The sequence below is a fragment of the Chromobacterium sp. Ag138 genome (assembly GCF_055181315.1).
The window spans coordinates 1,566,373-1,620,513 of sequence record NZ_JBUPWA010000001.1 but is presented as its reverse complement, the minus strand read 5'-3'; the positions used below and the strand labels follow the sequence as shown (position 1 = coordinate 1,620,513).

At 65.1% G+C, this 54,141-nt stretch carries 48 protein-coding genes and 1 tRNA gene; 21 read left to right on the top strand and 28 right to left on the bottom strand.

Going from position 1 to position 54,141, the window contains the following annotated elements; genetic code table 11:
• Window positions 1-937 (bottom strand): KpsF/GutQ family sugar-phosphate isomerase (locus ACY3GB_RS07190; protein ID WP_463088156.1); only part of this gene is annotated, 937 nt, incomplete at its 3' end.
• Window positions 938-1,047: 110 nt separating this feature from the next.
• On the opposite strand from ACY3GB_RS07190, the gene ACY3GB_RS07185 reads away from it, so the two are divergent.
• Window positions 1,048-3,018, top strand: coding sequence for a cation:proton antiporter (locus ACY3GB_RS07185; protein ID WP_463088155.1), 1,971 nt, complete (start codon window positions 1,048-1,050; stop codon window positions 3,016-3,018).
• A gap of 84 nt (window positions 3,019-3,102) precedes the next feature.
• On the opposite strand, the gene ACY3GB_RS07180 is transcribed toward ACY3GB_RS07185, so the two are convergent.
• From ACY3GB_RS07180 to ACY3GB_RS07160, 5 genes are all read right to left on the bottom strand, one after another.
• Entirely contained in the window at window positions 3,103-5,253 is a 2,151-nt protein-coding gene (locus tag ACY3GB_RS07180; RefSeq protein WP_463088154.1) for an AsmA family protein, read from the bottom strand.
• 55 nt (window positions 5,254-5,308) lie between these two features.
• Window positions 5,309-5,382 (bottom strand) — tRNA-Gly (locus ACY3GB_RS07175).
• Between the two features lie 199 nt (window positions 5,383-5,581).
• Window positions 5,582-6,427: a substrate-binding periplasmic protein gene (locus ACY3GB_RS07170; protein WP_463088153.1), complete on the bottom strand. Its 846-nt coding sequence runs from the start codon at window positions 6,425-6,427 to the stop codon at window positions 5,582-5,584.
• Between the two features lie 126 nt (window positions 6,428-6,553).
• Complete coding sequence (locus ACY3GB_RS07165; RefSeq protein WP_463088152.1) at window positions 6,554-8,401, bottom strand: methyl-accepting chemotaxis protein; 1,848 nt, start codon at window positions 8,399-8,401, stop codon at window positions 6,554-6,556.
• Window positions 8,402-8,408: 7 nt separating this feature from the next.
• Window positions 8,409-10,394 carry a methyl-accepting chemotaxis protein gene (locus ACY3GB_RS07160; protein WP_463088151.1) on the bottom strand — a complete coding sequence of 662 codons (1,986 nt, stop codon included), beginning with the start codon at window positions 10,392-10,394 and terminating at the stop codon, window positions 8,409-8,411.
• Between the two features lie 428 nt (window positions 10,395-10,822).
• Between ACY3GB_RS07160 and ACY3GB_RS07155 the strand changes: the two genes are divergently transcribed.
• Window positions 10,823-11,395 (top strand): hypothetical protein, encoded by a 573-nt coding sequence (locus ACY3GB_RS07155; protein WP_463088150.1) that lies wholly within the window; start codon window positions 10,823-10,825, stop codon window positions 11,393-11,395.
• A gap of 21 nt (window positions 11,396-11,416) precedes the next feature.
• Here ACY3GB_RS07155 and sgrR read toward each other — a convergent pair whose 3' ends face one another.
• Window positions 11,417-13,102 carry an HTH-type transcriptional regulator SgrR gene (gene sgrR / locus ACY3GB_RS07150; protein ID WP_463088149.1) on the bottom strand — a complete coding sequence of 562 codons (1,686 nt, stop codon included), beginning with the start codon at window positions 13,100-13,102 and terminating at the stop codon, window positions 11,417-11,419.
• 86 nt (window positions 13,103-13,188) lie between these two features.
• Between sgrR and ACY3GB_RS07145 the strand changes: the two genes are divergently transcribed.
• A complete protein-coding gene (locus ACY3GB_RS07145) occupies window positions 13,189-13,362 on the top strand; it encodes a hypothetical protein (protein WP_463088148.1) in 174 nt (57 codons plus the stop codon).
• Window positions 13,363-13,395: 33 nt separating this feature from the next.
• Here ACY3GB_RS07145 and ACY3GB_RS07140 read toward each other — a convergent pair whose 3' ends face one another.
• The 5 genes from ACY3GB_RS07140 to hflK form a co-directional block, all read right to left on the bottom strand.
• Window positions 13,396-15,777 carry a glycosyl hydrolase family 18 protein gene (locus tag ACY3GB_RS07140; RefSeq protein WP_463088147.1) on the bottom strand — a complete coding sequence of 794 codons (2,382 nt, stop codon included), beginning with the start codon at window positions 15,775-15,777 and terminating at the stop codon, window positions 13,396-13,398.
• A gap of 382 nt (window positions 15,778-16,159) precedes the next feature.
• Window positions 16,160-17,233 (bottom strand): TerC family protein, encoded by a 1,074-nt coding sequence (locus tag ACY3GB_RS07135; RefSeq protein WP_463088146.1) that lies wholly within the window; start codon window positions 17,231-17,233, stop codon window positions 16,160-16,162.
• 24 nt (window positions 17,234-17,257) lie between these two features.
• Window positions 17,258-18,496, bottom strand: coding sequence for an NRAMP family divalent metal transporter (locus ACY3GB_RS07130; RefSeq protein WP_463088145.1), 1,239 nt, complete (start codon window positions 18,494-18,496; stop codon window positions 17,258-17,260).
• 11 nt (window positions 18,497-18,507) lie between these two features.
• The gene (gene hflC / locus ACY3GB_RS07125; RefSeq protein WP_463088144.1) at window positions 18,508-19,386 is read right to left on the bottom strand and encodes a protease modulator HflC; all 879 of its coding nucleotides are present in this window, start codon (window positions 19,384-19,386) and stop codon (window positions 18,508-18,510) included.
• Complete coding sequence (gene hflK, locus ACY3GB_RS07120; protein WP_463088143.1) at window positions 19,386-20,411, bottom strand: FtsH protease activity modulator HflK; 1,026 nt, start codon at window positions 20,409-20,411, stop codon at window positions 19,386-19,388. Before hflK ends, hflC begins: the two co-directional genes overlap by 1 nt.
• Before the next feature lie 191 nt (window positions 20,412-20,602).
• Between hflK and ACY3GB_RS07115 the strand changes: the two genes are divergently transcribed.
• Together ACY3GB_RS07115 and ACY3GB_RS07110 are read left to right on the top strand one after the other, a co-directional pair.
• Window positions 20,603-20,818 (top strand): YdcH family protein, encoded by a 216-nt coding sequence (locus ACY3GB_RS07115; protein WP_021476553.1) that lies wholly within the window; start codon window positions 20,603-20,605, stop codon window positions 20,816-20,818.
• A gap of 124 nt (window positions 20,819-20,942) precedes the next feature.
• The gene (locus ACY3GB_RS07110; RefSeq protein WP_463088142.1) at window positions 20,943-21,224 is read left to right on the top strand and encodes a hypothetical protein; all 282 of its coding nucleotides are present in this window, start codon (window positions 20,943-20,945) and stop codon (window positions 21,222-21,224) included.
• 62 nt (window positions 21,225-21,286) lie between these two features.
• Here ACY3GB_RS07110 and ACY3GB_RS07105 read toward each other — a convergent pair whose 3' ends face one another.
• Window positions 21,287-22,021 (bottom strand): substrate-binding periplasmic protein, encoded by a 735-nt coding sequence (locus ACY3GB_RS07105; RefSeq protein WP_463088141.1) that lies wholly within the window; start codon window positions 22,019-22,021, stop codon window positions 21,287-21,289.
• Window positions 22,022-22,164: 143 nt separating this feature from the next.
• Entirely contained in the window at window positions 22,165-22,932 is a 768-nt protein-coding gene (locus tag ACY3GB_RS07100) for a 2OG-Fe dioxygenase family protein (RefSeq protein ID WP_463088140.1), read from the bottom strand.
• A gap of 159 nt (window positions 22,933-23,091) precedes the next feature.
• Here ACY3GB_RS07100 and ACY3GB_RS07095 point away from each other — a divergent pair, with 159 nt between their 5' ends.
• Entirely contained in the window at window positions 23,092-23,769 is a 678-nt protein-coding gene (locus ACY3GB_RS07095) for a DUF1345 domain-containing protein (protein ID WP_463088139.1), read from the top strand.
• A gap of 61 nt (window positions 23,770-23,830) precedes the next feature.
• Here the strand turns inward: ACY3GB_RS07095 and ACY3GB_RS07090 are convergent, their stop codons facing one another.
• The 3 genes from ACY3GB_RS07090 to aceB all read right to left on the bottom strand — a co-directional run bounded on the left by ACY3GB_RS07090 (window position 23,831) and on the right by aceB (window position 26,980).
• Window positions 23,831-24,442, bottom strand: coding sequence for a glutathione S-transferase (locus ACY3GB_RS07090; protein WP_463088138.1), 612 nt, complete (start codon window positions 24,440-24,442; stop codon window positions 23,831-23,833).
• Window positions 24,443-24,543: 101 nt separating this feature from the next.
• Window positions 24,544-25,239, bottom strand: a complete 696-nt coding sequence (locus ACY3GB_RS07085) for an SIMPL domain-containing protein (protein ID WP_463088137.1) — start codon at window positions 25,237-25,239, stop codon at window positions 24,544-24,546.
• 145 nt (window positions 25,240-25,384) lie between these two features.
• Complete coding sequence (gene aceB, locus ACY3GB_RS07080; protein WP_463088136.1) at window positions 25,385-26,980, bottom strand: malate synthase A; 1,596 nt, start codon at window positions 26,978-26,980, stop codon at window positions 25,385-25,387.
• 125 nt (window positions 26,981-27,105) lie between these two features.
• Here aceB and ACY3GB_RS07075 point away from each other — a divergent pair, with 125 nt between their 5' ends.
• Both ACY3GB_RS07075 and treR read left to right on the top strand, forming a co-directional pair.
• Window positions 27,106-28,002, top strand: a complete 897-nt coding sequence (locus ACY3GB_RS07075; RefSeq protein WP_463088135.1) for a LysR family transcriptional regulator — start codon at window positions 27,106-27,108, stop codon at window positions 28,000-28,002.
• Between the two features lie 81 nt (window positions 28,003-28,083).
• Window positions 28,084-28,788: a trehalose operon repressor gene (gene treR / locus ACY3GB_RS07070; protein WP_463088134.1), complete on the top strand. Its 705-nt coding sequence runs from the start codon at window positions 28,084-28,086 to the stop codon at window positions 28,786-28,788.
• A 513-nt stretch (window positions 28,789-29,301) separates the two neighbouring features.
• Here treR and ACY3GB_RS07065 read toward each other — a convergent pair.
• On the bottom strand, window positions 29,302-30,129 hold the full coding sequence (locus tag ACY3GB_RS07065) for a DUF5677 domain-containing protein (RefSeq protein ID WP_463088133.1): 828 nt from the start codon (window positions 30,127-30,129) through the stop codon (window positions 29,302-29,304).
• A 505-nt stretch (window positions 30,130-30,634) separates the two neighbouring features.
• On the opposite strand from ACY3GB_RS07065, the gene treP reads away from it, so the two are divergent.
• The 5 genes from treP to ACY3GB_RS07040 all read left to right on the top strand — a co-directional run bounded on the left by treP (window position 30,635) and on the right by ACY3GB_RS07040 (window position 37,335).
• Complete coding sequence (gene treP, locus ACY3GB_RS07060) at window positions 30,635-32,089, top strand: PTS system trehalose-specific EIIBC component (protein ID WP_463088132.1); 1,455 nt, start codon at window positions 30,635-30,637, stop codon at window positions 32,087-32,089.
• Window positions 32,082-33,731: an alpha,alpha-phosphotrehalase gene (treC, locus tag ACY3GB_RS07055; protein WP_463088131.1), complete on the top strand. Its 1,650-nt coding sequence runs from the start codon at window positions 32,082-32,084 to the stop codon at window positions 33,729-33,731. Before treP ends, treC begins: the two co-directional genes overlap by 8 nt.
• Window positions 33,732-33,837: 106 nt before the next feature.
• Complete coding sequence (locus ACY3GB_RS07050; RefSeq protein ID WP_463088130.1) at window positions 33,838-35,103, top strand: carbohydrate porin; 1,266 nt, start codon at window positions 33,838-33,840, stop codon at window positions 35,101-35,103.
• 112 nt (window positions 35,104-35,215) lie between these two features.
• On the top strand, window positions 35,216-35,662 hold the full coding sequence (locus tag ACY3GB_RS07045) for a hypothetical protein (RefSeq protein WP_463088129.1): 447 nt from the start codon (window positions 35,216-35,218) through the stop codon (window positions 35,660-35,662).
• Between the two features lie 275 nt (window positions 35,663-35,937).
• Window positions 35,938-37,335, top strand: a complete 1,398-nt coding sequence (locus ACY3GB_RS07040; protein WP_463088128.1) for an amino acid permease — start codon at window positions 35,938-35,940, stop codon at window positions 37,333-37,335.
• A 57-nt stretch (window positions 37,336-37,392) separates the two neighbouring features.
• Here ACY3GB_RS07040 and ACY3GB_RS07035 read toward each other — a convergent pair whose 3' ends face one another.
• From ACY3GB_RS07035 to ACY3GB_RS07015, 5 genes are all read right to left on the bottom strand, one after another.
• On the bottom strand, window positions 37,393-38,052 hold the full coding sequence (locus ACY3GB_RS07035; protein WP_463088127.1) for a dihydrofolate reductase family protein: 660 nt from the start codon (window positions 38,050-38,052) through the stop codon (window positions 37,393-37,395).
• 101 nt (window positions 38,053-38,153) lie between these two features.
• A complete protein-coding gene (locus ACY3GB_RS07030) occupies window positions 38,154-39,617 on the bottom strand; it encodes a DegQ family serine endoprotease (protein ID WP_463090921.1) in 1,464 nt (487 codons plus the stop codon).
• A 128-nt stretch (window positions 39,618-39,745) separates the two neighbouring features.
• Window positions 39,746-40,378, bottom strand: coding sequence for an endonuclease III (nth, locus tag ACY3GB_RS07025; RefSeq protein WP_463088126.1), 633 nt, complete (start codon window positions 40,376-40,378; stop codon window positions 39,746-39,748).
• Complete coding sequence (gene rsxB, locus ACY3GB_RS07020) at window positions 40,375-41,148, bottom strand: electron transport complex subunit RsxB (RefSeq protein WP_463088125.1); 774 nt, start codon at window positions 41,146-41,148, stop codon at window positions 40,375-40,377. The genes nth and rsxB overlap by 4 nt, the downstream gene beginning before the upstream one ends.
• A 25-nt stretch (window positions 41,149-41,173) precedes the next feature.
• Window positions 41,174-42,070 carry a LysR substrate-binding domain-containing protein gene (locus tag ACY3GB_RS07015; RefSeq protein WP_463088124.1) on the bottom strand — a complete coding sequence of 299 codons (897 nt, stop codon included), beginning with the start codon at window positions 42,068-42,070 and terminating at the stop codon, window positions 41,174-41,176.
• A 105-nt stretch (window positions 42,071-42,175) separates the two neighbouring features.
• Here ACY3GB_RS07015 and ACY3GB_RS07010 point away from each other — a divergent pair, with 105 nt between their 5' ends.
• From ACY3GB_RS07010 to ACY3GB_RS06995, 4 genes are all read left to right on the top strand, one after another.
• Window positions 42,176-42,490 carry a carboxymuconolactone decarboxylase family protein gene (locus ACY3GB_RS07010; protein ID WP_463088123.1) on the top strand — a complete coding sequence of 105 codons (315 nt, stop codon included), beginning with the start codon at window positions 42,176-42,178 and terminating at the stop codon, window positions 42,488-42,490.
• A gap of 10 nt (window positions 42,491-42,500) precedes the next feature.
• The gene (locus ACY3GB_RS07005; RefSeq protein ID WP_463088122.1) at window positions 42,501-42,905 is read left to right on the top strand and encodes a tautomerase family protein; all 405 of its coding nucleotides are present in this window, start codon (window positions 42,501-42,503) and stop codon (window positions 42,903-42,905) included.
• Entirely contained in the window at window positions 42,902-43,459 is a 558-nt protein-coding gene (locus ACY3GB_RS07000; RefSeq protein ID WP_463088121.1) for a DUF4865 family protein, read from the top strand. The genes ACY3GB_RS07005 and ACY3GB_RS07000 overlap by 4 nt, the downstream gene beginning before the upstream one ends.
• A 102-nt stretch (window positions 43,460-43,561) precedes the next feature.
• The gene (locus ACY3GB_RS06995) at window positions 43,562-45,451 is read left to right on the top strand and encodes a methyl-accepting chemotaxis protein (protein WP_463088120.1); all 1,890 of its coding nucleotides are present in this window, start codon (window positions 43,562-43,564) and stop codon (window positions 45,449-45,451) included.
• 87 nt (window positions 45,452-45,538) lie between these two features.
• Here ACY3GB_RS06995 and ACY3GB_RS06990 read toward each other — a convergent pair whose 3' ends face one another.
• The 5 genes from ACY3GB_RS06990 to ACY3GB_RS06970 form a co-directional block, all read right to left on the bottom strand.
• The gene (locus tag ACY3GB_RS06990) at window positions 45,539-46,504 is read right to left on the bottom strand and encodes a SphA family protein (protein WP_463088119.1); all 966 of its coding nucleotides are present in this window, start codon (window positions 46,502-46,504) and stop codon (window positions 45,539-45,541) included.
• A gap of 28 nt (window positions 46,505-46,532) precedes the next feature.
• Window positions 46,533-46,694: a hypothetical protein gene (locus ACY3GB_RS06985; protein ID WP_463088118.1), complete on the bottom strand. Its 162-nt coding sequence runs from the start codon at window positions 46,692-46,694 to the stop codon at window positions 46,533-46,535.
• A gap of 67 nt (window positions 46,695-46,761) precedes the next feature.
• Complete coding sequence (acs, locus tag ACY3GB_RS06980) at window positions 46,762-48,726, bottom strand: acetate--CoA ligase (protein WP_463088117.1); 1,965 nt, start codon at window positions 48,724-48,726, stop codon at window positions 46,762-46,764.
• Window positions 48,727-48,800: 74 nt separating this feature from the next.
• Window positions 48,801-50,483, bottom strand: coding sequence for a cation acetate symporter (locus tag ACY3GB_RS06975; protein ID WP_463088116.1), 1,683 nt, complete (start codon window positions 50,481-50,483; stop codon window positions 48,801-48,803).
• A complete protein-coding gene (locus tag ACY3GB_RS06970) occupies window positions 50,480-50,788 on the bottom strand; it encodes a DUF485 domain-containing protein (protein WP_463088115.1) in 309 nt (102 codons plus the stop codon). Before ACY3GB_RS06970 ends, ACY3GB_RS06975 begins: the two co-directional genes overlap by 4 nt.
• Before the next feature lie 261 nt (window positions 50,789-51,049).
• On the opposite strand from ACY3GB_RS06970, the gene ACY3GB_RS06965 reads away from it, so the two are divergent.
• From ACY3GB_RS06965 to ACY3GB_RS06950, 4 genes are all read left to right on the top strand, one after another.
• Window positions 51,050-51,787 (top strand): class I SAM-dependent methyltransferase, encoded by a 738-nt coding sequence (locus tag ACY3GB_RS06965; protein ID WP_463088114.1) that lies wholly within the window; start codon window positions 51,050-51,052, stop codon window positions 51,785-51,787.
• Between the two features lie 498 nt (window positions 51,788-52,285).
• Window positions 52,286-52,828 (top strand): cytochrome b, encoded by a 543-nt coding sequence (locus ACY3GB_RS06960; protein ID WP_463088113.1) that lies wholly within the window; start codon window positions 52,286-52,288, stop codon window positions 52,826-52,828.
• A gap of 19 nt (window positions 52,829-52,847) precedes the next feature.
• The gene (locus tag ACY3GB_RS06955; RefSeq protein ID WP_463088112.1) at window positions 52,848-53,417 is read left to right on the top strand and encodes a YceI family protein; all 570 of its coding nucleotides are present in this window, start codon (window positions 52,848-52,850) and stop codon (window positions 53,415-53,417) included.
• Between the two features lie 31 nt (window positions 53,418-53,448).
• Window positions 53,449-54,027 carry a YceI family protein gene (locus tag ACY3GB_RS06950; RefSeq protein ID WP_463088111.1) on the top strand — a complete coding sequence of 193 codons (579 nt, stop codon included), beginning with the start codon at window positions 53,449-53,451 and terminating at the stop codon, window positions 54,025-54,027.
• Window positions 54,028-54,141 lie beyond the last annotated feature (114 nt).

Here is a 54,141-nt window from a genome sequence, read left to right as displayed (position 1 = left end):
CGCCGGCCAGCTTGCCCTGGGCGTCGACGACCACCAGGCTGGTGATCTGATGTTGTTTCATCAGGAAGCCGGCTTCGGCCGCCAGCTTGTCCGGCTGGATGGACCGCGGCTTGCGGCCCATCACCTCGTCTATCTTCAGGCGGTAGACGTCCACGCCCTTTTCCAGCGTGCGGCGCAGGTCGCCGTCGGTGTAGATGCCGTGGAGCGTGCCGTCGGCTTCGCTGACCGTGACCATGCCCAGCCGCTTCTGCGACATTTCCAGCAGCGCGTCCTTCAGCAGCGTGCCCGGCGCCACCCGCGGCAGATCTTCGCCGGCGTGCATCAGGTCCTTCACGTGCACCAGCAGGCGCCGGCCCAGGCTGCCGCCCGGGTGGGACAGCGCGAAATCGCTCTGGCCGAAGCCGCGCGCCTCCATCAGCGTGACGGCCAGCGCGTCGCCCAGCGCCATCTGCGCGGTGGTGCTGGTGGTGGGGGCCAGGTTCAGCGGACAGGCTTCGCGCTCGACATGCGTGTGCAGCAGGATGTCAGCGGCCTGGGACAGCGTGGATTCGGACCGACCGGTCACCGCGATCAGCTTGCCGCCCTTCAGCTTCAGCGCCGGCAGCAGCGACACCACTTCGGCCGACTCGCCGGAGTTGGACAGCGCGATCACCACGTCGTCGCCGGTGATCATGCCCAGGTCGCCGTGGGCGGCTTCGGCCGGATGCACGAAGAAGGCCGGCGTGCCGGTGCTGGCCAGCGTGGCGGCGATCTTGCGCCCCACGTGGCCCGACTTGCCCATGCCGGTGACGATCACGCGGCCCTCGCAGGACAGGATGGCCTCCACAGCGTCCAGGAAGTCGCCGTTCAGGCGTTCGGCCAGCGTGTTCAGCGCGGCCGCTTCTTCATGCAGCACTTCGCGCGCCGTTTCCAGCCGGCTGGTGTGATTTTTTTCCATAAGGCAAAAGTATATCAAAGGTTATAATCGATTGACGCGGGTGCTGGTGCAAGTTTTGCTTGGCGGTCGTGTTTTCCGTTGCCAATCGTATCCTGGAGCCCCGACCGCCGATGCATTCCATGGCCCCCATCGTCCTTGTCCTGTTGGCCGCCGTGCTGGTGGTCACCTTGTGCCGAAGCCTGAAGGTGCCGGCCATGCTCGGCTACCTGGTGGTGGGCTTCCTGACCGGCCCGGGGGTGATGAACCTGATCCCGCAGGGCAAGGAAACCGCCTTCCTCGGCGAAATCGGCATCGTGTTCATGATGTTCACCATCGGCCTGGAGTTTTCCCTGCCCAGGCTGAGGGCGATGCGGCAGCTGGTGTTCGGCGTCGGCTTCGCCCAGGTGGCGCTGACCATGCTGCTGGTGGCGATGGCCATCGCCTATCTGACAGGCAGTCCGTTGACAGGTTTCGCCGTCGGCGGCGCATTGGCGATGTCGTCCACCGCCATCGTCAGCAAGTTGCTGGCGGAACGGCTGGAGCTGAACCTGCCGCACGGCCAGCTGGCGATAGGCGTGCTGCTGTTCCAGGACATCGCCGTGGTGCCGCTGCTGATCATGCTGCCGGCCTTCGCCGGCGGCAGCGACACGCTGTGGCTGGACCTGGCCAAGGCCGGCGGCAAGGTGCTGGTGGTGCTGGCGCTGTTGCTGTTCTTCGGCCAGCGACTGGTGCGGCCGTGGTTCCACCTGGTGGCGCGGCAGCGCTCCGGCGAATTGTTCATGATCAACGTGCTGCTGGTGACGCTGGGCATCGCCTGGATGACCGAGCTCTCCGGCCTCAGCCTGGCGCTGGGCGCCTTCGTCGCCGGCATGCTGATCTCCGAAACCGAATACCGCTACCAGGTGGAAGAGGACATCAAGCCTTTCCGCGACATCCTGCTGGGCTTTTTCTTCATCACCGTAGGCATGAAACTGGAGCTGTCGGTATTGTTCGGCCGCTTCGGCGACGTGCTGCTGCTGCTGGCCTTGCTGCTGCCGCTGAAACTGGCGGTGGTGTTCGGCCTGGGCAGGCTGCTCGGCCACCGCTCCAACGACGCGATGCGTTCGGCGCTGGCGCTGGCGCAGGGCGGCGAGTTCGGCTTCGTGCTGCTGTCGCTGGCGTTGAACCTGAACCTGGTGGCCGCGCCGATGGCCCAGGCGGCCATCGCCGCCATCCTGATCTCGATGCTGGCGGCGCCTTTCCTGATCATGCACGGCGAGCGCATCACCCGCCGGCTGATCAAGCAGGACTGGATGCTGCAGTCGCTCGACCTGCACCAGATGCTGGTGGCGAGCATGAGCAAGGACGACCACGTGCTGATCTGCGGCTACGGCCGCAGCGGCCAGGCGCTGGCGCGGCTGCTGGAGGCCGAGAAGATCAATACCTTCGCGCTGGACATGGATCCGGAGCGGGTGCGCGAGGCGGGCGAGGCCGGCGATCCGGTGGTGTTCGGCGACGCCGGCAAGAAAGAGGTGCTGCTCGCCGCCGGCCTGATGCGGGCCAAGGTGGTGGTGGTGACCTTCGCCGACACCCACGCCGCGCTGCGCATCCTGCACACGGTGCGCGAGGCCAGGCCGGAGCTGCCGGTGATCGTGCGCACGATAGACGACAGCGAGATGGACGTGCTCCGCCAGGCCGGCGCCGACGAGGTGGTGGCGGAGGTGATGGAAGGCAGCCTGATGCTGGCCTCGCAGGCGCTGCTGGAGGCGGGCGTGCCGCCCAGCCGCGTGCTGCGGCGCATCCGCGCGGTGCGGGAGGAGCGCTACGACCTGTTCCGCGGCTTTTTCCGCGGCAGCAGCGACGAAACCGAGAGCCTGGAGGAGTCGCAGGTGCCCCGCTTGCTGAGCGTGCAGGTGTGCGGCGGCGCAGCGGCCATCGGCCAGCCGCTGGGCGCGCTGGGCCTGGCCGGCCTGGGCGTGGAGTTGAAGGCGATCCGCCGCAACCGCGTGCGCCGCACCGATTTCGACGACAGCTTCGAAATCTCCCCCGACGACGTGATGGTGCTGCTGGGCACGCCGGAGCAGCTGGCGCTGGCGGAGTCCCGGATACTGCAGGGCGATTGAGCGCGGCAGTAGAGGTTCCGGCGCTGGACGCGCCGGCAGCAAAAAGCCCCGGGGAAGCCGGGGCTTTTTGTTTGCGCCCGGGGCTCAGGGCAGGATGGTGGTGATCTGCTTCTGCAGCTGCTGTTTCAGCGCCTGCTGTTTTTCGCCTTCGGTCTTCTTGCCCTTGACCAGCGCGTTGAAGTCCAGCGCGTACACCGGGGCGTTCAGCGGGCCGGTGATCTTCAGCGGCACGTTGACGCCTTTCAGCCGGACGAACTCCTGCGGATTGGCCTGCACGTCCATCGTGTAGTCGACGATGCTCTGCTTCAGATCCACCTTGCCGCCGCCGTTGACGTTGACCAGCTGGGAAGCCAGCTTCAGGTCCTGGCTGCGCGCCACGCCGCTGTCCAGCTTGAAACTGGTGGACAGCGTGGAGAAGGTGGTCTTCTGGTCGTTTTGCGCGGCGGCGTTCCACTCTTTGAGCTCGGCCGGCAGGTTCTTCAGCGCGGCCACTAGGTCGATGCCGGTCAGCGCGCCGTTGTTCAGGCTGAAGGAAGCGTCGCCGTTGAGCGTGTTGCGCAGCTCGGCGAAGGACTTGCCGTCGGCGTTGATGTCGATCTTGCCGTTGCCCTTGCCGTCCAGGCGGTTGAAGTTGAACAGGTCCGCCAGCAGCGGGCGGATCTTCATGCCCTGCAGCGTCTGCTTCACTTGCAGGTGCGGCACGTCGCGCCGGCTCAGCGAGGCGTCGCCCTGCAGGCGGCCATCGTAGATGTCGGCGGACATCTGGTCCAGCTCCAGCGCGCGCGGATTGATGCGCACATTGCTGGTGATGTGGTTGATGCGGAAGCGGCCCATCGCCAGCTCGCCTATCGCCACCTTGCCGTTCAGGTCGAAGAAGTCCAGCCAGTCCAGCGGGATTTCGTTGGTGTTCTGGAAAATGGCCACCGGATCGCCCTGGGTTTCGGGCAGGTAGCGGTTCAGGTCCAGCTTGCCGATGGACAGCATCGCCTCGTGGCGCGGCTTGATCAGGCCGTACTGGCTCAGCGTGGCCGACACGTCGGAGCCGTCCAGTTTGCCGGCGACGCGCAGATTGAAGCGCGGCTCGTCGATGTCGCCGTCCAGCGCGCCCTCCATGCTGGCCACCAGGCGGCCGCGCGGCAGCGCCGGCGTGGTGATGGTGCTGGTCAGCTTCAGCGGCTGCATCAGCAGCTGGTTCATGCCGGCCAGCGACAGCGGCGCGTTCAGCTTGACGTTGACCTTGCTGGAGCCGGCCAGCCAGTTGAACTCGCCGTCCAGCTTGTCGGCGTAGAGGCCGCTCTCGCTCAGTTTCAGGTTGTCCAGCGCCGCCTGCAGCTGGTATTGGCTGCGGGCGTAGCTGAGCTTGGCGCTGAGCGTGCCGGACGGCATGGTCAGCTCGCGCAGGCTGGCGTTGATCTGCGGCAGGGTCAGCTTGACTTCGCTGCTGGGGCGCTCGCTGGTGAAGCTGACGGTGACGTCGCTGCCGGTGGCCTGCAGCGACGCGAAGTTGAGCTTGTACTGGCCGGCGACGGTCAACTTGGTTTCGCCGAGGCCCGGGATGGTGCTGATCGCCACCGCCTCCAGCTCGGGCAGGCTGACCTGGTCGTCCTGTATCGCCAGCGGGGTGGTCAGCGCCAGCCGCACCGGACGCTTGTCGTCGTCCAGGATGGCGCCGAAACTGACGTCGGCGGTGCCGCGCAGATTGTCGGCGTCCAGGCTGATGTTGGCCAGGCGCTTGTCGGTGTGGGTGAGCTGGTCGGACAGCAGCAGCGTGCCTTCGCGCATGGTCAACCGGTCCAGCTTGAGGACGTAGCTGTCCTGGCGGCGGCGCTGGAACAGGTCGGCGATGTTCAGCTGGCCGTCCAGGCCGCGGCTGACGCCGGCGCTGGGGCCGTACAGGTCCAGCGCCTTGACTTCGCGGTTGCCCAGCAACAGCGGCAGCCAGGCCAGAGACACGCGCAGCATTTCCACGCGGGCGAAGGCGTCGGGCTTGCCGGGCTCGCTGACGCTGAGCTTTTCTATTTCAATGCCGGGGGACGGGAAAACCTGGGGCGTGATGCGGCCGTCGATGCGGACGCTGCGCCCGGTGTCTTGCAGGGCGTGGGTCAGGCTGCTGCGCACGGCAGCTTCGTCGAATTGCCAGTAGATCAACGCGCGGATCAATACCAACAGCAGGACCACGGCCAGGGTGCCGTAGGTCGCGATTCTTAGCCACAGCCGGCCGGAGTTCAATTTCATCGGGATCGCTCGGAGAGGCCATGCATGGAGTTGTCTGGGAGATGCGGGAAGCTTGTGGAGCGGGTGAAGGGAATCGAACCCTCGTCGTAAGCTTGGGAAGCTTCTGCTCTACCATTGAGCTACACCCGCGCGCTTCTAGAGCCCACGAATTTAGCGGGTTTCGCCTGGGTTGGCAAGATTTTGCGGCGCAGCAAAATCACCACTCGGCTTCTGTTTCGCCAAGGCGGCACGCATTGTTTTGCTAAGTGATTGATGCGAAAGGATTCATTTCGGATGGGGGATTCCGCGCGGCGCGCGAGGCCAAACGGCTGGGGGCGCGCCCGCGTTGTCAGCGGCCCGGCCGGTACCACAGCCTGGCGTCGTCCCGCGGCGTGTCTTTCGGCAGCATCGGATTTTCCAGCCGGATCAGCGTCCGGTTGTCCAGCTCGGCGCGCCGTATCGCCGCGCCGTAATGCTGTTGGAAAAACCTGTCGTAGGAGCCGTCCTTTAGCATCAGGCGCAAGCCTTCCTCTATCCGTTTGGCCAGCTCGGCGCCGTGTTCGCGGTTGAAGAAAAAGTAATAGGGCCAGGGGTAGTAGAGCAGCAGCGTCTTATCCACGGCCAGGCCCGGATAGAGGGGCGCGCGGCTGTCGAATTCGGGGAAGATCTCGCCGATGCCGCGCGGAAACAGGTCGAAGCGTTTTTTGTCCAGCATGGAGAACAGTTGCTCGTAGCCGGCTTCGGTCACCTTGATGCCGTTGTAGCGATAGAGCTGGACGTCTCCCCAGCCCAGCCCCTGGCCCACGCGCAGGCGGCGCAGGCCGGCCAGGTCGCGCACGCCGGCGACGGCCGCCTGGCGGTCGGCCGGGATCAGCGCGATCCGGTAGCCGAGCAGGCCCTTGTCCAGCGGGATGCGCACGGCAAGCATTTGCCGTTCGCGCTCTTCGGTGGTGGAGCTCCAGATCACGTCGAGATTGCCCTGTTGCAACTCCTGCAGATAGCGGGCTTCGTTCATCAGCCTGGCGGAGGGGCGCAGCGTGGCGGGGCCGTACTTGGCGTTGGTGTGCTCGACGGCTTCGAGCAGCAGGTCGAGATAAGGCTGGAAACGGGTTTCCGATCCCTGGGGAAAGGCCGGGTAATGGATGATGACGGGCTCCGCCGCCATCGCCGCCGCGGTCCAGGCGGACCAGAGCATGGCGGCCAGCCAGCGGCGGGCCGGGGTGATGGCGCGCGGCTGGGGTTGCGTTGTATCCGGCGGCGTCGGCTTCATTGCTGGGAGACCATGTGGGGCGGTTGCATCCTGTCCGAGTCGGCGCGGGTTTCAGCTTGGCGGCGGCTGCTGGAAATACTCCATCTGCCGGCGCAGGCTGTCGGCGCGCTGGGCGGTTTCATGCGCAGCCGCCGACAGCTCTTCGCTGGTGGCGGCGTTGTCCTGCGACAGATGGCTCAGGCCTTGCATCATCGAGGTGATGTTGCCGACCTGGCGGGCCTGGGCTGACGCGTCCCGGGAGATGCCTTCCACCAGCTCCCGGGTTTCGCGGCTGGAGGCGACGATGGCGCTCAGGCTGGCGCCGGCGCTTTCCGCCAGCTGCACGCTGTGCGCGGCCACCTGGCTGATTTCCTTGGCGGCGCTCTGGCTGCGTATCGCCAGCTTGCGCACTTCGTCGGCAACCACGGCGAAGCCTTTTCCCACTTCCCCGGCGCGCGCGGCCTCGATGGCGGCGTTCAGCGCCAGCAGATTGGTCTGGTAGGCGATGTCGTCGATGATTTCGGTGCGCAGGGCGATGCGGTGCATCGCCTGTATCGCTTTGTCGACTACGCGGTTGCCGGCATCGGCCTGGTTGGCGGCCTCATTGGCGATATCGCCGGTGTGGCTCGCCTGATCGGCCATGTGGAACATCTGGCGGCTGACTTCGTTTACCGTCACGCAGGTTTGCTCGATGCTGGCCGAGGTGTCGCAGGCGCTGGCGGACAGGCTCTGGGAGGCGTTGTTCAGCTGCAGCGAAGCGTTGGCCACCGCGTCGGCGTCGGACTGAACCTGCAGAATCACGGTCGACAGTTTTTCGCCCATCTTGCGGATATGGGCGGCGAGGCTGCGCGTATCGCGTTTGGCCAGCGGCAGGGTGAAGGCCAGCCTGCCGTCGGCCAGCTCGCGCATGCCCTGCGCGACGTCGTCGGGCTCCGCGCCCAGCGTGCGGATGACGTCGCGGGCCAGCAGGATGGATGCGCCTATCGGCAGCAGCAAGGCCAGCAAGCCGGCCAGCGCCAGCCAGCCTTGGCGCCGGGCCTGCTCGGCCTGCTCGGCCGCGCGCTGGCGAATATCGCCCAGCAATTGCCGTTGCAAGCCATACAAGGCGTCGAGCCGCGCGCTGGCCGCCTTGAACCAGACGGCTGGAGAGAGCCGCGGCTCCAGCGCGCCGGGCTCGCGTTCCAGCAGCGCCTCGCGCATGGCTTCGAAGCCGCGCGTGGACTGCAATGCCTGGGCCAGGGCGGAGGGATTGCCGCCATGCTGCAGATACAGCTGTTCGCACAGGGCTTCCTGCGACACTACCCCGCTGACCCGGCGGAGGTCGGCCACCGTCATGCGGCCCGACGACAGCACGCCGTTGACCAGGCCGCGGGTCCGGGCGGTGTACTCGCTTTGGCACTGCAGCGCCGACCATTGCTGCACGCTGGCCCGGATGTCCTCGCTTTGCGCGTCGAACAGCGCCACCACGCCCGACAGCTGCTCTATCATCGTCGAATACGCGGCGAACATTTCCAGCGGGGCGATGCGGCGGATATTGACGCTCGCGCGCAGGCGGTCCAGATGGTCCGCGGCGGGCACGCTATTGTCGATGAAGTCGCGCAGCCGGGGCTTCAGTCCATCGCCGGGCTGTCGGCGCAGCTGGTCCAGCAGCGCCGAGGCTTCCGCGCGCCGCTGGCGCAGCGCGTCCGGCATGGGCGCCGAGGTGTTCAGATAACCGTTGCTGAGGCCGCGCTCGCTTTGCAGCGCATGGATCAAGCCCCCAATCAGCACCACGTTGTCCGCCAGCGTCACATCCTGTTGCAGCTGGCTGGCCGTATGGCGCCGGTCAACGGTATAGGCGGCGCCGCCCGCCAGCAGCAGCATGGCCAGAGGCGCGGTGAGCAGCACCAGTCGATGGACTAATTTCAAACGATAGAGCATGGCTGAATCATTCCGCGAGATGCTTGAAGCGGTCCACCAGCCGGACCAGTTCCCCGGCGGATGCATTCAGCCGGTCTGACAGCTTCGCCACCTCCTGCACCAGCGAGGCGTTGTCTTCGGCCAGTGAAGCGATCACGCTGATATTGGTGGCGACTTCGTTGCTGGCCGAGGTCTGTTCGGCCATCGCGGTGGCGGTGTCCTGGCTCTTGTCGGCGGCGTGGCCGGCTTCGGCGTGTATCTGCTCCAGATCGTCGACGGTGCGGCTGACCAGCTGCAGGCCGGATTCCATCCTGTCCTGCGCCTCCTGCATATGATGGGCGGCGGTTTGCGTCTCGCCGCGGATGTCTTCGATCAGCGCGGTGATGTCCAGGGTTTCCTTGCCGGTGCGCTCGGCAAGCTTGCGCACCTCGTCGGCCACCACCGCGAAGCCGCGGCCCATCTCCCCGGCCCGCGCCGCCTCGATGGCGGCGTTCAGCGCCAGCAGATTGGTCTGGTCGGCGATCTCGCGGATGGCGGTGATGATGGAGCGGATGTCTTCGGACTTCCGCTGCAGCGACCCGATGCGGTTGCCGGCGTCGCCGAGCACCGACGAAGTCTGGTGCATGGCCGAAGTGGTGTCGCCCATGCGTTCGCGCCCATCGTGGACGCTGCGCTGCATCTGCTGGGCCAGGGTCAGCGATTGCCGGGTGTTGCTGGTGACCGATTCTATGCCGGCGGACATCTGCTCGACGGCGGCGGCGATTTCGGTCGCCGACTGGCTTTGCGTTTCCGAGGCCTTGGCCGCCCGCTCCGCGATGTCCAGCATGCTGTTGGCGGCATCCACCAGGGTATGGGCGTTGCGGTTGACCTCGTTCAGCGTGTGCGCGAAAGCGTCCACCAGATGGTCGAAGGCCTGGCCCATGCGGGCGATTTCGTCATGGCCGCGGATCGTCGCCCGCGGGCGCAGATCGAAATCCCGGCTCATCGAGGTCATCAGCACTTCCAGCCGCTGCACCGGCAGGTGGATGCCGCGGTAGATGGCGAAACCCAGGCTCCCCAGCAGCAGGATGACCAGCGCGGAGCCGCCCAGCGTCAGCGTCAGGTCCGAGCGCGCCTGCGCCACCTTGACCGCCACCATCTGCGCCATCTGCCGCAGCAGCTGGTCTTGTCCGCCCTTCAGCGCGTCGATGCGCTTGGTGGTGGCCTGGAACCACGCGGCCGGCGCCACGCCCACCGGCTGGCCCAGGAGCTGGCTCATCACTTTGGCGCGCAGCGCCTGCACGGCGCGGGTTTCGTCGCCGCCGTCCAGCGCCTCCTTCTGGCTGCGGAGGGCATCGTCTGCGATCAGTTTGAACTGGCTGGCGCAGGCGTCCTGCTTGGCGATCAGGCTGGCCGCCTGCGCGTGGCTTTGCTGGTTGAGCACGCCGGTCTGCAGCAGGCCGTTGACATAGCCGCGCTCCCGTCCCGCGAACTCCTTCTCGCATTGCAGATTGAGCAAGGCCATGGTGCTACGCAGCAGGTCGCCGTCGCTGTTGGCTTGTGCCAGCCGGGCGATCAGTCCGATCAAGCCGTCGATGTCCTTGGAATAGGCGGCGAAGGCATCCGGGGCGGCGATGCCGCGCTTTTCGATGTCCGAGCGCAGTTGAGCCAGGCCTTGCAGCTGGCTGTTCAGCGCGCCCAGCGTCTCTTTCAGCCGGCTGTCGCCCAGCTCGCCGCTGGCGGAGGCGAAGCTGGCCAGCGACTTGTCGCCGTTGGCGCGAGCCGCCTGCAGCGGCGCAGGCGGCGCGGCGGCTTGCCCGTTCAGAAAGCCGTTGCTGAGGCCGCGTTCGGTCTGGAGGTCGTGTATCAGTTGGCTGGAGTCGCCGGCGATGGCGATCAGCCGGTTCGAGCGTTGCAGCTCGTTCAGGGTTTGCAGGCGGTTCAGCGACAGGATGCCGGCGAGGCCTATCAGGGCCAGGGAAAAAGGCAACAGCAACAACAACAGCTTGCTGGCGATCGATAGCCTGGACAGCATGCGTTTCTCCCTTTTGGGGATGATGGAGTCTGGGTGCCTGGAGTGTGGGCATCGGATTTCACTATAGGCAAAGTTGCCGTTGCGGCTTTTGGTAGATGGAAATCCGCTCGAGTCATTTGCCGCCGGTCCGCGCTCAGCTTGGCGGGGTTGTTTCAGCGCAGGCAGGCTGGCGCATGGCAAGCGGCTGATTTGTAAATTCTTGATGACATAAAGTTGCCTTGGGAATATGCTGAAAGGTTGTTTGCTGTTTTTTGGCATGGTGAGCGTCCTGGGGAGGGCGTTCGCGCGAAGTCGAATATGGGAAGAGGCGCTTGCCTGTTTCCGGGGAACATGAAGAGGGTGGGCCGGGCGGGGTATATGGGGTCTCGGGAAGCATTGCGAATGTTGCGGACCGGGCGGCGCATGTATTCTGTTTAGGTGGTGGGCAAATGCACAAGATATTGCAAGTACTGTTGTGGCTGCCGTTGGCGGCTTGTCTGGGCATGCCGGCGTTCGCCGCGGAGGCGGTGAGGCCGTATCAGGGCCCGCTCAAGTGCGCGGCGTCGGAAATGGCTGACATGTGGCTGGACCAGCGCCTGGGCTGCCTGAAGTCCGGCAGCCGGTTCATCGTCAACGCCGCGGGGGCCGAGGGCGCGGTGCAGGACATGGCCTACGTGGTCAACGAAGCCATCTATGACAAAGATTTTTACCTGATCAACAACCGCAAGGTTCGCTATTTCCAGTCTTTCTTGTGCGTGCGCAACCATCCTCAGGGCGTGCGCTCGCTGTTTCTGTCAGGCGATCTGGCCAATGCGCTGGAGCTGAACAACCTGGGCCGCAAGCCCGCCGGCATCGGGCCGACTTCGGTGAACATCTCGGGTGGCGACAGAGCGGGCGGCGTCGCGACCACCTGCGATCCGGCCAGGCATCCGCTGATCGTCGACTACAGCAGCGGCAAGGTGGAGTCGGTCAATCCGCTGGCCCTGCAGACGCTGCAGGTGTACGAGCTGCCGTACAACTGAGCCGGCCGTCTTTCGCGCGGCCTAGGCTTCTCCAGGGCGCAGCCAGACCGATTTGAAGTCGAACCAGCCCATGCTGTTGAGGCGGAAGTCTTCTATCTGGCCCGGCCCCTTCAAGCGCAGCCAATTGTGGAACAGCGGCAGCATCCAGTGCCGCCTCACTATCTGGGCGGCCAGGCTGTGCGCCTGCTCCTCGCCGCGGCGCCAGCCGCGCAGCCATTGTTCCAACGGCAGCGCCGGCGCCAGGCAATGGCGCAGCAGCGGCGTGCCCAGCAGCCAGGCCGGCACAGCGTAGTCTGTGTCGCAGCTGAAATTGACCGTGCCCAGCCATAGATCGGCTTCTTCCCGGCCGAACTCCCAATCCTGATAACTGCAAGTCCGACACTGGACGGCGATGCCGTGCGGTGCCAGGCATTCGGCGATGGCGGCGGCGATCTGCCGGTATTCGGGGTGTTGCTCGTAATAGGCCAGCCGCAGCGCCGGGAGGCGCGGCGCCGGCGAAGGCGATTCGGGCCGGCTGTGGTGCCAGCGCGGCAACAGGCCGGCCGCGGCCACCCAGAACTGACGGGCGGCGGGCGGGGTTTGCTGCATGATGGCCAGCGGCGTCAGCGCCTGGGCCAGCCATCGTCGGACGGCGTCGTCCCGCATCAGGGGCGAGCGGCCGTCGCACAGCAGGAAATAGACGCCGGTTTCCAGCGACATTTCGGTTTGCTCCTGCGCCGGCCGCGGATTGATTTCCACGGTCAGATCGCAGATGCCCTGCACGTCCAGCTCCAGCTGGTCCCCCAGCTTGGGCACCATCCAGATGTCCACCTGGTCCAGCAGCGCGCGGTGGCCGAAGTAGTCGTCGAAGGCTTGCAGCGACAGCCGGTGCGCATCGTTGATCGCCACCCGGTAGGGACCGGTGCCGACGGGGCGGGAGGCGAAGCCGGGGCGGGCGCCGTGGTCGGCCGGCAGCGCCAGCGCGGCGGGGTCGGCCAAGAGCCGGGGCAGCCTGGGATCGGGCTCGGAAAGCTGGATGGCGATGCTGCGCGGTGATAGCCGGCGCATGCCCGCGAGGTGGGAAAACAGCGGTTGCGTGCGCAAGCGCTCCAGGGTGGCGGCAATGTCGTCCAGGCTCAGTTCGCGGCCATCGTGCCAGCGCACCCGCGGCCGCAGGTGGAAATGCCACTCCCGCTCCGAATGCTGTTCCCAGTGATGGGCGAGATCGCCTTCCACTTCCCCTTTTTCCTCGTTTAGCCGGGTCAGTCCGTTGAAGATCTGCGACACCAGATGGCGTTCGGAACGCCTGAGCGGCGTGCCGGGCATCAGATTGGGCATCGGCCGGTAGTAGGGCACCCCCAGCACCTGGCGGTCCTGGCTCCAGCGGTGGCCCAGGCGGGACAGCAGCAGCGGCGCCAGCTGCCTGGGATCGTCGTCCAGCAGCGCCACCGCCTGCTCCACCTTGCCCTGTTCCAGCAGCGCTTCGGCTTGCCGCCGCTGCAGTTCTCCCACGCCGCGCAGGAAGCGCAGGCCGGAGCGGCTGCCGCGCCCGGCGCGGGCATTCCATTCCAGCCAGCCCAGATGCTGCATCTGGATCAGCAGGCTGCGCATGTGGCGGCGGGTGCAACACAGCAGGTCGGCCAGCTGCTGCAGCGAGGCTTCGCCATCCTGGCCGGCGAAGCCCTGGCGCAGGCGGCTGTATTGTTGCAACAGGCGGTTATGGCTCATAAAGAGGAAATTTGTAGGAAAAAGTCAGCAATTTTTTGTTCATGTTATCAGCGCGACAATGAGGCATCCAGCATGAGGAGTGGAATATGGAGAGCAAATCTTTGTCGCGTTTTCTACAGGACTATCTGAACGGACAGCGCCCGTTGTTCGGCATTGATCCTCAAGAGGCGCTGAGCCGACTGAACGAGGTGATGCAATGGGGCGACGAAAAAAAAGACGGCCGGGATGAGCCGGCCGCAAGCGGAGGAACAAGGGATTGATCCGGGCCCGCGGCTGGCGCGGGCCGGGAGCGCTCAGCGCAGATAAGGCAGGTAGGGCGCTTCGTCGCGGATGGCGTAGGTTTTGCCGTTCAGGCCCACCGTGTAGTGGCTGGGGCCGGAGATCGGCAGGTAATACACCACGTCCAGCGTCACGCTTTGTCCGGCGCCCAGGCTTTGCCAGCTGGGCAGCTTCACCGACACGCGGTTGAAGTCGCCCTTCAGGCCGCCGACATTGCTGCCGCTGTGGCCGGCGCTGATCACCTTGAGCCCGAAGCCGGACTGGTCGGCGATATTGGCCGGCGCCGAGGTCGGCACGTCGAACTGGAACTCGGTGCCGCCGGGCAGCGTGGTCTGCGAGCGGTTGACGATGGTCAGCTTGGGATTGATCGGGTAGTTCTGATCGCCCAGCTTGAAGCCGCCCAGGCTGAAGCCCACGTCTATCGCCGCGGTCGGGGCCGGCGCGGCGTCGGCGCGGCGGGCGCTGACCTTGGGCGGCTGGCTGAAGGTGTTGTACAGCAGCGAGGTCAGCGTGGTGCCGATGAAGTACTCGCCCTGGCCGTTGTTGCGCTGGGCTTTCCAGTCATAGTCGCCGGCCAGCTCCCAGAACATCACGCCGCCGACGTTGTTGGCGTCGATCCAGGCGGCCTTCTGCGCGATCGACTGCTCGTCCTCGGTGGACAGGAACACCTTCTTGCCGGCGTTCCATAGCCATGGCGCGGCCAGCGCGCTGTTGTAGCTGCGCTGGTAGCTGCCGGTGAGCTGGTTGATCGGCAGCGTCGGGTCGATGCCGTAGGAGGCGAGGTAGCTGCCGGCCAGGCCTTTCTCCAGGTTCTTGGCGTGCCACATCGGGTTGGAGCCGCCCGGGATCTCCTTGCCGCTGTCGTCCAGGTCGTGCCAGATGTTGTCGATGCCCACCGCGCCGTCGCCGCATTCGGTCAGGCCGGTCGGGCAGTTGCTGCCCACCGAGCTGCCCCACAGGCCGTTGCTGCCGCCGCTGACGTTTTTCCAGCCGCGGGTGTAGTAGGGCACGCCCATATTGACGCGCGAGGCGGGCAGGCCGCCGCGGTAGTAGTGGTAGGCCCAGTCGGTGTTCAGGTAGCCGATATTGCCGTACTGCGGCGTGCTGTACACGTTCCAGAACGCCAGTTCGGCATCCTTGCCGTCGTCGTACAGCGCGGCGTTGGGACCGACGAAGCGGTTCCACGCGCCGTGCAGGTCATACGACATCACGTTGACGAAATCCAGATACTTCAGGCCCTGGAAGGTCTCCATGCCGCGCAGCAGATAGCCGGAAGCCGGCACCGCGGCGGTGATCTGGTAGTAACGGCCGTCCTGGGCGGCGGCCCGGTCCAGGCGGTCGCGCAGCGTCTGCAGCAGCGCCACGTAGCCCTTGGTCAGCGAGCCCAGGCGGGCGTTGGAGAAGCTCCAGTCCAGCGGGTTGCCGGCGTTGTTCATCGAGGTCGGGTATTCGAAATCGATGTCGACGCCGTCGAAGCCGTACTTGCGCAGGAAGGCGACGGCGGAGTCGGAGAAGGCGTTGATGCCGGCCTGGTTGACGGTGCCGTCGGCGTTGACGGTCATGCTATAGAAGCCGCCGCTGGCGACGCGCTTGCCGCTGGCGTCGAAATAGCCGCCGGTTTCGGCCCAGCCGCCCACCGAGATCAGCGTCTTCACGCCCGGGTATTTGCGCTTGTATTGGGTCAGCAGATTGAAGTGGCCCTTGTACGGCAGGCTGGCGTCCATCTCGGCGCCGGCCACGCCCGGCCAGGTCATGTCGGTGGCCGGGTTGCCTGGCGCGGCGTCATTGACCGACAGCTTATTGTCGCCGTCGACATGGGCGAAGGCGTAGTTGATATGGGTGAGCTTGTTCCAGGGGATGTCGCTGGCCAGGTAGGAGGGGCTGCCGTCCTTGCCGGTGCGCCAGCTGGTGAAGTAGCCGATGATGCGGCGGCGGCTGCCGTTGGCCAGCTGTTCCGAGCCGCCCTGCTTGTAAACCGCGCAGTAGGGCACGTCCACGCCCTGGGTCTGCGCCAGCGCCTCGGGCCGGCACAGCGCGTTGCCGGTGGGCGCGGGCACCTGCACCAGCGGCGGATCGACGGGCGGCGGATTGCCGCCGCCGCACTGGCCGATCAGCTGCCAGGGGCTGGCGTCGCCGGCGGAGGGCGTATTGCCCTGGGTCCACCACTTGGCCTGCCAGGTCTGGTTCTGGTAGCTGACGCGCTGGCCGCCGGTATAGACGGTTGCGGCGTTCCAGGCTGGATCGGCGCAGCTGCTGTCGGCGGTCTTGAGCAGATAGGAGGCGGAATGCGTCGCCGGGAACGGGGCGCCGGATGGCACGGTGCCGGCCACCAGCGCGGCGCCGCCTATGGCGCCGGCCGCCAGGCCGCTTTTCACAAGCATCAGGGTCTTGCTCACTCGGTATCTCCCTATTTTGATTGGGTGCGAAACAAGCGTTGTGAGTTGTATTGAAGTGGTATTGCAAATTGGAATGTAGCGACTAGGATAAAAAATGACCCTGTACTTTTTCACAGGTCGATCTTGTAATTAATAACTTTCAGATTGAATTGGCTTTATTAATCAATCTCGGTTATTAGAGAAAAAGCACTAAATGACATTGTCTTTGATTGGGATGGGTAAAGGCTTGTGGGGCGAGATTATGCAAGCCTCGAGGCGCTGGCTGGGGATGGGGAGAGAGGGAGGCCGGGCGCGTTGGCGCCGGCCTTGGTTTCAAGCACGGCTGGTCATCAGGTCAGTGTGTCTGTCCTGAATGTGTTGCATACCAGATACATACCAGATGTCAGGGATGGGGCGATGGCGCGCGATGATGAGGCGCGGGCAGCAGGCCCTGGCTGAGCAGGTGCCAGGCCAGCCATAGCAGCACCAGCGCGCCTAGCGCCGCGGCGAGACCGACCAGCAGTTTGAGCGCGGGGCTGAGGCGGGAGTCGTTCCGTTCGCCGTTTTGTCGTGGCTCGGCCGGGACAGGCATCGAGGGCGAAAGCGTTTCCGCCGCGATGGCGGTCGCGTCGGGTGTAGAGTCAGGATGGGCTGCCGGCGTCTCGGCGGGCATCTGGGCCGAGATGGTTGCAGGGAGGCCGGCATGGGTTCCTGCATCGCCCAGGCTGGCCAGCTTGCGCGCGAGAGGGGCGAACAGCGGCAGGGGAGGCGGCGAGGCGGGCAGCTTGGCCCGCTGTTCGCGGATGATGTGGCTTTGCAGCAGCACGAAGCCCGCGCCCATAAGCGGTGCCGCCACCAGCAGGGCCGGGGCCTGGCCGGCCACCCAGTCGCCCCACAGCGCGTCGCTGGCGGCCAGGCTGCCGGCCAGCCAGCCCAGCACGGCGGCGCCGGCCGGGATCAGCAGCGGGTAGTCGTCCATCAGCTTGGAGAGCAGCAGGCTGCCGTACATCAGCAAGGGCACGCTGAGCGCCAGGCCCAGCAGCAGGAACATCACGCTGCCCTGGGCGGCGGCGGCCAGCGCCACCACATTGTCCAGGCTCAGCGCCAGATCGGCGCCCACCACCAGCATCACCGCGTTCCACAGTTGCTGGCTGCGGCCGGCCCGCTCCGCCAGCGCGTCGCCGCCGCTGTCTTCGCCGCCGCCCAGCAGCAGCTGGATGGCGATGGCCAGCAGGAGGACGGCGCCGATCAGCTTCAGCATCGGCACCCGCAGCAGCGCGCCGGCGGCGGCGGCCAGCAGCAGGCGCAGGACGATGGCGAAGCCGGTGCCCCACAGCACGGCGCGGCGGCGCAGCGCCTCGGGCAGCGAGCGGCAGGCCAGCGCGATCACCAGCGCGTTGTCGCCGCTGAGGATCAGGTCCAGGAAAGAAACCTGGAAGGTCAGGCTCAGCGAGCGGGCGAGGCTGTCGGGTTCCATACCGTATTCCTTGATGGGCGGGCGTCAGCCCAGGCTGCCGACGATGCCGGCGTAGAGGCTGAAGCCGGCGAGCAGCAGCAACAGCGGCGCCAGCGCCATCCGGTAGCGGCGGCTGGGCGCCAGCGGCGCCGGCAGCTCGCGGCAGGCCAGCCAGTAAAGCCCGGCCAGCATGACAGGCAGCAGCAGCGCGTTGGCCACCGAGGTGACGATGGACAGCTTGACCAGGTTGACGCCGGAGGCCACCAGCGCGCCGGCGCCGGCCAGCATCGCGGCGAAGCCGCCGTAGAACCAGGGCGCGTCCTGCGGATGTTTTTCCAGCGAGTCGCGGCGTCCGGCCAGCTCGCCTAGCGTCCAGGCGCTGGTCAGGCAAACCACGATGGCGGCGACCAGCGCGCCGCCGCCCAGCGCCAGCGCGAACAGCAGGCGGCCGCCGGTCGGGCCGAGCAGGCGGGTGAAACCGCCGGCGATTTCCGGGATGCTGTCCAGGCTCTGGCCGCCCGCGCCGTCGCCGAAGGTCGCGGCGGCGGCGATCAAAATGCCGGCGGTGATGATCTGGCACAGCGCGGCGCCCAGCAGCGTGTCCATCCGCGCCGGCTTCAGATCGTCGAGCGTCAGCCCCTTGTCCAGCAGCGCCGATTGCTGGTAGCTGAGCGTCCACGGCATCACGCAGGTGCCGATGTTGGCGGCGGCCAGCAGCAGGAAGTCATGGTTGCCCAGCGGCAGGCTGGATAACTGCGCCGCGATCTGGCCGGGGTCGGGGCGGGCCAGCCAGGCTTCGGCCAGGAAGGCCAGCTCGAACACGCCCAGGCAGATGGCGATGCGCTCCACCGAGCGGTAGCTGCCGCTGCACACCATGGCCAGGATCAGCGCGCACAGCAGGGTTATGGTCTGCCAGGCCGGGATGCCCAACAGCTGGCCGATGCCGGCGAGACCCGCCAGCTGCGTGGCCAGCGCGCCCAGGCAGCTCAGCAGCAGCACGGCGGCGGAGGCCAGCTCGGCGCGGCGGCCCCAGCGGCGGCGGACCAGCTCGCCGTAGCTTTTGCCGGTGCCCAGCGCCAGCCGTATCGTCAGCTCCTGCGCCAGATACAGGAAGGGGATCAACACGAACAGCAGCGGCAGCATGCGGTAGCCCCAGTGCGCGCCGCTCTGGGCGGCGGCGATCACGCTGCCGGTTTCGGTGTCGGCCAGCATTACCACCAGGCCGGGGCCGAGCGCGGCCAGCAGATGGCGCAGCCGGCGCAGCGTGGAGGGGGGCAGCGGCATGTCGGCCCCATTCATGGCTTGCCGCCCGCGGGGCCGGTTTTCAGATCATGCAGCAAGGCGGAGTCGGGCGACAGCACCAGCGTCGGGGCGGAGTCGGCCAGCGATTGGCGGTAGGTCTGCAGCGAGCGGTAGAACTTGTAGAACTTCGGGTCCTTGCTGAAAGCCTGGGCCAGGGTGCGGCCGGCGTCGGCGTCGGCCTCGCCATGGATGATGGCGCTCTGCCGCTGCGCTTCGGACAGGATCACGGTGCGGTCGCGCTCGGCCTTGGCCTGGATCTGCTGCGCCCATTCCGCCCCCTGGGCGCGCAATTCCTTGGCCTCTTGCTGGCGGGCCGATTTCATCCGGTCGTAGATGGCCTGGCTGGTCTCCAGCGGCAGGTCGGCGCGGTGCAGCTGCACCTCGGTCACTTCCAGGCCCAGCGGGCGGGCGCGCTCCGCCACCTCCTGTTGGATGCGGGCGACGATGGCCTTGCGTCCCGGCGACAGCAGATCGGTCAGCGGCGCCTTGCCCAGCTCGCGCCGCAGCGAGGTGCTGACCAGCTGGGTGAGCTGGGCGCGGGCTTGCTCCTCGGTGCGCAGCGCCTGGTAGAAGCGCAGCGTGTCGGCAATGCGGTAGCGGGTATAGGTTTCCACCTCCAGCCGCTTCTCGTCGCCCAGGATCACCTGCTCCGGCGGCGGCGCCAGCATCTGCAGCCGGGTGTCGTAGTACTGCACGCTGTCCACCAGTGGCAGCTTGAATTTCAGCCCCGGCTCGCCGTCCACGTTGACCGGCGCGCCCAGGCGCACCACCAGCGCCTTCTGTCCTTCGTTCAGCGTGTATTGCGCCGACAGCGCCAGCCAGACGACAGCCAGGCCCGCCGCCCAGCCGATTCCTCGCCATTGCTTGTCCATCAGCGGTTCTCCTTGCCGGCCTTGGGCTTGTCCTGCAATTGCAACAGCGGCAGCACGCCGGTGCCGCTCTTGCCTGAGCCGTCTATCACCACCTTGCTGGCCTTCTTCAGCATGTCGTCCATGCTTTCCAGGTACAGCCGCCACGCGGTGACGTCCTTGGCTTGGGCGTAGGTCTGGTACACCGAGTCGAAGCGCTTGGCCTCGCCCTGGGCCAGGTTGACCACCTGGCTGCGGTAGGCTTCGGCCTCCTGGCGGATGCGCTCGGCCTCGCCGCGGGCCTTGGGCAGGATGTCGTTGCTATAGGCCTGGGCTTCGTTGCGCGCGCGCTCCTGGTCGGCGCGTGCGCGCTGCACATCGTTGAAGGCGTCGATCACGGCCGCCGGCGGGTCCACCCGCTGCAGCTGCACCTGGGTGATCAGGATGCCGGCCTGCTGGGCGTCCAGCCGCTGCTGAATCAGCTCGCGGGCCTCTTCGGCCACTTGCTGGCGGCGGTTGGACATCGCCGCCTGGATCGGCGTGCGGGAGATCACTTCGCGCAGCGCGCCTTCCGCGGTGATGCGCAGCGCCTCTTCCGGCTTGTTGGCGCGGAACAGGAACTGGCCGGCGTCCTTGATGCGCCAGAACACCGCGCAGTCGGCCTCGACGATGTTCTCATCGCCGGTCAGCATCTGCTTCTCGCGCGGATCGGCGGCGTCGGGCGGGCCGTTTTCGTACAGATTGGCCAGCTTCAGCTGCTTGATCTGGGTGACCTTGGGCAGCTGGATGGTCTCCACCGGCCAGGGCAGATGGTAGTGCAGGCCGGCCGCGGTGGTGTCGCTCCAGCGGCCGAAGCGCTGCACCACGCCCTGTTCGTCCGGCTCCACCCGGTAGACGCCGGAGGCCAGCCAGAGGATGGCGACGATGCCGGCGAGCAGCGCCAAGCCCTTGCCGCGCATGCCTAGCAGTTCCAGCGTGTAGTCCAGCCGCTGCCGCAGCGCGGCCAGGGCGGAGGGGAGGGGAGGTGTCGGGAGACGGGTATCGGGCATGTCGGGCTTGTCCTGATTTTAACCATGCTTGCTGTCGGGTTTAACGCGGCAAATGCCGGAAGGATGACAAGGGGCGCAGATTTAGGGATACGGCAATGCCTGAGACAGATCAAATGAAACCGGGCGCGCGGGCGTTAGCATGAAGTCATGGCCGGCGGCGCCGGCCCCACCCACCGCGAAGGAGATGGCCGATGTTTCCCGAATACCGCGAACTGATCACCCGATTGAAAACCGAGGACACGCATTTCGCCCGCCTGTTCGACAAGCATAATCAGCTGGACCAGCAGATCAAGAACATGGAAGAGCGCATCCTGTCCGCGACGCATGAAGAGATCGAAACGCTGAAGAAGGAAAAACTGAAGCTGAAGGATGAGCTTTACACGTTGCTGAAGGCCCGCGCCTCCTGATTCGCAGGCGAGGCGGAGATTCGAAAGCCGGCCATTTGCGCCGGCTTTGCGATTTCCGGCCTGCAAATCGGCAGAGTTGAGACTAATACTAATAAAACAACTCTATGCCCCGGGGAAGGTTTCCATGCATTTCGACGAGATCCAAAGCAAGCATTTCGTTACCCTCAGCCGCACGCCGCTGCCGCATACGCTGATCGAGCAGGCGCTGGTCGCGATGGGAGGCGGCGGCAACGAGGGCATGAATTTCCGCAAGCAGGCGCTGGCCGCCGCCGGCTGGAGCCATGACGGCCTGGTGCCGTTCGCCAAGCATCCGGAAAAAGCCGCCGAGGCGTTCAACCGCCTGCGGGAGGCGATGGCCGGAGCGGAGTCGGCCGACGCCTTGTTGAAGGCGCTCGGCGTCGAGTAAGCGCGGCCTGTTTTTCGCCAACGCCCCGAGCGGATGCCGCCGGGGCGTTTTCACGCGCGGCGTCAGTCGTCGCGATAACGGCGGCGGATGGCTTGCAGCCGTCCGTCGGCGCGCACCCGCTCCAGCGCGGCCTGCAGCCGGGCGGTCTGTTCCGGCGGCGTATGCGGATTCAGGGCGAACCAGTACTGCAGCTTGCCGTCCAGCAGCCAGACGGGGGAAACGTTCTTTTCCGGCAGCCGTTGCTGGCGCATCTGCCAGGCCATCGCCCAGTCCAGCATGGCCACCAGGTCCACCCGCTTCAGCAGCAGTTTTTTCAGATTGACGGCGTCGCTCTGCCCCAGGTCCAGGTTCTGGCCACCTTGCAGTCCCAGCGCGTGCAGCTGGTTGGCGGCGGCCGAGCCGGCCAGCGCGCCGTTGCGGTAGCGCACCAGGTCGCTGGCGGTGTCGACGCGGATGTCGGGGCGCTTGTCCAGGCGGTACATGTAGATGCGGCGCGAGCCGATGGGGCCCACCCACTGGAACTGGGCTTCGCGCTCCGGCGTGCGCACCACGGTGTAGAGCAGGCCGCCCGCCGTATCCCTGGCCTTGGCGTAGGCGCGCAGCCAGGGCAGCACCTCGATCGTCAGATTCAGCCCCGCCTCGCGCGCCACCAGTTGCAGCACTTCGGTGGCATAACCCTTCACGCTGCCGTTGTCCAGGTAGTTCAGCGGCGGAACGTCTTCGGTATAGGCATGGAGCTCCGCAGCCGGCGCGCAGCCGAACCAGCAGGCCGCCATCAGCGCCAGCATGCTTCTCATCACGGTCCACTCCATCCGGCTTGTCGTCGCCATTGTCTACCTCAGCATAGGCCAAGAAGATTACCATTTGGCGTGGCTGGCGCATGTCCCGACGCCGCGCCGGCGCGCCAGACTTCCGGCAGGCGCTGGATCGCGGGAGCGGGTCAGCGGCGGCGGAAGCTGATCAGCAGCACGTCGCGGCTGCCGTCGCGCGACGGGTCCAGCTGGCTGACCGGGGTGACGCCGTGCAGCACGCGCTCGTCGTTCACCAGCGCGATGTCCAGCGGATCGGTCAGCGTGAACGAGGCGAGCGGCTGTTTTTCCAGGTTGAACAGCTCGGTGGCGCCGTTCACCAGATTGTGGCGCTTGACCATCATCATCATCAGGAAGTGCACGCCGTCGCGGTGGACGCCTTCCGGCGTCGGCCAGCCGGGCTGGCGGTTCCGCGCCTCGATACGGAATTGGTGCGCTTCGATATGCCAAGGGGTATACGGCGATAATTGGCCGAAGACGGCGCAGCCCAGGCTCAGCGCGGCCTGCATGGTGGCGCCGTGCAGGATCTCGTTGCGTATCGGCTCGAAGTGGCGCGGCACGCCGCCATTGAGCGGGTTGTGCAGCTTGCTCTGGTAATGCGGGCGGTGGGCTTCGGCGCGCGCGGCGCGCGCGGACGGCTCGGCGCTGAGCGTCGCATGCAGGCGTTTGCGGTAGCGCCCGCCATCCGCCATGAACTTGTCTTGCTGCAGATGGTTCCAACTGTCCTGAAAGGCCGCCCAGTCAGCCATTGCGCCCGGGAAGCGTTGCAGTAGGGGACGGCTTTGCTCCGCCGGCAGCAGGCAGAAGTCGTGCAGCGCCAGGCGCTGGCAGATCTGTTCCAGCTGCGGCTCGGGATGGGACGGGGTGTGCGGCTGGTGGGCGGCGAGTGCCGAGCTCATGATCTCTCCAGTGGTTCTTGTGCTTGTAGTCTGAATTCTGCTGTAAGTGAATCGAAAAGAGAAATATTTTATGCAATGTGAATTTCATCTGCGGCGATGCCCGCCCAATAGTCTGGGGGGCGCATGTTGCGCGCATTCGACACGGGAGGATATTCATTGATGACGAGTTTGGTTCGCCGTTTCATTCTGGCGCGCATGGTGCTGGCGCGGCCCAGGCTGGCCTGGTCGGCGCTGTTCGGCCTGCTGGCGATCGTGGCCTTGCCGCATGTCGTGGCGATGCACGATGTCACGCGCTACATCATCGGCTGGAACGCGGGCGCCTGGCTGTACCTGGCGCTGGTCGGCTGGATGATGTTCGGGACCGGGCGCAAGCCGATAAGGCATTGGGCCAGGGTGGAGGACGAGGGGCAGTGGCTGGTGTTGCTGCTGGTGTGCCTGGCGGCGGCGGCCAGTCTGTCGGCCATCGTGATGGAACTGGCCGTGGTGAAGGACATGCATGGCTGGCCGCGCGCCGCTCATATCGCGTTGGCGGTGCTGACGCTGCTGTCCTCATGGGCGTTCACCCATGTGATGTTCGCGCTGCACTACGCGCGCGGCTTTTACGCCAGGGAGGCGCATGGCTTGCCGGGAGGGCTGGAGTTTCCCGGCACCCGGCAGCCGGATTATGAGGATTTCCTGTATTTCGCCTTCATCATCGGCACCTCGGGCCAGACTGCCGACGTCAGCTTCACCGACGGCAGCCAGCGCCGCACCGGCACCGTGCACTGCGTGCTGGCCTTTTTCTTCAACGCCACCGTGCTGGCCTTGATGATCAACATCGCCGCCGGCCTGATCTGATTCGCCGAACAATGCGAAACGCCACCGCGTGCGGTGGCGTTTTTGTATCCGGGGGCTAGGCTCAGGCGATCGGCGGCTCGGTGTCCTGGAAGGACTGGCGGGCATGCAGGCGCTGCAGCAGCGCGTCCAGATTGGGATGGGCGGCGCGCCAGTCGATTTCCGGCGCGCGGAAATCCAGGTAGCCCAGGCAGCAGCCGACGGCGATGTCGGCCAGGCTGTAGCCGTGGCTGGTGCACCATGGTTTTTCGCCCAGATCCTCCGACAGCGTGGCCAGGCCGCGCAGTATCTTGCCGCGCTGGCGCTCCACCACTTCCTCCATCTGCTTCTCCGGCGGACGGCGGCGCTCCAGCACGATGGCCACCATCGCGTCGATGATGCCGTCGGCCAGCGCTTCCCAGCGGCGGGTGCCGATCAGCTGGCGGTTGTCTTGCGGCAGCAGGCGCGATACCGGCGAGCTGTTTTCCAGGTATTCGACGATCACGCGGGAGTCGTACAAGGTGGAGCCGTCGTCCAGCTCAAGCACCGGCACCTTGCCCAGCGGGTTGTACTCGGCGACGCGGGTGTCCGCGTTCCAGGGCACGTCCTCCTCCAGCGGGCAGTCGATTTTCTTTTCAGCCAGCACGATGCGCACCTTGCGGGCATAGGGGCTGGTCAAAGAGGCGATCAGTTTCATGTTAGGAGCGATGGCGAGGGATCGGAAGATGACGCCGGCCCCGAGACGGGGCCGGCGAGCGCTGTGCTTACTTTAGCGCAAGCGGGCGGGGGCTGAAAGCCTTACTTGAGTTCAACCTTGCCGCTGACTTGCAGTTGCAGCTGGGTCTGGCCCGGCTGCAGGTCGGGCTGGCTGACGCTGGACTCGGCACCCGCCATCGCCGCCTTCATCATCATGACAGGCGGCCGGAAGCCGTGGTTTTGCTGGCCGATGTCCAGCTGCTGGATGTTGACCGTGTTCTTGCCCAGCGCGCGCGCGGCCACTTCCGCCTGATTCTTCAGATTGGAGATGGCCTCGGGAATCATGCTTTGCTCTGCCTTGCGGCGGGCCTCGTCGGAGACGCCGAACTGCACGCCTTCCAGCAGCATGGTCTGCTGCAGCTTGGAGATCAGTTCGGCGGCCTGGGCGAAATCCTTGCTCTTCAGCTGGATCTCGGAACGGCCTTGCCAGCCGGTGATCTTGCCGTTCTTGTCGTAGCTGGGCCAGGTACTGTAGCTGCCGCTGGACAGCTGCACGTCCTTGTAGCCGCGGCCGATGGCCAGGCCGTTGGCGGTGGCCTTGTTCAGCCTATCGGCCAGCACCGCGGCCTGATTGTTGCTTTGTTGCACATACAGGGTGGCGCTGATCTGGTCGTTGGCCACGTCGCGCTGGGCGCTGGCCGACAGATTGAGCTGAACGCCGTCGGCGGCGGCGGCCAACGGGGCCGCGCCGGCCAGCATGAAACACAACAGCATGGGCTTGATTCGGTTTTTTCTCATTTCGGCTCCTGGGCTGGATGTGGGGAAAGTAGACTCCGCTTCGATCGGCTTGGCAAGCGCAGGTTCCGTGCCTGCGGATGGCGCCGCCGTGGGCAAAAATGCCAAACGGCCCCGGGAGGGGCCGCTCGGATAGCCGGAGAGCCAATCAGGCGATGTACTCGTAGCCCGGCAGCGTCAGGAATTCGACGAAGTCGTCCGAGGTGGTCAAGAGGTCGAACATCCTGGCCGCGTCTTCGTATTGCCGGGTCCAGCGCGCGCCGTATTCGGCTTGCAGCTTGGCCACTTCGCGGGCCTGCAGCTCGCGGAACAGCTCAACCGTCACCTTGCGGCCGTCGTCCAGCACGCCCTTGGGCGAGCGTATCCACTGCCAGATCTGCGAACGCGAGATCTCGGCGGTGGCGGCGTCTTCCATCAGGTTGTGGATAGGCACGCAGCCGTTGCCGGAAATCCAGGCGCCCAGGTACTGGATGCCGACGTTGATGTTCATGGCCAGGCCCGCTTCGGTGATCGGCGCTTCCGGCTGGAAGTTCAGCAGGTCGGCGGCGGAAACCTGCACGTCCGGGCGCTGCTTGGCGATCTGGTTCGGCGCGTCGCCCAGCGCCGCGGTGAAGGCCGCGTCGGCGATCGGCACGAGGCCCGGGTGGGCCACCCAGCCGCCGTCGTAGCCGTCGGTGGCGTCGCGGTCCTTGTCGGCTTTGACGCCGGCCAGCGCCTTTTCATTGGCGGCGGCGTCGTTCTTGATCGGGATCAGCGCCGCCATGCCGCCGATGGCCGGCGCGTCGCGGTGGTGGCAGGTTTTCAGCAGCAAGAGCGCGTAGGCGCGCATGAAGGGCACGGTCATCGTGATCAGCGCGCGGTTGGCCAGGCAGAAGTCGCGGTTCTGCTTGAACTTCTTGATGCAGCTGAAGATGTAGTCCCAGCGGCCGGCGTTGATGCCGGCGGAGTGCTCGCGCAGCTCGTAGAGGATTTCGTCCATCTCGAAGGCCGCGAGGATGGTCTCGATCAGCACCGTGGCCTTGATCGTGCCTTGCGGGACGTTCAGCTCGTTTTGGGCGAACGCGAAGACGTCGTTCCACAGGCGCGCTTCCAGATGGCTTTCCATCTTGGGCAGGTAGTAATAGGTGGCGCTGCCGCGTTCGCGCAGGTAATGGATGTTGTGGAAGAACGACAGGCCGAAGTCGAACAGGCTGCCGGACACGATCTCGCCGTCCACCTTGACGTGTTTTTCCATCAGGTGCCAGCCGCGCGGGCGCAGCAGCAGGGTGGCGATGGTGTCGTTCAACTGGTACTGCTTGCCCTCGGGGCTCGCGTAGGAAATGGTTTTGCGGTAGGCGTCGCGGACGTTGATCTGGCCGGCGATCTGGTTGTCCCAGCTCGGACAGTTGGAGTCCTCGAAGTCGGCCATGAAGCTCTTGGCGCCGGAATTGAGCGCGTTGATCATCATCTTGCGCTCCACCGGGCCGGTGATTTCCACGCGGCGGTCCAGCAGGTCGTGCGGCAGCGGGGCGATCTTCCAGCCGCCGGCGCGCACGGCGGCGGTTTCCGGCAGGAAGTCCGGCAGCTTGCCGGCGTCCAGCTCGGCCTGGCGCGCGGCGCGGGCGGCGATGCGCTCGCGCCGGGTCGGCTCGAAGCGGCGATGCAGCCTGGCGACGAAGGCCAGCGCCTCGGGAGTGAGGATTTCGGCGTAGGCCGGAGTGATGTCGGCGAGAACTTCCACGCCCTGCGGGAGATTGACTGCCATGCGCGCGCTCCTTGATAGGGGAAATGACATGATGATGCTGCAATGCAATGTTTGACAGTCTATTCGCCATCCAAGTAAAAAGAAATGGCATGAAAAACATAACATTTTTTACTTTTAGGTAGCTAATGAGCGAGCTGAAGCAGCTGGAGACCTTTGTCGCGGTGGTGGGGCTGGGCAGCCTGTCGGCCGCGGCGCGGCAGCTGGGCGTGGTGCCGGCCATGGTGGGCCGGCGCCTGGACGCGCTGGAGGAGCGGCTGGGGGTGCGCCTGTTGGCGCGCACCACCCGCAGCGTCACGCCGACGCAGGAAGGCGAAGCGTTTTACGAGGACTGCCAGCGGATACTGGCCGATCTGACAGAGGCCGAGGCGGCGGTGGCGTCCGGCAGCGGCAGGGCGCGCGGCCATCTGCGCTTGTCCGCGCCGGCCGGCTTCGGCCGCCGCCACGTGGCGCCGCATGTCGCCGCCTTCCAGCGCCTGCATCCGGAGGTGAAGGTGACGCTGGATCTGTCCGACCGGCTGGTGGACCTGCAGCGCGACCGCGTTGACTGCGCGATCCGCATCTCCGACCTGTCCGACTCCGGCCTGGTGGCGATCCGGCTGGCGGAAAACCATCGCGTGGTGGTGGCATCGCCCGCTTATCTGGCTGCCCGCGGCGCGCCGCGGGCGCTGGAGGATCTGCAGCATCACCAGTGCCTGTCGCTGGGCGAAAGCCAGAGCCGCGGCTGGAGTTTCGTGGTGGACGGCAAGCCGGTGAACCTGAAGGTGTCGGGCGCGCTGGAATGCAACGACGGCGCGGTGCTGCACGACTGGGCGCTGCAGGGCCTGGGCCTAGCCTGGCGCTCGCTGTGGGAGGTGAAGGACGATCTGTCCGAAGGGCGGCTGGCGACAGTGCTCGACGATTTCTCGTCGCCGGACTACCCGGTGTACGCGGTGGTGCCGCAGCGCAAGCTGCTGCCGGCCAGGGTGCGGCATTTCATCGAACACCTGAAAGCCGCCTACGTCACGCCGGGCTATTGGGATTGAGGGCGGTTTGCCGCGCCGCCCGCGGCTTGCTAAGGTAGGGCCTCGCCGCGCAGGGGCCGCGCGCACAAGAAGACAAACAACGTGAACAAATACCATCAGATCTATTCCGACATCGTCGCCGACATCGACAACCGGCGTTACGCCCAGGGCGAGCGCATCCCATCCGAATCCGAGCTGATGCACAGCTACGATGCCAGCCGCGGCACTGTGCGCAAGGCGGTGGACATGCTGCAGGAGCGCGGCTACGTGCAGAAAATCCACGGCAAGGGCATGTTCGTGCTCAAGCCGGGCAATATCGAATTCCAGCTCAGCGGCATCATCAGCTTCCAGGAAATGAACGAGCGCATGGGGCGCAAGGTGGTGTCGCAAGTGGCGGAGCTGGCGGAGCAGCCCGCTGACGCGGCGCTGGCCAAGGCCACCGGCCTGGCCGAGGGCACCGGCATCGTCAAGATCAAGCGGGTGCGCAATATCGACGGCGAGAACGTGATCCTGGACATCAACCACTTCGTCGCCGGCCTGGTGCCCGGCCTGAACGCGGACATCGCCGCCGGCTCCATCTACCGCTACATCGAGCAGGATCTGGGGCTGACCATCAGCTACGCGCAGCGCATCATCGAGGCCCAGCCCTGCAGCGACGACGACCGCCGCTACCTGGACCTGAACGGCATGGACCACGTGATCGTGGTCAAGAACCTGACCCATCTTTACGATGGCCGGCTGTTCGAATACACCGAATCGCGGCATCGGCTGGACAAGTTTTATTTTACGGATATTGCGAGGCGGTAGCATTTTCCTCAGTGCGAGGGTGTGCGGAGTTTTGTGTAAGCGGACTTTGGGCAGGGGGAAAGGGGAGATGGGCCACGTTTAATTTAATCTGGCTGAATTGATTGGAATCGTGGCCTGTCGCTTTTTTGGGAGCTACTAGTTATCCTGTATCCAGCCTTTAGTTGTTTGCCACTTGTCTCCAGTGCTGCGGAATGACAAGAGATCAGGGCAATAAATCTTAAGGGTTGCTAACAAAATCTCGTTAGAAGCTTGAGCCAAGGCGCGCTGACGCAGACAGCATAAATAGTACGGCAAGGAGGCGGAGCGCAGGATCAGGGCTTTTGTTAGCGGGTCTGAACTGGTTGTAAAAGATCAGCATGTCTGTAGTGTGATTACCACTAACATTGTGGCTGCGCCAGCTCCACTACTCTTGAATGACTATAACTTTTGCATCCTTTTTTATGGCGAGAATGTTTTCTTTGCAACCGAATATTTAGAAATAACTAGTCTGCTTTAGGTTGGTTGATTTGTATGTCATGGCTTAAGTTTTTCACCAAGAGTAGAAGTTATTCTTTTAAGCTCGCCCATTAATTCTACATATTTTCCTTCAGATGACAAGGCTTCTTGTGCTTCAACCAACAGAGCTGTGGCAGTTTTCATCTGATGGCGAATGCGGCTACGATCTTTAGGATCGCACTCTTCAAAAACGGGAAATGACTCCAGCCACATAGTGCTCATGCACAGGGCATACATAACCGTTTCTAAATCTTTACCGTGTCGACGAGCCGATATTTTTGCAGGTAGTTCTTCATCCAAATAACCACCAAAAGACATGAAATGGTTATGTGTGAACTCGCAAAGGTACTCAAAGTAAAGGTCGTGGAATAATTTTGTTATCCTCGGGCTTCCATTCTTAGCCAAGTCTGTGATTGATCTGCCATAGTTGTATTCTTCTCCATTTTGCTTATTGATGGCTTTAAGATGTCTATTGGTGCCAGCTTTGGGTCTTTCGAATTGTCGAGTGCTTAGGCCAATCTTTGCAGTTACAAATGAATCTAATGAATCTGGATTGCGTAAAACATACCAGAAATGAAGATAGTTCTCATAAATAGAGCGCAGAATAATAAAGACATCTTCGCGAAAGTTTTTATCAATCAATATTGACGCAGCTTTCATTGAGCGGGCGGATTTTGCATAACAAAAGTGCAGATAATCATTAAGCACAAAGCCATCATTAAATGAATCATATGCGATAGCTTCGGCAAACGAATAATTATCAACAAGTTGCAAATGCAAATTTGCATGGGTAGCTATTTTCCTCACAATTCGAGCATGAAGCTTTGCCAAATATTTTTCTGACACGGATTCCTAATCTCTAACGTTTGAGCCAAGCTGCGCCGGAGCACAGCGTAGGGAAATCAAAAGCGTAGCCTTTGGACATCGGCTTGAGCGAAGTGTTAGGCGCATAATACTGCAAAATCTTTGACGCTAGCACCACGTACCCCGGATATTGCCATGATGTCTGCCACTCGGCGGAACCCCCGGCTTTGCCGAGATTCCGCGCCTACAGCAGATGATCTTTCGTAGGGGGATGCCCCGCTGGGGCGATCCACCGTCGATTACAAAGCAGATGAATTGAGGCAGGCCCGGCGCAGAGCCTTCTGCCCGGGCCTTCTCTTTGCCGCTGTTGCGAAATGGCGGCAGTCGGCTTGACTTTCCGCAAACTCGTACAGACGAGTGTTGACCAACTTGTATGTACGAGTTAACTTGCCCCCAGTTGTTATGCAGACAATCACCACAAACAGGCGGACTTCCGGCATCGTTGCCGGAAGGAACCGACCGCCGCAACAAGGGACAGGGAGGGACGATGAGTCACGACTATCAGGCGATCGCCGCGCAGATACTGCAAAACATCGGCGGCGCGGGCAATATCCGCCAGGCTGCGCACTGCCTCACCCGGCTGCGCATCTCTTTGCACGACGAATCCAAGGTGAATGGGGACGCGCTGCGCCAGGTGGCGCTGGTGAAGGGCCACTTCAGCAATGCCGGGGTGTTTCAGATCGTCATTGGCGCCGGCGATGTGGACCGCGTCTACGCCGAGATGGTGAAGCAGGGCGGCGTGGCCCGCGCCACCATCGCCGACGTCAAGGCCAGCGGCGACGCCAAGCAGAACCGCTTGCAGCAGCTGGTCAAGGTGTTCTCCGACGTATTCATGCCGATATTGCCGGCCATCGTCATCGCCGGCCTGCTGATGGGCGCCAACAATCTGTTGGGCGCCAAGGGCATGTTCATCGCGGACCAGAGCCTGCTGGACGCCTATCCGGGCCTGTCCGGGTTGTGGGGGCTGATCAATATGATGGCCAACACCTCCTTCGTGTTCCTGCCGGCGCTGGTGGGCTGGTCGGCGGCCAAGCGCTTCGGCGGCAGCGAGATTCTCGGCATCGTGCTGGGCCTGCTGCTGGTGCATCCCGACCTGCTCAACGCCTGGAACTACGGCAAGGCGGCTGCGGGGCTGGACGGCGCGTCGGTGCCTTATTTCGACCTGTTCGGCCTGCGTATCGAGAAGGTGGGCTACCAGGGCCAGATTCTGCCCATCCTGGCCGCCGCCTGGGTGATGTGCCGCGTCGAGCTGTGGCTGAAGCCGCGGGTGCCCAACGCGGTGCAGCTGCTGGTGGTGCCGATTGTCACCATCGCGGTCAGCGGCTTCCTGGCGCTGGCGGTGATCGGCCCCTTGGCCCGCCACCTCGGCATCGCCGTGACCGATGGTTTGGTCTACCTGTTCAACCTGGCGCCGTGGCTGGGCGCGGCGCTGTTCGGCGCGCTGTACGCGCCGCTGGTGCTGACCGGCATGCACCATATGTTCATCGCGGTGGACCTGCAACTGATTGCCAGCCAGGGCGGCACCTTCATCTGGCCGATGATCGCCTTGTCCAATATCGCCCAGGGCAGCGCCGCGCTGGCGATGTTCTGGCTGGCCAGGAACGCCAACGACAAGAACATGGCGTCCACCTCGGCGGTGTCGGCCTTCTTCGGCATCACCGAGCCGGCGATGTTCGGCGTCAATCTGCGCCACAAGCTGCCGTTTTACGCGGCGCTGGCCGGCTCCGCCTGCGCGGCGGTGCTGATCAGCTTGGGCCACGTCAAGGCGTCGGCTATCGGGGTCGGCGGTCTGCCGGCTTTCATCTCCATCATTCCGCAGTACATCCCGTTGTTCCTGGCGGGCATGCTGGTAGCGCTGATCGTGCCTTTCGGCCTGACCTGGCTGCTGGCGCGCCGCCAGTCGGCCGCGGCCGCCCAAGAGGAGGCCGCGCAGCATGCTTAAGGACATGAAACAGGCGGTGGTGTACCAGATCTACCCCAAGAGCTTCAGCAGCCATCGCAATCAGGCGACGGGAGACCTGCTGGGCGTGGCGGACCGGCTGGATTACCTGGCCTGGCTGGGGGTGGATTATGTATGGCTGACGCCGTTCTACCGCTCGCCGCAAAACGACAACGGCTACGACGTCAGTGACTACTACAGCATCGACCCAGCCTACGGCAGCATGGAGGACTTCGAGCGGCTGCTGGCCGAGGCCAAGCGGCGCGGCATCGGCGTGATGCTGGACATCGTGGTCAACCACACTTCCACCGAGCACCCCTGGTTCCGCGAGGCCTTGAAGGGCAGGGACAACCCCTACCGCGACTTTTACATCTGGCGCGACGCGCCGAACAACTGGCGCTCCAAGTTTGGCGGCAGCGCCTGGGAGAAAGACCCGGCCAGCGGTCAGTATTATCTGCATTTGTTCGACAAGACCCAGGCCGATCTGAACTGGGACAACCCGGCGGTGCGGCAGGCGGTGTTCGAGATGATGCGCTTCTGGCGCGACAAGGGCGTGGCCGGCTTCCGTCTGGACGTGATCAACCTGATCTCCAAGGATCCGGCCTTTTCCGAGGACGACAGCGACGGCCGCCATTTCTACACCGACGGCCCGCGCGTGCATGAATACCTGCAACAGATGCACCGCGAAGTGTTCGACGGCCATGATTTGCTGACCGTGGGCGAGATGTCGTCCACCTCGCTGGAGCACTGCATCGCCTATAGCCGGCCGGACCGGCGCGAGCTGAGCATGACCTTCAACTTCCACCATCTGAAGGTGGATTACCCGGATGGCGAGAAGTGGCGGCCGGGCGAGGTGGACTTCATCGCGCTCAAGCGCATCCTGTCCGACTGGCAAACCGGCATGCACGCCGGCGGCGGCTGGAACGCGCTGTTCTGGTGCAACCACGACCAGCCGCGCGCGCTGTCCCGCTTCGGCGACGACGGCCGCTGGCGGACCGAGTCCGCCAAGATGTTGGCCACCGCGCTGCACGGCCTGCAGGGCACGCCCTATATCTACCAGGGCGAAGAGATCGCCATGGCCAACCCCGGCTTCGCCGATATCGGCCAGTTGCGCGACGTGGAAAGCCTCAACGCCTATCGCCAGCTGCGGGAAGAGGGCTTGAGTGACGGCGAGGCGATGGCGGTGATCCGCCAGCGCTCGCGCGACAACGCCCGCACGCCGATGCAGTGGGACGACGGCGTCAACGCCGGCTTCAGCGCGGCCGAGCCGTGGATGGCGGTGGCACCGGATGCCGGCACTGTCAACGTCGCCGCCGCCATCGGCGACAGGCAGTCCACCTTGCGCCACTACCGCCGTTTGATCCAGCTGCGCAAGCAATACCGCGTGTTCGCCGATGGCGACTACCGTTGCCTGACGCCCGATCATCCCAGCCTGTGGGTCTACACCCGCCGCTGCGACGGTGAAATGCTGCTGGTCATCAACCACTTCGGCGCCGACACGCTCTATTACCAGCCGCCGCCGGACGCCGTGCCGGAAGGCTGGGCGCTGGAGTTGCTGCTGTCCAACTACCCGCCGCATGCCGAAGGCCAGCTGAGGCCCTGGCATTCGCTGCTGTACCGGGCCGCGCCGCCAAGCGCTTCTTAACCGCCCCCGCCCCCCGAATACCGCTTTCATGCCGGCCGCGAGGCCGGCAGGGCGGAGCTTTGCCCGCGCCTGGCGCGCGACCATCGATAAACGCAAGGAGACAAGAATGAGGACGAAAACGATAAGCTGGCTGTGCGTGCTGCTGCCGCTGGTGCATGGCCTGCCGGCCTGGGCGGACGATGCGCCCGCCGCCGCGCCGGCCCCGCAGCTCAGCGCCGAGCAGTTGAGCGGCGCGGTGAAGCAGGCGCTGGACGAAATGGGCTTCCAGTTCGACGGCTATATGCGCAGCGGCTTCTACGCCAGCGGCGACAATCAGCCCAAGGGCCAGTACCAGCTGGGCGGCGATCTGCAGCATTTTCGCCTGGGCAATGAGGGCGACACCTATATCGAGTTCGGCGTCGGCAAGAAATGGACGCTGGGCAACGGCGTCAGCTGGGGCGCTTATGTGATGCCCACCATCTACAACGGCAAAACCAGCGCCGCGCAGGTTTACGGCTATATCAGCGGGCTGGACTTCGCGCCTAATCTGACGCTATGGGCCGGCCAGCGCTACCACCGCGTCCAGGACATCCACATCCTGGACAACTGGCTGATGCAGGATGGCGACAACTACGGCGCCGGCGTGGATGGCATCGCCGTCGGCAAGGCAAAGCTGAACCTGTCGGTGTCCTCGTCCGGCAGCTACGCCAACGACAACGCCACGCCCAACAACGCGCGGCGCGCCAATTTTCAGCTGACCGGCATCGAAACTAACCCGGGCGGCAAGCTGACGCTGACCGGCGCGGCGATAGGCGGCGATTTCGCCATCGGCAAGCCCGGCGCGGCGCTGGGCTTGTTGCACAACCAGAAGGACTTCCTGGCTCAGGGCGTCAACAACTCGCTGTTCCTGCAAACGTCCACCGGCCACGCCTCGCTGTCCGGCCAGTTCTACAATCTGGACAGCAAGGGCGCGGCGCAGGCCGGCGCGCGGCAGAGCCGCATCGCCGACGTAGTGGACTGGCAGTGCGGACGCTTCGGCGGCCAGGCGGTGCTGGGCTGGCAGAGCGTGGCGCCGGACAACGCTGCCAAATACCGCGATGCCACCCTCGGCGGCCGCTTGTCGTACGGCGTGGCGGCCAACGTCAAATTGCTGACCGAGATCGGCCTGACCCGGCGCAATGCCGACGATCAGCCGGCGCAGCAGCTGAACAAGGCCACGCTGGCGGTGGCGTTTGCGCCGAATACCGACTTCTGGACCCGGCCGGAGCTGCGGGTGTACGCCAGCCATTACAACTGGAACAACGCGGCCGCGCAGGCCAATCTGACCACCTTCGCCGCCGGCGGCCGCACTCACGCCAATACCTTCGGCGTGCAGCTGGAGGCGTGGTGGTAAACGCGGCTTAAGCGGTTTTGCAAACGATTGTTTACGGTGCCGCGGCGAGAGTCGCGGCACTTTGTCGTTTGGGGGTAGTCTGTCTGGCATGGCGAGATATCGGGAGAGGGTGATGAGTGGTTTGCTGACAGGCGGCTTGGCCGCCATGCTGCTGGTTTCCGGCCTGGCCTGGGCGGACATCGGCGATTCCGCGGCGTCGGCGCCCCGCGTCCGGCTGGAGTGCCTGCCAGACGGCGACGGCGCCGACTGGCATGGCTGGTTGTCCGCCCGGCTGGCGCTGCGCGGTCTGGAGGAGGGCCCGCCGCCAGGCTGGCGGCTGTGCTTCGCCGAGGAGCGGCGGCAGCAGTGGGTGGAGCAGCCGATGGATTGGCGTTACGACGGTTACTGGCGGCAGCCGCCGTACCGGCTGGAGGAGTGGGCGGAATTGAGCCTGACCGTGAAGAGCGAGGATGGCGCGGTATTGTGGAGCGGCCGGGAGCGGCTGGGCGATGGCGACAACCGCCGCGCCAGACTGGAGCAGGCCGCCCGCAGGCTGGTGGACAGGATGCCGCTGCCGTGATTGGTTTTTATTATGACTATTGATTATTTGCTTGTAAGATATTGGTGTTTTCCCGTATTGTGACCGCAGCCTCCTGCGGTAGTATCGATGGCCTCCGCGAGCATGACCTGCACATGGCAGACAAGACAGGGCAGCCGCAGAGGGACAAATCAGATCACAAACAGCCGAATCCGAGTATGAGGCGCCCGCCTGGACAGCGGGCGTCTTGTCGTTTCAGCGCCGCCGCCATGCACGGCGGCGCGGACCGGTGCGGGCAAGATACGGGATAGTAGACAATGAGTTTGATGCGCAAGAAGAGCGTGCAGGGCATGTTGGCCACCGCTCAGACTTCGCGCGGGCTGCGAAAAGAGCTCTCCGCGTTCGACCTTACCATGCTGGGCATCGGCGCCATCATCGGCACCGGGATTTTCGTGCTCACCGGCACCGGCGCCACCATCGCCGGCCCCGGCCTGGTGCTTTCCTTCGTCATCAGCGCCTTCGCCTGCGGCTTCGCGGCGATGTGCTATGCCGAATTCGCCTCCATGCTGCCGATTTCCGGCTCCACTTACACCTACGCTTACGCCACGCTGGGCGAGCTGATCGCCTGGATCATCGGCTGGGACCTGCTGCTGGAATACCTGTTGGCCTCGTCGGCGGTGTCGGTCGGCTGGTCCGGCTACTTCCAGAGCCTGCTGTCGGGCTTCGGCGTCACGCTGCCGCAGGCGCTCACCGCCGCGGCCGGCTCGGTGCCGGGCAAGGAAACCTTGTTCAATCTGCCGGCCTTCTGCATCGCGATGATCATCACCGCGCTGCTGGCCTTCGGCATCAAGGAATCCAAGCGCGTCAACAATATCGTGGTGCTGATCAAGGTGGCGGTGGTGGTGCTGTTCATCGCCATCGGCGTGTGGCACGTCAAGCCGGCCAACTGGCAGCCGGCGCTGCCGTTCGGCTTCTCCGGCGTGTTCCACGGCGCCGCCATCGTGTTCTTCAGCTTCATCGGCTTCGACGCCGTCACCTGCGCGGCGGAAGAGGTGAAGAACCCGGCCAAGGATATTCCGCGCGGCGTGATCTGGTCGCTGGCGGTGTGCTCCATCCTGTACGTGGTGGTGGCCGCCATCATGACCGGCATCGTGCCCTATATGCAGTTCGCCGGCGTTGACCACCCGGTGTCGCTGGCGCTGCAGGTGGCCAAACTGGACTGGTTCGCCGGTTTCGTCGATCTGGGCGCCATCCTGGGCATGATGACGGTGATCCTGGTGATGACCTACGGCCAGACCCGCATCCTGTTCGCGATGAGCCGCGACGGCCTGCTGCCCAAGATCTTCTCCGAGGTGAACCCGAAATACGGCACCCCGTACAAGGCCACCTGGCTGATCGGCACCATCATCGCGCTGCTGGCGGGTTTCGTGCCGTTGCACACGCTGGCCGAGCTGGTGAACATCGGCACCCTGGCGGCATTCGCCTTGATCGCGCTGTCGGTGATCGTGCTGCGCAAGCGCGAACCGGACCTGCCGCGCAAGTTCGTCTGCCCGGCGGTGCCCACCATCCCGGCGCTGGCCATCCTGTGCTGCGGCTTCCTGATGACCCAGCTGTCGCTGCTGACCTGGACCTGCTTCGCCGCCTGGCTGATCATCGGCCTGGTGGTGTACTTCGGCTACTCGCGGCGCAATTCCCTGCTGCACAATCCGGCCTGATCCAGGCTGTGAGCGAAAAGGCGGAGCCCATGGGCTCCGCCTTTTTTGTTTTCAACCTCAAGCTGGCGCGCCGAGCCGGCGCAGCAACAGGTGGCAGGCCCGCTCGCCCGGCACCCGTTCCGCGCATTGGTAGCCTAGCGTCGGCAGGTCCAGCCCGGCGAACAAGGCCTCGCCGCGTCCCAGCAGCGCGGGCGCGATGGCGAGGTGGAGCTCGTCGATCAGGCCGGCGCGCAGGTATTGCCGCACCGTGTCGACGCCGCCGCCCAGCCGCACGTCCCGGCCGCCGGCCGCTTCGCGGGCCCGTTCCAGCGCCGACTGGATGCCGTCCGTGACGAAATGGAACGTTGTGCCGCCCTTCATCGCGAGCGCGGGGCGGGAGTGATGGGTCAGCACGAACACCGGGACGCGGTAGGGCGGCTCCTCGCCCCACCATCCCTTCCATTCCAGATCCGGCCATGGGCCGCGCAGCGGGCCGAACATATTGCGTCCCAATATCCAGGCGCCGACATTGTCGAAGCCGCGCTCGATGAAGTCGTTGTCCACTCCGGCTTCTCCGCCGATGCCGCCGCCGTGCAGGCGTTGGAAGGCGGCGGTGGCGAACGCCCACTGGTGCAGCGCCATGCCGCCGATGCCCAGCGGGTGGTCGAGGCTCTGCGCCGGTCCCGCGCCGAAACCGTCTATGGACAGGGAAAAGCAGGCTACGCGCAATTTGCTCATCGCGTTCTCCGTCAGTGAGGGGCATGCCGGATTTATAGACGCGGAAGCGGGATGAAGAAAACGCCGCCCAATGGGCGGCGTTTTTATCGGAGCGGGCAGGCTCAGTCGGTGCGCAGCGCGATGTAGAGCACCGCTTCGCCGCGGCGCACCAGCAGCGCGGCGTGGCCGCCGGCGCCGGCCAGCGCTTTTTCGAAGGCGTTGATGCTGGTGATGTCGTTCTGGTTCAGCCCCAGGATGATGTCGCCGGGCATCAGGCCGGAGCGCGCGGCCGGGCCTTGCGATTTCTGGATCAGCAGGCCGCCGCGGATGCCGAGGTCGGCGCGCTGGTCAGCCGTCAGTTCGCTCAGCGTCAGGCCCAGCTTGCCGAACTGGTAGCCCTGCGGCGAGTTGTCGCTGGCTGGCTTCGTGTTGTTGCCCGGTTCCGGCGCTTGTTCAACCAGCGTGGCTTCCATCGTCTTCTCGAAGCCCTTGCGCCACACCACCAGCTTGATCTTGGTGCCGGGGCCCAGCGAGCCCACCAGCATCGGCAGGTCCTTGGAGCTGTCGATGGACTGGTTGTTGAGCTTCAGGATGATGTCGCCGGCTTGCAGGCCGGCCTTGGCGGCCGGGCCTTTGGGATCGACGCGCACCACCAGCGCGCCGGACGGGCGCTGCAGGCCGAACGATTGCGCCAGTTCCTGGGTCACTTCCTGGATGTTGACGCCCAGCTGGCCGCGGCTGACCTTGCCCTTGGTCTTCAGCTGATCGGCCACCTGCATCGCCAAATCGATGGGAATGGCGAAGGAAATGCCCATGAAGCCGCCGGAGCGGCTGTAGATCTGCGAGTTGATGCCGACCACTTCGCCGCGCAGGTTGAACAGCGGGCCGCCGGAGTTGCCGGGGTTGATCGCCACGTCGGTCTGGATGAAGGGCACCAGCGTCTCGTCCGGCAGGCTGCGGCCCTTGGCGGAGACGATGCCGGCGGTGACGGTGTTGTCGAAGCCGAACGGCGCGCCGATGGCGGCCACCCATTCCCCTACCTTCAGATCGGCCGGGTTGCCTATCTTGGCCACCGGCAGGTCGGCCGCGGCCACCTTCAGCAGCGCCACGTCGCTGCGTTTGTCCAGGCCCATCAGCTTGGCGCGCAGCTCGCGCTTGTCTGTCAGCGTGACGCGAATCTGGCCGCCGTCGGCCACCACGTGGGCGTTGGTCAGGATGAAGCCGTCGCTGCTGATGATGAAGCCGGAGCCGTAGGACACGCTTTCCTCCGGTCCTTGCTCCTGCTGGGGAGGCTGATTGGGCATGAAACGGCGGAAGAAGTCGTACAGCGGGTCGTCTTCCGGCACCGGGAAGGGCATGTTGCCGCTTTGCTGCGGCGCGGCCGAACCTTCGCGGGTGGCCTGGATATTGACCACGGCCGGGCCGTCGCGGCTCACCAGCTGGGTGAAGTCGGGCAGCAGCATGGCTACGCGGCCATCCTGCTGGGCGGGAATGGCGACGGGAGCGGGCTGGCTGCTGCCTTTGACAAGCTGCTCGATTCTGTCGCAGCCGGACAGTAACGACGCCGCGAGCAGGGCGCCGGCCATGATGCGAAGACTCGTTGTCACTGGCAATCCTCTTGTTAGCTGGCTGATTCGAAAAGGTAAATGGGGGCGAACAGTGGAATATACAATCCGTCTTCTGTCATCGATATCGAATTTCGACTCTATTTTTATCATAACGGTTTTGCCGGGTATTCGCAGAGGTCCGCGATCACGCAGCGCTGGCATTCGGGTTTTCTGGCCTTGCACACGTAGCGGCCGAGCAGGATCAGCCAGTGGTGCGCGTCCAGCTTGAATTCGGCCGGCACGAACTTGACCAGCTTGTCCTCCACCTCGCGCACATCCTTGCCCGGCGCGATGCGGGTGCGGTTGGCGACGCGGAAGATGTGGGTGTCCACCGCGATGGTGGGCTGGCCGAAGGCGGTGTTGAGCACCACGTTGGCGGTTTTGCGGCCGACGCCGGGCAGCGCTTCCAGCGCCTCGCGCGTCTGCGGCACTTCGCCGCCGTGCTTTTCCAGCAGCAGCCTGCAGGTGGCGATCACGTTCCTGGCCTTGGTCTTGTACAGGCCTATGGTCTTGATGTATTCGGCCAGGTTTTCCTCGCCCAGCGCCAGCATCGCCGCCGGCGTGTTGGCTACCGGGTACAGGCGGCGCGTCGCCTTGTTGACGCCCACGTCGGTCGCCTGGGCCGACAGCAGCACCGAGATCAGCAGCTCGAACGGCGTCGCATATTCCAGTTCGGTGGTCGGACGCGGGTTGTCGTCGCGCAGGCGGCGGAAGATTTCTTGGCGTGTGGCGGCGTTCACTCTGAGTCCTTGTCTGCTTCTTGCTGGGCGGCCTTCATCGCGGCGGCGCGCTCCATCGCGGCGCGTATCACCGCCATCTTGTCGGCAGACGCGGTGGCGGCCACCGGCGCCTGTTGCTTGGCGCGCTCCATCGCCTTGCGGATCAGCTCGTTCTTGTCGGCGGCGTTCGCGGGGCTCGAGGCTTCCTGCCGGGCGGCGGGCGCGGCCGATGGGGAGGGCGGGGCCACGGCGGCGCGCTCGGCCAGGCGTTTGGCCTTGTCGGCGGCGTCGCGTTCCTTGCGCGCCTGGCGGGCGTCGTAGCGCTTGCGCGCCTGGGCGGCGCGCGCCATCACCCGCTCGCGTTCGCCGTCGGCGGGGTCGGCCACCGGGACGAGGTCGATGCAATCGACCGGACAGGGCGCCAGGCACAGTTCGCAGCCGGTGCATTCGTCGGCGATCACGGTGTGCATCTGTTTGGCCGCGCCGACGATGGCGTCCACCGGACAGGCCTGGATGCACAGCGTACAGCCGATGCAGCTGTCTTCGCGGATCACGGCCAGCGCGCGCGGCTTGGGCTGCGGGCCGGCGGGATCGAAGGGGATGGCCGGCTTGCCCAGCAGTTCCGCCAGCGCCCGGATGCCGTCCTCGCCGCCGGGCGGGCAGCGGTTGATCGGGTCGCGGCCTTCCGCCAACGCTTCCGCGTACGGGCGGCAGCCGGCGTGGCTGCATTGTCCGCACTGGGTCTGGGGCAGCAGGGCGTCGATCCGTTCGACGAGGCTGATCACGGGCATGCTTCGAATTCCGCTTCAAAAACCGTTAATTATCGATGTTAAGCGCCTCCGCTTCAACACCCGGAGCGGTCAATTGCGCCAGCAAAATATCGTGCAGCCGCTGCGCCGGGGCGGCCGGACGCGCTTCGGCGCGGCACAGCAGCAGGTCGATGGCGGGCAGGGGCGGCAGGCCGTGCAGCGCCGGCTCCAGTATCCTCAAGCCCGGCGGCAGCTGGATGGCGGCGCGGGCGCTGACGCCCAGTCCGGCGCGCACCGCCGACCACAGCCCGGCCAGGCTGCTGCCGCTGGCCGCCATGCGCCAGGGGCGGCCAGCCTGGTCGAGCGCGCCGCATGCCTGGGCGCGGATGACGCAGGGGGGATCGAACAGCGCCAGCGGCAGCGGGCCGGGCGCGAGCTGGCCGCTGGCCGGGCCGATCCAGTGCACGGCATAGCGGCCGATGGCCGCGCTGTGCCGCGCGCGCGGGCCGGAATCCCAGGCCAGCGCCAGATCCAGTTCTCCTGCCATCACCAGCTGCTGCAATTCCTGGCTGCGGGCCACCCGCATTTCCACCCTGACATCGGGGCAGGCGCGGGCGAAACGCCCCAGCGCCAGCGGCAGCACGCCTTCGCCGAAGTCCTCAGCCAGGCCCAGGCGCACGCAGCCCGCCAGCGAGGCGCCGCGCGTCGCTTCCACCGCCTCGTCGTTCAGCTCCAGCAGCCGCCGGGCGTAGGACAGCATGACCTCGCCGGCCGGCGTCAGCTCCAGGCCGCGGCCGCTCTTGCGCAGAATGGCCACGCCGGCTTGTTCCTCCAGCTTCTTCATCTGGGCGCTGACGGCAGAGGTGGAGCGGCCCAGCCTGTCGGCCGCGCGGGCAAAGCTGCCCAGCTCCACGCCGCAGGCGAGGCTGGCCAGCACGTCCAGATCCAATAAAGTTCGTCTCATGAAAACCATCCTGAAATTTGGAACTGTTTGTAAAAATATATCTGATTTTAAGGATGGTGTGACTGGTTTACAGTGCGATGGCTATCCCAAGCAAAGGAGCCAGGAATGTTTAACCATGCAGACGCCATGCCCCGGCTGGCCCCCAAACTGGCGGAATTGTCCCGCCAGGTCTTGTTCGACGATGTCTGGCGGCGGCTGGGCCTGAGCCCGCGCGAGCGCAGCCTGGCCACCATTGCCGCCCTGATCGGCCAGGCCCGGCCGCATGCGCTGGATTTTCACCTGCGCCGCGGTTTGGAGAACGGCTTGAGCGCCGAGGCGCTGGGCGAGCTGCTGACCCATCTCGCCTTCTATGTAGGCTGGCCATCCGCCACCGCCGCGCTTGAGCAATTGGACTCGGTTTTGACCCCGCAAGCCGAATAAGGAGAACATCATGCCCTATGCCCGCATTTCCCTGTGCAGAGGCAAGCCGCCGCAGTACCTGCGCGCGCTGGCCGACGGCATTCATCAAGCGATGGCGGAGTGCATCGCCGTGCCGCCCAAGGACCGTTTCCAGCTGATTCATCAGCACGAGGCCGAAGAGATGATCATCGACCCGGATTATGGCGGCGGCCCCCGTTCCGAGGATTTCGTGCTGGTGACGCTGCATCTGGGCCGGCCGCGGACCAAGGAAGCCAAGGCGGCGCTCTACGCCAGGATGGCCGAGCTGCTCGGCGCCGCGCCGGGCCTGGCGCCCGCCGATCTGATGGTGGTGTTGATCGATGGCGAGATGGACAACTGGTCGTTCAGCCATGGCCGCCAGGCGTCGCAATTGCCGCCGGAGGCGCTGCTGCCATGATAGCCATGCGCTACCGGATCGCGCTGCCGGCCGATTATCCGATGGAAGTCATTGAGCGCCGCATCGCTGAGCGCGGCCATCTGACCGACGGCCTGCCGGGGCTGGGCCTCAAAGCCTATTTGTACAGCCGCGCGGGCGAAGATGGCGCGGCGGCGAACGCCTACGCGCCGTTCTACCTGTGGCGGACTTCGGAAGGCATGCGCGACTTTCTGTCGGGCCCTGGCTTTGCCGGGCTGTGCGCGTCGTTTGGCCGGCCGGCGGTGGAGAGCGCGGTCGCCTGGTTCGGCCAATGGAGCGGCGACGTGGCTGAGGCTCGCCATGCGCTGGTGGAGAGGCTGCCGATGGCGGCTGCGGAGGGCATGGATGCTCTGAAGGCCGCTCAGGAAGGCTGGCGCGGCGGCGGGCCGGGCGGCGAGGATCTGTTGGCCGTCGCCGCAGCCTTCGATCCCGCGAGCTGGACCCTGGTCCGCCTGAGCTTGTCGCGGCGGATGCGCGAACCCGCCTGCGGCGGCGCGGCCGAGCTTTACCGGGTGGGCAGGGTATCGCTTGGCTAACATGATGGGCGAGCGGTTTCTGTAAAAAAAATTAACAGGATGACTTGGACGCATGTACAGGTGCGCTATGGTGAAAATACTCACTTTCCCGGGCAGCCTGCCATGAAAATCGCCTACAAAGCCGGCCTGATTTCCGCGCTGGTGCTGGCCGCCACCTTGTCCACGCTGTCCTGGCTGCAATATCTGAGCGTCGTCGACAGCATACGCAGCGGGAAGGAGCAGGAGGTGGTCCAGACCAGCCAGGTGCTGGCCGAGCAGATCGCCAACTGGCTGAACGGCAAACTGGCGCAAATCCAGCTGATGTCGGAAACCATAGATTCCAATTTCAGCGGCGAGCGCATCGCGGAAGTGTTCCAGCGCCCAATGCTGAAGAAGGAGTTCAAGCTGATCTTCGGCGGCCTGGACACCGATGGCAAGAAAATCTCCAATGACTCGTCGTGGAATCCGCCGCCGACCTGGGACGCCCGCAAACGGCCGTGGTACCCGGTGGCCAAGGCCGCCGCCGGCGTCGGCCTGACCGATCCCTACCCCGACGCTGCATCCGGCGAGATCCTGATTTCGGTGGTGGCCAAGCTGACCGACAAGGGCGCGTTCAAGGGCGCTTTCGGCGGCGACTTGAGCCTGAAGTCGGTGTCGGACGCGCTGAATACCGCCACCTTCAACGGCGCGGGCTACGCCTTCCTGCTGTCGGCCGACGGCAAGATCATCAGCCATCCGGACGCCAAGCTGAACGGCAAGAGCGTGGCCGAGCTGTTCGGCGGCACCGCGCCCGCGCTGGGCGACAAGGTGCAGGAGCTTGAGGTGGGAGGCCAGCGGCTGATGGTGGCCTTCCACCCGCTGGACCGCCTGCAGCCGGCCAAATGGCTGGTAGGGGTGGTGCTGGACGAGGGCAAGGTGATGGCCGAGGCCAGGCAGATAGGCTGGCGAGGCTTCTGGGGCGCGGTGATCGGCGTGGCGCTGAGCATGGCGATACTGAGCACGCTGATGCAGCAGATCCTGCGCCGGCCGTTGCAGCAGTTGAAGCTGTCGCTGGCCGAGCTCAACAGCGGCAACGGCGACCTGACCCGCCGCGTCGACGAATCGTCCAATGACGAGTTCGGCGAAGTGGCGCGGGAACTGAACCGCTTCATCGCCTACCTGCAGCGGCTGATCGGCGATATCCGCCAGATTTCCACGCGGGTGTCGCAGGGCGCGGAACAGAGCGCCGGAGAGGCGCGGCAGAGCAGCGGCGAGGCCAGCCGGCTGCAGCAGGAGCTGGAACAGCTGGTGGCGGCCATCCGCCAGATGGCCGAAGCCGCCGGCGAGATGACGTCCAGCGCCGGCGCGGTGGCGGAGTCGGCGCGGCTGGCGCATGAGGAAACCGGCAGCCGGGTGTCGCTGGTGACGCAGTCCAGCCAGTCGATACGCCGTCTGGCCGACACGCTGGACGAAACCTCCCGCTCGATGAATGAGTTGGCCGAGTTCAGCAAGAGCATCGAGTCCATCGTCCGGGTGATCACCGGCGTGGCCGAACAAACCAATCTGCTGGCCTTGAACGCCGCGATCGAGGCGGCGCGGGCCGGCGAGATGGGGCGCGGCTTCGCGGTGGTGGCGGACGAGGTGCGCAAGCTGGCGTCGCAAACCCAGCAGGCGACGCAGGAAATCCGCGCGATGATAGAGCAGCTGCAGCGCGGCGTCGGCGAGGCGAGGCAAAAGATGGACGAAAGCCGCGAACGCGCCAGCAGCACGGTGAAGGATGCCGAGCAGATCAGCGAGATGCTGCTGCGCATCCAGGACGTGATCTCAGACATCAACGCCAAGAACGGCGAGATCGCCGGCGCCGTCGACCGCCAGAGTCGGATGACGCAGGAAATCAACGACAGCGCTGGCAATATCCAGCACATCGGCCAGCGCGTCAGCGACGCGGCCCAGGTGCAGCTGCGGCATTGCAACGACACTGCCGCCGACGTGGCCGAGCAGGACAAGATGATAGGGCGGTTCCGGCTGGAGTGAGCCGTTTCCTTGCCGCCATGCCAAGCCGGGACGCGCGTCCCGGCTTTTTATCGCGCCGCTTGCCGCGGACGCGGGGCGGGATGCGGCTCAGATCGGCACGAACAGCGACAGCCAGGCGTTCCAGCCCGAGGTGCGATTCTTGGCGTCGAACTCGTCGTAGGCTTTCAGATTGGCGTACCACTTGTTCTTGCCCACCTTGAAGAAGTAGCCTGCCTGCGGGCCAAGGCCGGCCACCCTGGCCTTGTAATCTTTTTTGCCGAGGCCGGGGCCGCTATCGTTGCCGAGCTGGTGGTAGGCGTAGCCGACCAGGCCGATGTGGAAGTTTTCGTTCAGAAACTGCGACAGCGAGACATCCAGGTGGGCATCGGTGCCGTTCTTGTAGTCGGTGTCGGGATTCTTCTGATTGAATGTCAGGCCCAGCACGGCGGAAAACTCGGTGCCGCTTTTGTCATTGAGATAGGTGTAGCCGCCGCCGCCGTCGTAGGACCAGTGGTTCAGGCCCAGGTTGGCGTTGCGGTTGGCGTCGTAGGAACCAACCGGCACGCCCATGGTGGCGTAAGCCAGATAGTTGTGGTTGCCGCGGTTCCATTTCAGCGTCGCCATCGGGTACAGGTCGCCGAAGCCGTCATGGGTGTCGTCGCTGCTTTGACTGCGGGTTCGGCCGCGCACGGTGGTGGTGGATTGGCTGGCGTAGGCTTCGGCGCGGCCATAGTAGCCAGTCATCGAGACGGCCAGCTGCGCGCCGGCTACCGGGGTGGCAAAGGTGTAAGTCGGCGAGACAAACAGCAAATCATTCGGCGTACTTTGCAAGCTAGCGGAGACGGTACCTTTTTTGTTGCGCTTGACGCTCTCGGAGCTGGCTTTGCCGTGATAGACGCTAAAGCTCCAGGACCAGCCCGGGTCGTTCTGTACGGCGGCGAAGGTGCCGGTCTGGCCCGGCAGCCAGAAGCTGACGCCGTTTTCATCGGCGCGGGCGGGCATGGACAGGGCAAGGAAAGCGGCCGCGGCCAAGGCGGCAACGGTGAAGGCGGGGATTCGGTATGGCGTTTTCATCTTGATTCTCATCGACTGCGCCCGATGATCAGGCCTGCAACTGATTTAGATCATCGCAGATAAATATGACAACTGCCAGCGGCGGTTCGCTGAGAATGAGTATCAGGCTGTTGCCGCCCTTGCGCGAGCTGGCCTTCGGCGAACAGGGCCTGGCCAGATCGGCGAGATGGGGCGCAGCATCCTGCTGCATGGAGAGCGGCATGTGAATAAAAAAAGGCCGTCGCGCGGGCGACGGCCAATCAGACGCTCCTCGGGTATTACAGCGGCTGCTGCAGCTGCGCCAGGATCTGCGGATTCTCCAGCGTGGACACGTCCTGGGTGATTTCCTCGCCCTTGGCGATGGAGCGCAGCAAGCGGCGCATGATCTTGCCAGAGCGGGTCTTGGGCAGGTTTTCGCCGAAACGGATGTCGTCCGGCTGGGCGATCTTGCCGATCTCGTGCGCCACCCAGTTCTTCAGTTCGGCCGCCACCGCCTTGGCGGCGTCGCCCTGCGGCCGCTCGCCTTTCAGCACCACGAAAGCCACCACCGCCTCGCCCTTGACCTCGTGCGGCTTGCCGACCACGGCGGCTTCGGCCACCAGCGGGTTGGCGACCAGCGCTGATTCGATCTCCATGGTGCCCAGGCGGTGGCCGGACACGTTCAGCACGTCGTCGATGCGGCCCATGATCCAGAAGTAGCCGTTCTCGTCGCGGTGGGCGGAGTCGCCGGCCAGATAGTACTTGCCGTCGAACTCGTCGGGGAAATAGGTTTTCTTGAAGCGTTCCGGGTCGTTCCAGATGGTGCGCACCAGGCTGGGGAACGGTTTCTTGATCACCAGGAAGCCGCCGCGGCCCGGCTCCACCTGGGCGCCGGACTCGTCGACGATGTCGGCGATCACGCCCGGCAGCGGCAGCGTGCACGAGCCGGGCTTGGTGGCGACGGCGCCCGGCAGCGGGGCGATCATCGCCGAGCCGGTTTCCGTCTGCCACCAGGTGTCGACGATGGGGCAGCGGCCGCCGCCTACGGTTTCGTGGTACCAGATCCAGGCTTCCGGGTTGATCGGCTCGCCGACGGTGCCCAGCACGCGCAGGCTGGACAGGTCATATTGCTTGGGCAGGTCCGCGCCCAGCTTGATCAGCGAGCGGATCGCCGTCGGCGCGGTGTAGAAGATGGACACCTTGTGCTGCTCTATCATGCGCCAGAAGCGGCCGGCATCGGGGTAAATGGGCACGCCCTCGAAAATCACCTGGGTGGCGCCGTTGGCCAGCGGACCGTAGCAGACATAGCTGTGGCCGGTGATCCAGCCGACGTCGGCGGTGCACCAGTAGACGTCGTTGGGCTTGTAGTCGAATACCCAGCGGAAGCTGTTGGCCGCGCCCAGCAGGTAGCCGGCGGTGCTGTGCTGGATGCCCTTGGGCTTGCCGGTGGAACCGGAGGTGTAGAGGATGAACAGAGGGTCTTCGGCGCTGACCCATTCCGGCTCGCAGGCCTCGCTCTGGCCCTCGGTCAATTTGTGCCACCACACGTCGCGGCCTTCCACCCAGTCGGCGCCGCCGTTGGTGCGCTGGTATACCACCACGTTCTTAACCGATTCGGCGCCTTCCAGCGCCAGCGCCTCGTCCACCGTGGCCTTCAGCGGGACGTTCTTGCCGCCGCGCACGCTTTCGTTGGCGGTGACCACCACGGTGGCGCCGGCATCCTGGATGCGGTCGCGCACGGCGCCGGCGGAGAAGCCGCCGAACACCACCGAGTGGATGGCGCCGATGCGGGCGCAGGCCTGCATCGTCACCACCGCCTCGATGCCCATCGGCATGTAGACGACGACGCGGTCTCCCTTCTTGACGCCCAGGCTCTTCAGGCCGTTGGCGAACTGGCAGACGCGGCGGTGCAGTTCGGAGTAGGTGACGCGGGTGACTTCGCCGTCGTCGGCTTCGAAGATGATGGCGATCTTGTTGGCGTTGGCGGCCAGGTGGCGGTCCAGGCAGTTGTAGGACGCGTTGAGCACGCCGTCGTCGAACCATTTGAAGAACGGCGCGGCGCTGTCGTCCAGCACGCGGGAGAACGGTTTTTTCCAGGTGATCAGTTCGCGCGCCAGATCCCCCCAGAACGACAGGTAATGATCGTCCGCCTGTTCGCACAGCGCGTGGTAGGCCTCGATGCCGCTGACGGCCGCCTTGCGGCGGAACTCTTCCGACGGGGCGAAGCTGCGGGTTTCCTTGAGGATGGAATCTAGCGTGGACATGCGTTTCTCCAGAGTCTTTGGTGTTATCGCCGCGCGCCGTCGTCAGGCGCGCGGCATGTCAATGATAATGACATTTAATGCTTGCTGGCGCCACTGGCTCCGATGCCGGTCATCGCCCGCACGTACTGGGCGTCGAACTTGGCCTTTTCTTCAGAAGCCTGGCGGGAGGTGTCGAGCACCGAGACCAGCCAAGTGACGGCGAAGGCCAGCGTCATCGAGAACAGCGCCGGGTTTTTGTACGGGAACACGGCGTGCTCGTGCTTCAGCACTTCCACCCACACCGTCGGGCCCAGCACGATCAGCACCACCGCGGTCAGCAGGCCCACCAGGCCGCCCAATACCGCGCCGCGGGTGGTCAGGCCCTTCCAGAACATCGACAGGAACAGCACCGGGAAGTTGGCGGAGGCGGCGATGGAGAAGGCGAGGCCCACCATAAAGGCGATGTTCTGTTTTTCGAACACCAGGCCCAGCACGATGGCCACCACGCCCAGCACCACGGTGGTGATCTTGGAGACGCGGATCTCGTCGGCCTCGTTGGCCTTGCCATGCTTGATCACGCTGGCGTACAGGTCGTGAGACACCGCCGACGCGCCGGACAGCGCCAGGCCGGCCACCACCGCCAGGATGGTGGCGAAGGCCACCGCGGAGATGAAGCCAAGGAAGATGTCGCCGCCGACGGCGTCCGCCAGGTGGATGGCCGCCATATTGCTGCCGCCGACCAGTTGGTGCACTTCCTTGCCGTTCTTCATCACGGTCTCCATCATGCCCGGCTGGTTCAGCACCAGCATGATGGCGCCGAAGCCGATGATGAAGGTCAGGATGTAGAAGTAGCCGATGAAGCCGGTGGCGAAGAAGACGGACTTGCGGGCCTCCTTGGCGTCGGCGACGGTGAAGAAGCGCATCAGGATGTGCGGCAGGCCGGCGGTGCCGAACATCAGCGCCAGGCCCAGCGAGATGGAGTCGATCGGATCGGCCTTGCCCGGCGCCATGATGGCGGCGCCCTTGCTATGGGCGGCCACGGCTTTTTCGAACATCACTTCCGGATTGAAGCCGACGGTGGACAGCACCATGATGGCCATGAACGTGGCGCCGGACAGCAGCAGCACCGCCTTGATGATCTGCACCCAGGTGGTGGCCAGCATGCCGCCGAACAGCACGTAACAGACCATCAGCACGCCGACCAGCAGCACTGCCGAGCTGTAGCTCATGCCGAACAGCAGCTGGATCAGCTTGCCGGCGCCGACCATCTGCGCGATCAGGTAGATCGCCACCACCACCAGCGTAGACAGCGCGGCGAAGCTGCGCACCGGGGTCTGGCCCAGCCGGTAGGAAGCCACGTCGGCGAAGGTGTACTTGCCCAGGTTGCGCAGCCGCTCGGCCACCAGGAACAGGATGATGGGCCAGCCCACCAGGAAGCCCATCGAGTAGATCAGGCCGTCGTAGCCCTTGTCGAACACCAGGGCGGAAATGCCGAGGAAAGACGCCGCCGACATGTAGTCGCCGGCGATGGCGAGCCCGTTCTGGAAGCCGGTGATGCCGCCGCCCGCGGCGTAGAAATCGCTGGCGGACTTGGTGCGGCGCGCCGCCCAGTAGGTGATGCCCAGCGTGAAGGCCACGAACAGGAAGAACATGATGATGGCGTGCCAGTTGGTGGCCTGCTGCTTGACATCGCCTTCTATCGCGCCGGCCGCGCAGGCGAGCGCGGGCAACAGCGACGCCGCGCAGGCGGCGAGTTTCAGTTTGGTTTGCCGCATCATTTGGCCTCCTCGACGATCTGCTGGGTCAACGGGTCGAACTCCTGGTTGGCGCGGCGCACGTAGATGCCGGTCAGCACGAAGGCGGACAGGATGATGCACACGCCGACCGGTATGCCCACGGTCATGGTGGCGCCCTGGTACAGCGGCGTGCCCAGCAGCGACGGGGCGAAGGCCAACACCAGGATGTAGCCGTAGTAAATGACCAGCATGACGATGGCCAGCGTCCAGCCGAGGCTGGTTTTCTTGTGGACCAGTTCCAAGTACTTCGGATTGGACTGGATCTTCTTCAGAGTCTCCTCATTCATGACATCCTCCTTTGGGGGTGCTGCGCTCGTTTGGCGCTGCTGAAAAAATAAAAGAGGAAGCCGGAGGGATGCTAATCGTATTTTCTGATGCTTTGAATTAGCCAGACCGATGATTGCCTGGCAAATAATACAAAAATCAATAGTTTGCAGTGGAATGTTTACTCGATAATCGTTGGCGCGCGCGCGATTTTCCGTCCGCGGCGCATTCGATTCCGACAACGCCGGCTTGGCTAGGCGTTATGACAATGGAGAAGTTGGGGCATGGGCGAGTCATTGTACGGAGAGCCGCTGCTGGCGGAGGTTTACGACCTGTTCAACGCCTGGGGCGAGGACAATGATTTTTATCTGGGCTTGTGTTCGCCGGGCGTGGGGTGCGGCACCGGCCTGCTGGCGGCGAGGATGGCGGAGCGGGCCGAGGTGGTCGGCCTGGATCCTGCGCAGGCGATGCTGGACATCGCTCGGACCAGGCCTGGCGGCGAAAGGGTCGAATGGCGGCGGGGCGATGCGCGGGATTTTGAGTTGAACCGGCGTTTCGACCTGATTTATTGCGCCGGCCACGCTTTCCAGTCATTTCTGAGCGAAACCGACAGGCGCTCGGTCTTCCGCCAGGTTCGGCGCCATCTGGCGCGAGGCGGCCGTTTCGCGTTCGAGACGCGGAATCCGGCCGCGCGTGCCTGGCTGCGCTGGGAAAACGCCGCGCCGCGCCGGGGGACCCATCCGCGCTGGGGCGAGGTGGAGCTCAGCCAGCGCCTGCTGTCGGCGCAGGACGGGCTGGTGTCCTACCGCAGCCGCTATCGTTTCATCGATCAGGGGCGGGAGCTGGAGGCGGATGCCCGCTTGCGCTTCTGCGGTTTGGCGGCGCTGCGTTCCGAGTGGGAGTCGGAGGGGCTGAGCGCGTTGGCGCTGCATGGCGATTGGCGAGGCGGCGAATGGCGCGAGGACAGCGAGGAGATCATCCTGACGCTGGCGCGGGCCGGCGATCAGCTCGCCTTGGATTGAAAGCGCATGCACGGCTGGCCTGAAGCCTCTTGCACGTCCAGGCAGGGCGCGCGCTTGCTGGAGAAGCCCATCGCCCGGCAACCGTAAGGGAAGCGCGGGTCGTGGGTGACGAAGTAATGGCGGCAGCGCCGGCAAAGCGGGGCGCCGCGTCGCTCGGGGGGATTCGGGTGCATGGCGGAGAAGAAAGCGTCGATGCCGCCCAGCTTAACAGCGGGGCCAGGGACGCGGTAGCGGCCTGGCCTGCGGGATGTTTGCCGCAATGGGCCATGATCTGCCATGCTGTCGGTATTTACCGGATAGGCGGGCGCGGAGCGGACGGAAGGAAAATGGTTCCCGTAGATTGTTTCCTGATAGGAAATGATGAATTTGCCTGCGCCGTCTATTTCGCGCAATAAAAAGCGCTTAGAGTTTTACGCAAGCGGCATCCCCCGCGTCGCGGTCAGGCCGCGGCTGAATGGGGGAGGCCTGCTTTTCGTTGAATTCACCAAGAGGCTGTCCATGTCGCAAACGCGTTACACCTCTACCGCCATCCTGCTGCACTGGCTGATGGCGGTCATGCTCGTCTGTCTGTTCGGGGTGGGCTTCTACATGCACGGCCTGCCGTTTTCGCCGTTGAAGCTGAAGGTCTACTCCTGGCACAAATGGGCCGGCGTCACCGTGTTCCTGCTGGTGTGGCTGCGGCTGGCCTGGCGCTTCGGCCATCGGCCGCCGGCGCTGCCGGCGGGCATGGGCAAAGCGATGCGCGCGATGGCGCACGCGGGCCACCTGATGCTGTATCTGCTGATGGTCGCCATTCCGCTGTCCGGCTGGCTGATGAGCTCGGCCAAGGGCGTGCAGACCGTTTACTTCGGCGTGCTGCCGCTGCCGGACCTGATCGCGCCGGACCAGGCGCTGGGCGAAAACCTGCAGCGCCTGCATGGCCTGCTCAACTATCTGTTGGCCGCGGTGGTGGCGGGACACGTCGCCGCCGCGCTCAAGCACCACCTGATCGATAGGGACGATGTGCTGACGCGCATGCAGCCCTGGCGCATCAAATCCTGACCCCTCCGGAGACCTCACCATGGATATCAAACGCATCGCCATGCCGCTGTTGCTGGGCGGCCTGTTGGCCGCGCCGCTGGCGGCTCAGGCCGTGGAATACACCGCGATCCAGCAGGACAAGAGCAATATCGCCTTCGGCTACAAGCAGATGGGCGTGGGCATGCAGGGCCATTTCAAGAAGTTTTCCGCCCAGCTGAATTTCGACCCGGCCAAGCCGGCCGCCGCCAAGGCGCAGCTGGACGTCAACCTCGCCAGCATCGATACCGGCTCGGCCGAGGCCAACGAGCAGGTGGCGGACAAGGATTGGTTCAACACCAAGCAGTATCCGAACGCCCGCTTCGTTTCCAGCGCCATCAAGCCGCTGGGCGGCAACCGCTTCCAGGTGGACGGCAAGCTGACCATCAAGGGGCGAACCCAGCCGGTCAGCGCGGTGGCCACGATGACGCCGCAAGGCGCGCAGGCCGCCTTCGATGGCGCCTTCACGATCAAGCGCGCCGACTTCGCCATCGGCGAAGGCGACTGGAAGGATTTCGGCACCGTCGCCAATGAAATCCAGATCAAGTTCCATCTGCTGGCGCGCGCCAAGTAAGCGCCGCCCAAACCAAACCGAGGAAGAAGCCATGAACAAACTGACCCGCCTGACCTTGGCCGCCGTGGCCGTCGCCGGCTTCAGCAGCGCCGCGCTGGCCAAGCCGGAAACCTACGTGATCGACGGCACCCATACTTTCCCGCGCTTCTCGTACAGCCACCTGGGCTTCTCCACCCAGCTGAGCCGCTTCGACAAGACCAGCGGCAAGATCGTGCTGGACAAGGAAGCCAAGACCGGCTCCGTCGACGTCACCATCGACATGAAGTCGGTGGACACCGGCTACCCGGTGTTCAACGGCCACATCCAGGGCGCGGACTTCTTCGATACCGCCAAGTTCCCGACCGCCACCTTCAAGTCCACCAAGGTGCTGTTCGACGACGACAAGCCGACCGCGGTGGAAGGCAACCTGACCATCAAGGGCGTGACCAAGCCGGTGACGCTGTCCTTGTCCAGCTTCACCAATAAAGAGCACCCGATGCTGAAGAAAGACGCCATCGGCGCCAACGCCAGCGTCAAGGTCAAGCGCACCGAATTCAACGCCGGCAAGTACGCGCCCTATGTGGGCGACGATGTCACCATCGATATCGCCGTGGAAGCCATCCACGAGTAAGCCGCGCCGCTTGCATCGGCAATGAAGCCGCCATCCTTCGGGGGGGCGGCTTTTTTCATTTCTCAGGATGGGGGGCAAAACGGCAGCCGCGGGGGCCAGTGTCTTTCATGGGGG

Excerpts from the sequence above, each read along its gene's own strand:
- ACY3GB_RS07185 (WP_463088155.1), top strand. The coding sequence starts at position 1,048 with ATGCATTCCATGGCCCCCATCGTCCTTGTCCTGTTGGCCGCCGTGCTG.
- ACY3GB_RS07180 (WP_463088154.1), bottom strand. The coding sequence starts at position 5,253 with ATGAAATTGAACTCCGGCCGGCTGTGGCTAAGAATCGCGACCTACGGC.
- ACY3GB_RS07170 (WP_463088153.1), bottom strand. The coding sequence starts at position 6,427 with ATGCTCTGGTCCGCCTGGACCGCGGCGGCGATGGCGGCGGAGCCCGTC.
- ACY3GB_RS07165 (WP_463088152.1), bottom strand. The coding sequence starts at position 8,401 with ATGCTCTATCGTTTGAAATTAGTCCATCGACTGGTGCTGCTCACCGCG.
- ACY3GB_RS07160 (WP_463088151.1), bottom strand. The coding sequence starts at position 10,394 with ATGCTGTCCAGGCTATCGATCGCCAGCAAGCTGTTGTTGTTGCTGTTG.
- ACY3GB_RS07155 (WP_463088150.1), top strand. The coding sequence starts at position 10,823 with ATGCACAAGATATTGCAAGTACTGTTGTGGCTGCCGTTGGCGGCTTGT.
- sgrR (WP_463088149.1), bottom strand. The coding sequence starts at position 13,102 with ATGAGCCATAACCGCCTGTTGCAACAATACAGCCGCCTGCGCCAGGGC.
- ACY3GB_RS07145 (WP_463088148.1), top strand. The coding sequence starts at position 13,189 with ATGGAGAGCAAATCTTTGTCGCGTTTTCTACAGGACTATCTGAACGGA.
- ACY3GB_RS07135 (WP_463088146.1), bottom strand. The coding sequence starts at position 17,233 with ATGGAACCCGACAGCCTCGCCCGCTCGCTGAGCCTGACCTTCCAGGTT.
- ACY3GB_RS07130 (WP_463088145.1), bottom strand. The coding sequence starts at position 18,496 with ATGCCGCTGCCCCCCTCCACGCTGCGCCGGCTGCGCCATCTGCTGGCC.
- hflC (WP_463088144.1), bottom strand. The coding sequence starts at position 19,386 with ATGGACAAGCAATGGCGAGGAATCGGCTGGGCGGCGGGCCTGGCTGTC.
- hflK (WP_463088143.1), bottom strand. The coding sequence starts at position 20,411 with ATGCCCGATACCCGTCTCCCGACACCTCCCCTCCCCTCCGCCCTGGCC.
- ACY3GB_RS07115 (WP_021476553.1), top strand. The coding sequence starts at position 20,603 with ATGTTTCCCGAATACCGCGAACTGATCACCCGATTGAAAACCGAGGAC.
- ACY3GB_RS07110 (WP_463088142.1), top strand. The coding sequence starts at position 20,943 with ATGCATTTCGACGAGATCCAAAGCAAGCATTTCGTTACCCTCAGCCGC.
- ACY3GB_RS07105 (WP_463088141.1), bottom strand. The coding sequence starts at position 22,021 with ATGAGAAGCATGCTGGCGCTGATGGCGGCCTGCTGGTTCGGCTGCGCG.
- ACY3GB_RS07100 (WP_463088140.1), bottom strand. The coding sequence starts at position 22,932 with ATGAGCTCGGCACTCGCCGCCCACCAGCCGCACACCCCGTCCCATCCC.
- ACY3GB_RS07095 (WP_463088139.1), top strand. The coding sequence starts at position 23,092 with ATGACGAGTTTGGTTCGCCGTTTCATTCTGGCGCGCATGGTGCTGGCG.
- ACY3GB_RS07090 (WP_463088138.1), bottom strand. The coding sequence starts at position 24,442 with ATGAAACTGATCGCCTCTTTGACCAGCCCCTATGCCCGCAAGGTGCGC.
- ACY3GB_RS07085 (WP_463088137.1), bottom strand. The coding sequence starts at position 25,239 with ATGAGAAAAAACCGAATCAAGCCCATGCTGTTGTGTTTCATGCTGGCC.
- aceB (WP_463088136.1), bottom strand. The coding sequence starts at position 26,980 with ATGGCAGTCAATCTCCCGCAGGGCGTGGAAGTTCTCGCCGACATCACT.
- ACY3GB_RS07075 (WP_463088135.1), top strand. The coding sequence starts at position 27,106 with ATGAGCGAGCTGAAGCAGCTGGAGACCTTTGTCGCGGTGGTGGGGCTG.
- treP (WP_463088132.1), top strand. The coding sequence starts at position 30,635 with ATGAGTCACGACTATCAGGCGATCGCCGCGCAGATACTGCAAAACATC.
- treC (WP_463088131.1), top strand. The coding sequence starts at position 32,082 with ATGCTTAAGGACATGAAACAGGCGGTGGTGTACCAGATCTACCCCAAG.
- ACY3GB_RS07050 (WP_463088130.1), top strand. The coding sequence starts at position 33,838 with ATGAGGACGAAAACGATAAGCTGGCTGTGCGTGCTGCTGCCGCTGGTG.
- ACY3GB_RS07045 (WP_463088129.1), top strand. The coding sequence starts at position 35,216 with ATGAGTGGTTTGCTGACAGGCGGCTTGGCCGCCATGCTGCTGGTTTCC.
- ACY3GB_RS07040 (WP_463088128.1), top strand. The coding sequence starts at position 35,938 with ATGAGTTTGATGCGCAAGAAGAGCGTGCAGGGCATGTTGGCCACCGCT.
- ACY3GB_RS07035 (WP_463088127.1), bottom strand. The coding sequence starts at position 38,052 with ATGAGCAAATTGCGCGTAGCCTGCTTTTCCCTGTCCATAGACGGTTTC.
- ACY3GB_RS07030 (WP_463090921.1), bottom strand. The coding sequence starts at position 39,617 with ATGGCCGGCGCCCTGCTCGCGGCGTCGTTACTGTCCGGCTGCGACAGA.
- rsxB (WP_463088125.1), bottom strand. The coding sequence starts at position 41,148 with ATGCCCGTGATCAGCCTCGTCGAACGGATCGACGCCCTGCTGCCCCAG.
- ACY3GB_RS07015 (WP_463088124.1), bottom strand. The coding sequence starts at position 42,070 with ATGAGACGAACTTTATTGGATCTGGACGTGCTGGCCAGCCTCGCCTGC.
- ACY3GB_RS07010 (WP_463088123.1), top strand. The coding sequence starts at position 42,176 with ATGTTTAACCATGCAGACGCCATGCCCCGGCTGGCCCCCAAACTGGCG.
- ACY3GB_RS07005 (WP_463088122.1), top strand. The coding sequence starts at position 42,501 with ATGCCCTATGCCCGCATTTCCCTGTGCAGAGGCAAGCCGCCGCAGTAC.
- ACY3GB_RS07000 (WP_463088121.1), top strand. The coding sequence starts at position 42,902 with ATGATAGCCATGCGCTACCGGATCGCGCTGCCGGCCGATTATCCGATG.
- ACY3GB_RS06995 (WP_463088120.1), top strand. The coding sequence starts at position 43,562 with ATGAAAATCGCCTACAAAGCCGGCCTGATTTCCGCGCTGGTGCTGGCC.
- ACY3GB_RS06990 (WP_463088119.1), bottom strand. The coding sequence starts at position 46,504 with ATGAAAACGCCATACCGAATCCCCGCCTTCACCGTTGCCGCCTTGGCC.
- ACY3GB_RS06985 (WP_463088118.1), bottom strand. The coding sequence starts at position 46,694 with ATGCAGCAGGATGCTGCGCCCCATCTCGCCGATCTGGCCAGGCCCTGT.
- acs (WP_463088117.1), bottom strand. The coding sequence starts at position 48,726 with ATGTCCACGCTAGATTCCATCCTCAAGGAAACCCGCAGCTTCGCCCCG.
- ACY3GB_RS06975 (WP_463088116.1), bottom strand. The coding sequence starts at position 50,483 with ATGATGCGGCAAACCAAACTGAAACTCGCCGCCTGCGCGGCGTCGCTG.
- ACY3GB_RS06970 (WP_463088115.1), bottom strand. The coding sequence starts at position 50,788 with ATGAATGAGGAGACTCTGAAGAAGATCCAGTCCAATCCGAAGTACTTG.
- ACY3GB_RS06965 (WP_463088114.1), top strand. The coding sequence starts at position 51,050 with ATGGGCGAGTCATTGTACGGAGAGCCGCTGCTGGCGGAGGTTTACGAC.
- ACY3GB_RS06960 (WP_463088113.1), top strand. The coding sequence starts at position 52,286 with ATGTCGCAAACGCGTTACACCTCTACCGCCATCCTGCTGCACTGGCTG.
- ACY3GB_RS06955 (WP_463088112.1), top strand. The coding sequence starts at position 52,848 with ATGGATATCAAACGCATCGCCATGCCGCTGTTGCTGGGCGGCCTGTTG.
- ACY3GB_RS06950 (WP_463088111.1), top strand. The coding sequence starts at position 53,449 with ATGAACAAACTGACCCGCCTGACCTTGGCCGCCGTGGCCGTCGCCGGC.